The 50256-nt window shown below is 70.4% G+C and carries 50 protein-coding genes, 3 tRNA genes and 2 pseudogenes; 31 read left to right on the top strand and 24 right to left on the bottom strand.

The features are described 5' to 3' along the window. Positions 1-26: 26 nt before the first annotated feature. Positions 27-854 (bottom strand): NADPH-dependent F420 reductase, encoded by an 828-nt coding sequence (locus D457_RS0128740; RefSeq protein WP_083926893.1) that lies wholly within the window; start codon positions 852-854, stop codon positions 27-29. A 70-nt stretch (positions 855-924) separates the two neighbouring features. Further along, positions 925-1029: pseudogene (locus D457_RS37610) on the bottom strand (nitroreductase); the annotation flags it as partial. Between the two features lie 181 nt (positions 1030-1210). Between D457_RS37610 and D457_RS0128735 the strand changes: the two are divergent. Further along, positions 1211-1570, top strand: a complete 360-nt coding sequence (locus tag D457_RS0128735) for a MerR family transcriptional regulator (RefSeq protein ID WP_017584123.1) — start codon at positions 1211-1213, stop codon at positions 1568-1570. A 29-nt stretch (positions 1571-1599) separates the two neighbouring features. On the opposite strand, the gene D457_RS0128730 is transcribed toward D457_RS0128735, so the two are convergent. Genes D457_RS0128730 through D457_RS0128725 form a run of 3 tightly spaced genes read right to left on the bottom strand, consistent with a single transcriptional unit; the run spans position 1600 to position 3530 of the window. After that, positions 1600-1836: a hypothetical protein gene (locus D457_RS0128730; RefSeq protein ID WP_152514402.1), complete on the bottom strand. Its 237-nt coding sequence runs from the start codon at positions 1834-1836 to the stop codon at positions 1600-1602. Continuing rightward, positions 1820-2608, bottom strand: coding sequence for a TDT family transporter (locus D457_RS36005; RefSeq protein WP_152514401.1), 789 nt, complete (start codon positions 2606-2608; stop codon positions 1820-1822). The genes D457_RS0128730 and D457_RS36005 overlap by 17 nt, the downstream gene beginning before the upstream one ends. Further along, positions 2601-3530, bottom strand: a complete 930-nt coding sequence (locus tag D457_RS0128725) for a haloalkane dehalogenase (protein WP_017584121.1) — start codon at positions 3528-3530, stop codon at positions 2601-2603. Before D457_RS0128725 ends, D457_RS36005 begins: the two co-directional genes overlap by 8 nt. Before the next feature lie 59 nt (positions 3531-3589). Here D457_RS0128725 and D457_RS0128720 point away from each other — a divergent pair, with 59 nt between their 5' ends. From D457_RS0128720 to D457_RS0128695, 6 genes are all read left to right on the top strand, one after another. After that, positions 3590-4159, top strand: coding sequence for a TetR/AcrR family transcriptional regulator (locus D457_RS0128720; RefSeq protein ID WP_017584120.1), 570 nt, complete (start codon positions 3590-3592; stop codon positions 4157-4159). Between the two features lie 70 nt (positions 4160-4229). Next, the gene (locus D457_RS0128715) at positions 4230-5045 is read left to right on the top strand and encodes an oxidoreductase (protein WP_017584119.1); all 816 of its coding nucleotides are present in this window, start codon (positions 4230-4232) and stop codon (positions 5043-5045) included. Between the two features lie 52 nt (positions 5046-5097). Continuing rightward, positions 5098-6816, top strand: coding sequence for a CocE/NonD family hydrolase (locus D457_RS0128710; RefSeq protein WP_017584118.1), 1719 nt, complete (start codon positions 5098-5100; stop codon positions 6814-6816). 193 nt (positions 6817-7009) lie between these two features. Further along, positions 7010-7711, top strand: coding sequence for an SDR family oxidoreductase (locus D457_RS0128705; RefSeq protein ID WP_017584117.1), 702 nt, complete (start codon positions 7010-7012; stop codon positions 7709-7711). A 39-nt stretch (positions 7712-7750) separates the two neighbouring features. Beyond that, positions 7751-8782 carry an alpha/beta fold hydrolase gene (locus D457_RS0128700; protein WP_017584116.1) on the top strand — a complete coding sequence of 344 codons (1032 nt, stop codon included), beginning with the start codon at positions 7751-7753 and terminating at the stop codon, positions 8780-8782. Between the two features lie 56 nt (positions 8783-8838). Next, a complete protein-coding gene (locus tag D457_RS0128695) occupies positions 8839-9837 on the top strand; it encodes an NAD(P)H-binding protein (protein WP_017584115.1) in 999 nt (332 codons plus the stop codon). Positions 9838-10316: 479 nt separating this feature from the next. Here the strand turns inward: D457_RS0128695 and D457_RS0128690 are convergent. The 3 genes from D457_RS0128690 to D457_RS0128680 all read right to left on the bottom strand — a co-directional run bounded on the left by D457_RS0128690 (position 10317) and on the right by D457_RS0128680 (position 10587). Beyond that, positions 10317-10390, bottom strand: a tRNA-Val gene (locus D457_RS0128690). A gap of 13 nt (positions 10391-10403) precedes the next feature. After that, positions 10404-10474: transfer RNA gene (locus tag D457_RS0128685), tRNA-Cys, on the bottom strand. Positions 10475-10514: 40 nt separating this feature from the next. Continuing rightward, positions 10515-10587 (bottom strand) — tRNA-Gly (locus tag D457_RS0128680). A gap of 203 nt (positions 10588-10790) precedes the next feature. Between D457_RS0128680 and D457_RS0128675 the strand changes: the two genes are divergently transcribed. Further along, positions 10791-11987: a molybdopterin molybdotransferase MoeA gene (locus D457_RS0128675; protein WP_017584113.1), complete on the top strand. Its 1197-nt coding sequence runs from the start codon at positions 10791-10793 to the stop codon at positions 11985-11987. A 100-nt stretch (positions 11988-12087) separates the two neighbouring features. On the opposite strand, the gene D457_RS33675 is transcribed toward D457_RS0128675, so the two are convergent. Further along, the gene (locus D457_RS33675) at positions 12088-13776 is read right to left on the bottom strand and encodes an MFS transporter (RefSeq protein ID WP_017584112.1); all 1689 of its coding nucleotides are present in this window, start codon (positions 13774-13776) and stop codon (positions 12088-12090) included. Between the two features lie 208 nt (positions 13777-13984). Here D457_RS33675 and D457_RS0128665 point away from each other — a divergent pair, with 208 nt between their 5' ends. The 4 genes from D457_RS0128665 to D457_RS0128650 all read left to right on the top strand — a co-directional run bounded on the left by D457_RS0128665 (position 13985) and on the right by D457_RS0128650 (position 17128). Continuing rightward, positions 13985-14536 carry a TetR/AcrR family transcriptional regulator gene (locus D457_RS0128665; RefSeq protein ID WP_017584111.1) on the top strand — a complete coding sequence of 184 codons (552 nt, stop codon included), beginning with the start codon at positions 13985-13987 and terminating at the stop codon, positions 14534-14536. A 366-nt stretch (positions 14537-14902) separates the two neighbouring features. Beyond that, positions 14903-16096 carry a mannose-6-phosphate isomerase, class I gene (gene manA, locus D457_RS0128660; protein WP_017584110.1) on the top strand — a complete coding sequence of 398 codons (1194 nt, stop codon included), beginning with the start codon at positions 14903-14905 and terminating at the stop codon, positions 16094-16096. 156 nt (positions 16097-16252) lie between these two features. Beyond that, a complete protein-coding gene (locus tag D457_RS0128655) occupies positions 16253-16636 on the top strand; it encodes a VOC family protein (RefSeq protein WP_017584109.1) in 384 nt (127 codons plus the stop codon). 117 nt (positions 16637-16753) lie between these two features. Next, complete coding sequence (locus tag D457_RS0128650) at positions 16754-17128, top strand: FKBP-type peptidyl-prolyl cis-trans isomerase (protein ID WP_017584108.1); 375 nt, start codon at positions 16754-16756, stop codon at positions 17126-17128. Between the two features lie 137 nt (positions 17129-17265). On the opposite strand, the gene D457_RS0128645 is transcribed toward D457_RS0128650, so the two are convergent. Further along, positions 17266-18441, bottom strand: coding sequence for an acyl-CoA dehydrogenase family protein (locus D457_RS0128645; protein WP_017584107.1), 1176 nt, complete (start codon positions 18439-18441; stop codon positions 17266-17268). 226 nt (positions 18442-18667) lie between these two features. Between D457_RS0128645 and D457_RS0128640 the strand changes: the two genes are divergently transcribed. Continuing rightward, the gene (locus tag D457_RS0128640; RefSeq protein ID WP_017584106.1) at positions 18668-19309 is read left to right on the top strand and encodes a TetR/AcrR family transcriptional regulator; all 642 of its coding nucleotides are present in this window, start codon (positions 18668-18670) and stop codon (positions 19307-19309) included. Between the two features lie 75 nt (positions 19310-19384). Here D457_RS0128640 and D457_RS0128635 read toward each other — a convergent pair whose 3' ends face one another. Beyond that, positions 19385-19966: a TetR/AcrR family transcriptional regulator gene (locus D457_RS0128635; protein ID WP_017584105.1), complete on the bottom strand. Its 582-nt coding sequence runs from the start codon at positions 19964-19966 to the stop codon at positions 19385-19387. A gap of 70 nt (positions 19967-20036) precedes the next feature. Here D457_RS0128635 and D457_RS0128630 point away from each other — a divergent pair, with 70 nt between their 5' ends. Then, the gene (locus D457_RS0128630) at positions 20037-21395 is read left to right on the top strand and encodes an MFS transporter (RefSeq protein ID WP_017584104.1); all 1359 of its coding nucleotides are present in this window, start codon (positions 20037-20039) and stop codon (positions 21393-21395) included. 58 nt (positions 21396-21453) lie between these two features. Here D457_RS0128630 and D457_RS0128625 read toward each other — a convergent pair whose 3' ends face one another. The 3 genes from D457_RS0128625 to D457_RS0128615 form a co-directional block, all read right to left on the bottom strand. After that, positions 21454-22416 carry an SDR family NAD(P)-dependent oxidoreductase gene (locus tag D457_RS0128625; RefSeq protein ID WP_017584103.1) on the bottom strand — a complete coding sequence of 321 codons (963 nt, stop codon included), beginning with the start codon at positions 22414-22416 and terminating at the stop codon, positions 21454-21456. A 394-nt stretch (positions 22417-22810) separates the two neighbouring features. Further along, entirely contained in the window at positions 22811-24469 is a 1659-nt protein-coding gene (locus D457_RS0128620) for a hypothetical protein (protein WP_017584102.1), read from the bottom strand. Then, positions 24454-25245, bottom strand: a complete 792-nt coding sequence (locus D457_RS0128615) for an ABC transporter ATP-binding protein (RefSeq protein WP_017584101.1) — start codon at positions 25243-25245, stop codon at positions 24454-24456. Before D457_RS0128615 ends, D457_RS0128620 begins: the two co-directional genes overlap by 16 nt. A gap of 171 nt (positions 25246-25416) precedes the next feature. Between D457_RS0128615 and D457_RS0128610 the strand changes: the two genes are divergently transcribed. Both D457_RS0128610 and D457_RS0128605 read left to right on the top strand, forming a co-directional pair. Beyond that, the gene (locus D457_RS0128610) at positions 25417-26661 is read left to right on the top strand and encodes a sensor histidine kinase (protein WP_017584100.1); all 1245 of its coding nucleotides are present in this window, start codon (positions 25417-25419) and stop codon (positions 26659-26661) included. Continuing rightward, positions 26661-27383: a response regulator transcription factor gene (locus D457_RS0128605; RefSeq protein WP_017584099.1), complete on the top strand. Its 723-nt coding sequence runs from the start codon at positions 26661-26663 to the stop codon at positions 27381-27383. Before D457_RS0128610 ends, D457_RS0128605 begins: the two co-directional genes overlap by 1 nt. Positions 27384-27416: 33 nt before the next feature. On the opposite strand, the gene D457_RS0128600 is transcribed toward D457_RS0128605, so the two are convergent. Further along, on the bottom strand, positions 27417-27992 hold the full coding sequence (locus D457_RS0128600; RefSeq protein ID WP_017584098.1) for a TetR/AcrR family transcriptional regulator: 576 nt from the start codon (positions 27990-27992) through the stop codon (positions 27417-27419). Between the two features lie 103 nt (positions 27993-28095). Here D457_RS0128600 and D457_RS0128595 point away from each other — a divergent pair, with 103 nt between their 5' ends. Next, positions 28096-29568, top strand: coding sequence for an FAD-dependent monooxygenase (locus tag D457_RS0128595; RefSeq protein WP_017584097.1), 1473 nt, complete (start codon positions 28096-28098; stop codon positions 29566-29568). Here the strand turns inward: D457_RS0128595 and D457_RS0128590 are convergent. Then, on the bottom strand, positions 29543-30961 hold the full coding sequence (locus tag D457_RS0128590; protein WP_020480263.1) for an MATE family efflux transporter: 1419 nt from the start codon (positions 30959-30961) through the stop codon (positions 29543-29545). The two genes, D457_RS0128595 and D457_RS0128590, sit on opposite strands and share 26 nt — an antisense overlap. 97 nt (positions 30962-31058) lie before the next feature. Here D457_RS0128590 and D457_RS0128585 point away from each other — a divergent pair, with 97 nt between their 5' ends. Next, positions 31059-31505: a carboxymuconolactone decarboxylase family protein gene (locus tag D457_RS0128585; RefSeq protein WP_017584096.1), complete on the top strand. Its 447-nt coding sequence runs from the start codon at positions 31059-31061 to the stop codon at positions 31503-31505. Positions 31506-31631: 126 nt separating this feature from the next. Here the strand turns inward: D457_RS0128585 and D457_RS37860 are convergent, their stop codons facing one another. The 4 genes from D457_RS37860 to D457_RS33665 form a co-directional block, all read right to left on the bottom strand. Further along, on the bottom strand, positions 31632-32408 hold the full coding sequence (locus D457_RS37860; RefSeq protein ID WP_017584095.1) for a class I SAM-dependent methyltransferase: 777 nt from the start codon (positions 32406-32408) through the stop codon (positions 31632-31634). Positions 32409-32430: 22 nt separating this feature from the next. Then, positions 32431-33525 (bottom strand): hypothetical protein, encoded by a 1095-nt coding sequence (locus tag D457_RS0128575; RefSeq protein WP_017584094.1) that lies wholly within the window; start codon positions 33523-33525, stop codon positions 32431-32433. Next, positions 33522-34649 (bottom strand): hypothetical protein, encoded by a 1128-nt coding sequence (locus D457_RS0128570; RefSeq protein WP_017584093.1) that lies wholly within the window; start codon positions 34647-34649, stop codon positions 33522-33524. Before D457_RS0128570 ends, D457_RS0128575 begins: the two co-directional genes overlap by 4 nt. Before the next feature lie 173 nt (positions 34650-34822). Then, on the bottom strand, positions 34823-35398 hold the full coding sequence (locus tag D457_RS33665) for a DUF7144 family membrane protein (RefSeq protein WP_017584092.1): 576 nt from the start codon (positions 35396-35398) through the stop codon (positions 34823-34825). Between the two features lie 207 nt (positions 35399-35605). Here D457_RS33665 and D457_RS0128560 point away from each other — a divergent pair, with 207 nt between their 5' ends. The 8 genes from D457_RS0128560 (at position 35606) to D457_RS0128525 (ending at position 42867) form a co-directional block, all read left to right on the top strand. Further along, the gene (locus D457_RS0128560) at positions 35606-36151 is read left to right on the top strand and encodes an ArsR/SmtB family transcription factor (protein WP_017584091.1); all 546 of its coding nucleotides are present in this window, start codon (positions 35606-35608) and stop codon (positions 36149-36151) included. A 29-nt stretch (positions 36152-36180) separates the two neighbouring features. Beyond that, on the top strand, positions 36181-37269 hold the full coding sequence (locus tag D457_RS0128555; protein ID WP_017584090.1) for a serine hydrolase domain-containing protein: 1089 nt from the start codon (positions 36181-36183) through the stop codon (positions 37267-37269). Further along, the gene (locus D457_RS0128550; protein ID WP_017584089.1) at positions 37266-37643 is read left to right on the top strand and encodes a hypothetical protein; all 378 of its coding nucleotides are present in this window, start codon (positions 37266-37268) and stop codon (positions 37641-37643) included. The genes D457_RS0128555 and D457_RS0128550 overlap by 4 nt, the downstream gene beginning before the upstream one ends. Positions 37644-38013: 370 nt before the next feature. After that, entirely contained in the window at positions 38014-39960 is a 1947-nt protein-coding gene (locus tag D457_RS33660; RefSeq protein WP_039832002.1) for a sensor histidine kinase, read from the top strand. 97 nt (positions 39961-40057) lie between these two features. Then, the gene (locus D457_RS0128540) at positions 40058-40477 is read left to right on the top strand and encodes a roadblock/LC7 domain-containing protein (RefSeq protein WP_017584088.1); all 420 of its coding nucleotides are present in this window, start codon (positions 40058-40060) and stop codon (positions 40475-40477) included. Further along, complete coding sequence (locus tag D457_RS0128535) at positions 40474-40905, top strand: DUF742 domain-containing protein (RefSeq protein WP_017584087.1); 432 nt, start codon at positions 40474-40476, stop codon at positions 40903-40905. Before D457_RS0128540 ends, D457_RS0128535 begins: the two co-directional genes overlap by 4 nt. Then, entirely contained in the window at positions 40886-41554 is a 669-nt protein-coding gene (locus D457_RS0128530; RefSeq protein WP_017584086.1) for a GTP-binding protein, read from the top strand. The genes D457_RS0128535 and D457_RS0128530 overlap by 20 nt, the downstream gene beginning before the upstream one ends. Beyond that, complete coding sequence (locus tag D457_RS0128525; RefSeq protein ID WP_017584085.1) at positions 41551-42867, top strand: cytochrome P450; 1317 nt, start codon at positions 41551-41553, stop codon at positions 42865-42867. The genes D457_RS0128530 and D457_RS0128525 overlap by 4 nt, the downstream gene beginning before the upstream one ends. Positions 42868-42878: 11 nt before the next feature. On the opposite strand, the gene D457_RS0128520 is transcribed toward D457_RS0128525, so the two are convergent. Beyond that, positions 42879-44120 carry a cytochrome P450 gene (locus D457_RS0128520; RefSeq protein ID WP_017584084.1) on the bottom strand — a complete coding sequence of 414 codons (1242 nt, stop codon included), beginning with the start codon at positions 44118-44120 and terminating at the stop codon, positions 42879-42881. Positions 44121-44825: 705 nt separating this feature from the next. After that, positions 44826-45167, bottom strand: a complete 342-nt coding sequence (locus D457_RS0128515; protein WP_026117124.1) for a UBP-type zinc finger domain-containing protein — start codon at positions 45165-45167, stop codon at positions 44826-44828. Positions 45168-45328: 161 nt separating this feature from the next. Between D457_RS0128515 and D457_RS0128510 the strand changes: the two genes are divergently transcribed. Then, positions 45329-46093, top strand: coding sequence for an enoyl-CoA hydratase/isomerase family protein (locus D457_RS0128510; protein ID WP_017584082.1), 765 nt, complete (start codon positions 45329-45331; stop codon positions 46091-46093). A 16-nt stretch (positions 46094-46109) separates the two neighbouring features. Here the strand turns inward: D457_RS0128510 and D457_RS0128505 are convergent, their stop codons facing one another. After that, a complete protein-coding gene (locus tag D457_RS0128505; protein WP_017584081.1) occupies positions 46110-46391 on the bottom strand; it encodes a SelT/SelW/SelH family protein in 282 nt (93 codons plus the stop codon). A 116-nt stretch (positions 46392-46507) separates the two neighbouring features. Between D457_RS0128505 and D457_RS0128500 the strand changes: the two genes are divergently transcribed. Then, a complete protein-coding gene (locus tag D457_RS0128500; RefSeq protein WP_017584080.1) occupies positions 46508-47449 on the top strand; it encodes an aldo/keto reductase in 942 nt (313 codons plus the stop codon). Between the two features lie 15 nt (positions 47450-47464). Here the strand turns inward: D457_RS0128500 and D457_RS0128495 are convergent, their stop codons facing one another. Beyond that, positions 47465-48262, bottom strand: a complete 798-nt coding sequence (locus tag D457_RS0128495; RefSeq protein WP_017584079.1) for an SAM-dependent methyltransferase — start codon at positions 48260-48262, stop codon at positions 47465-47467. Positions 48263-48264: 2 nt separating this feature from the next. Between D457_RS0128495 and D457_RS37755 the strand changes: the two are divergent. The 3 genes and pseudogenes from D457_RS37755 to D457_RS0128485 form a co-directional block, all read left to right on the top strand. Further along, positions 48265-48411 (top strand): annotated as a pseudogene (locus D457_RS37755) (DUF6879 family protein); the annotation flags it as partial. Between the two features lie 257 nt (positions 48412-48668). Further along, a complete protein-coding gene (locus tag D457_RS36285) occupies positions 48669-48812 on the top strand; it encodes a hypothetical protein (RefSeq protein WP_017584078.1) in 144 nt (47 codons plus the stop codon). Beyond that, complete coding sequence (locus D457_RS0128485; RefSeq protein WP_017584077.1) at positions 48809-49948, top strand: methyltransferase domain-containing protein; 1140 nt, start codon at positions 48809-48811, stop codon at positions 49946-49948. The genes D457_RS36285 and D457_RS0128485 overlap by 4 nt, the downstream gene beginning before the upstream one ends. Positions 49949-50256 lie beyond the last annotated feature (308 nt).

The following is a 50256-nucleotide window of genomic DNA, read 5'->3' as shown; positions in this document are numbered from 1 at the left end:
GGGCGCCTACCTGCAAGCCCGTGGCTTCAGCCACGGGTAGTTGACATGTACAGGGCCCGGCTCAGGCGGACACCGTATTCCGCGTCGGGGTTGGTCGCGGTGTCCCCGACCCTTTCCTGGATCGCTGCGACCGCCAGGTCCCGCCTTTTGGGCAGGCGTGCGGCATCTGCTGCCTCCAGTGCGGTCGGCATCTCGTGTCGGGTGAGGTCGGTGCAGTAGCAGGGCGCCCCTGGCTGCTGCCGCCAGGACTGCGCAAGCGTTCCGGCATCGAATGCGTCGAACCCGGTGTCCTCGACGAGAGCCATCCCCACACCGCGCTCCCTGTCGCTGTCGGCCGCAATCGGGATGGCGATGCGCTCCGGGTCTCCCGCGGGCTTGTCCTTCCTGGCCAAGGAGTCGGAACCGATCGCGTTCCATGCCTTGACCACGGGTCGGCCCAGTTGTTCGGCCACCCACAGGCTTTCGACCTGGCCTGCCTCGATGGCCGTGATCCTGTCGTCACGCATCGGATAGTAGTTCGACGTGTCGATGACAACCGTCTCAGCAGGCACCCCGGCAATCAGCGGCGCGATCTGCGCAAGGCGGTTCATGGGGATCGACAGGATGACGACGTCCACGTCCACCACGGCTTCGGCCGCCGCGACCGCGCGCCCTCCCGAGGTCAGCACGTCGGCCTCGATGGTGTGCGGGCCGCGCGAGTTGGCCACCTTCACGTCGTGTCCGGCAGCGCTCAACCGCTGGGCCAGGGTCTTGCCGATGTGTCCGACTCCCATAATGCCGATCTTCACAGTGGAGCTCCTTCGTGGTGATGTTTGTGGTGAAGCGGAACTGAGCGGCCCCCACGCTGTTCTCACGCCGACGCCTCGGCGGTGGACGTCGGCGACACACCTGACCGCAACATGAGCAGGCGCCTGAGACGACGTGCGCCGGCCAGGGCTGGGTGTTGCAGTTGGACGGCTCCTTCTGCGCGCCCTCCAGCACCGCACCGATGTCGGTCGCGGGCACCGGGGCCGGGAGCAAACCCCGCACTGAGCGCCGAGAGCACACGATGCCCGAGAAGGCACGGAGACTGTCAGGCACAACGGTTCCTTCTGGGCAGGGTCAGTTCACGCGTACACCGCACGACCACGTCCTGGTGGTGCGCGGTGGCCGCGCCGCTACACTAGGACCTGACATCGGTGTCAGGGGCAAATCGGGGCGGAGGCCGCTCATGCGGATCGGAGAACTGGCTGAGCAGACCGGGGCCAGCGTGCGTTCCCTGCGCTACTACGAAAAGCAGGGCATGCTCTCCAGCGAACGCAGCGCCAGCGGGCAGCGCCACTACGGCGAGGACGCCGTGAGCCGCGTGGTGTTGATCCGGCAGTTCTTCGCTGTGGGGATGAACAGCACGACCATCGCCGCGCTCTTGCCACACATCAAGAACAACGGGGAGCGCTGCCCGCCGCAGGTCCTGCGCCAGCTCGTCTCCGAACTCGAGCGCATCGACACCCAAGCGGAGGAGCTGGCACGCGCACGCCAGACCCTGGGCGACATGGTCAAGGCAACCGAGGAAGCCATGCGCGGCGAGTGAACACCGCCTGAGCCACGGCTGCCCGTTGACTATCGCGCCTTGGTGCCGTCCTGCTGCCCCGGCAGATCACCCGTGCGGGTCACTTCCACCTTCGGGTCGGTGGGGAAGGTGTAGGAGCCCAGGAAGTTGATGTGGCCGAACCCCAGCGGGGACAGCCGGGCGCACAACTGCTCCGTCGCGGGCAACCCCTTGGCCTCAACGTCGATCCCGGCGTAGACGAAGGTCGCCGAGATCCGCCCGGTCACCCCGTCATCGAACACCGCCATCACGTCCAACGGGGTCGTGCGGATCTGCACCAGCTCGCCCGGCCGGTTCGCCACCGTGCGCGTGAAGGCCCCTTCCGGGCGCTGGGCCAGAGAACGCCGCGTGGACGCTGCCCAGTACGAACCAGCAAAAGGTGCCGAACCCAGCCGCCGCGATGGCGGCCGATCGATCTCCGACAGTCATCAGGGATATGGCCGCGATGTAGGGGCCGGCGATGACAGGCAGCGCATATCCGGGATGGAGCTGCTCGAGGCGCAGTGCTCCGCTCAGCCAGAACGCGAGCATCTGGGCCGCGCAGAGGGCGAGCATCGCGACCCACAGAACACACAGCGCCCGGGCAGCCACAGCAGGGAGGTGGTGCGCGTAGTGCATCGTCAGCAGCAGTGCGACGATCGGAACGTAGGCGGGGAACGGACCCGTGGTGGGGTGACGCATGTCAGCCAGCAGATACCGAAACCGGCTCGGGGTCGTGGGGGCACGTGCGACGACGACCGCGAGCCACCATGCGCCGCTCGCGGCAATGAGCACCTCACCGATCGCAGGTGCCACCCCGAAGCGTGCGCCGGCAGCGCTCCAGGCGGCCCCTGCCCCGGCGAGGCGGAGAGCGAGGGCAAGCGTCGAGTAGGTCAGCTTCCGCTCGGGTCGGGGCAAGGAGTCGACCTGTTCGCCGACGGGCGTGGCGGGCGCGACCCGGAGGAGGTGAAGATGTTCACCGGATTCATGCCGACCATCGCGTTCTTTCGCCGGGTCGCCGCGCAGCCCGTTGTCAGTCAAGGCTGAGGATGACGTCGACCAATAGCTCTGGCTGTTGCTCCTGCAGGAAGTGACCGGCGTTGGGGACCTTCACGTGATCCCGTCCCTGCGCGCCTGGGACGTGGTCCTGGAAGGGCCGCTCGAACGCGAGCGTGATGTCCTCGTGTTCGGCGAAGGCGGTGAGGAACGGCTTGTCGAAGGCTGTCAGTCCGGCCCAGGCGCGGCTCAGCATCGAGGCGGGCGGGTCCGCGGCGTCGAGCGGTACGAGTTGCGGGAACCGCCGTGCGCCGGCGAAGTGCCGTTCGGTCGGGAAGGGGGCGTCGTAAGCGGCCGCCTCCGCCTCGGTGAGGACGTGGGCGGTCTGGTTGAGGGCGCTGTCGGGGCTGCCGACGGCCCACGAGGCGGTCAGGCCGGGCGACTCGGACTGCTCCAGCCAGCGCAGGAACGCGGCGGCCGCGGGGTCGAACCGCTCCGGAGTGAACGCGGCCATGACCTCGGGGGCGGCCAGGCCGGTGTTGGCGGCGACAACGGCCGCGAACCGGTCGGGCGTGAGCCCGGCGTGCACGAGGAAGATGAACCCGCCCCAGTCCTGCCCGAACAGGGTGATGTCCGTGAGACCGAGCTGGTCCAGCCAGGCCCCGGTCCAGGCGACGTGGGACTCGTAGGTGTACGCGGCGGTGTCGACCGGCTTGTCGGAGCGGCCGAATCCGATCAGGTCTGGGACCAGGACGCGGCGGCCGGACGCCACCAGGCCGGGAATCATCTTGCGGTAGAGGTAGCCCCAGGTCGGTTCGCCGTGGGCGAGCAGCACCACCGGGCCGTCGGAAGGCCCCTCGTCGACGTAGTGCATGCGCAGGCCCTCACCGACCGTGGCGTACCGGGGCTCGTACGGCCAGTCGGAGAGTCCCTCGAAGCGCGTGTCCGGTGTTCGTTCGATGTCCATGGCGCCACAGTGTACACCGATCGGTTTCCACCTCGTCCGAAGCGGGATAATCTCGCAGTATGACCATCGAAGCGAAGCGAAGTTCCAGAGAGCGCCTGCTGGAGGCGGCGGCCGCACTCACCTACCAGGACGGTGTCGGCATCGGCATCGAGGCGCTGTGCAAGGCCGCGGGGGTGTCGAAGCGCTCCCTGTACCAGCTGTTCGACAGCAAGGACCACCTACTGGCGGCGAGCCTGGAGGAACGTGCCTCCGCCTTCGTGGTCGGACTCCTGCCCGACGCGGACGACGGCCGTTCTCCCCGCGAGCGGATCCTGCACGTCTTCGAGCAGGTGGAGACGCAGTCCGCCGCCCCCGAGTTCCGGGGCTGCCGTTACCTGGCCGTGCAGATCGAACTCAAGGACCAGGACCACCCCGCGAGCCAGGTGGCCCACCGGATCAAGGCAAACCTGACCGAATTCTTCCGCTCCGAGGCCGAACAGGGCGGTGCGAGCGACCCCGACCTGCTGGCCCGGCAGCTCAGCCTGGTCTTCGACGGCGCCAGCGCCCGCGCGGGAATCCGGGCCGACCACCTGGCCGGGCTCATCACGCCCACGGTGACCACCCTGCTGGACGCGAGTGGCGTGCACTGACTTGCGCATGGAAACCGATCGGTTTACTGTAATGGTAAACCGATCGGTTTCACTATGAGTGCGGGAGTCCATGATGACCACGAATCGGCCGGTGGCGCTTGTGACAGGTGCGTCGTCCGGCATCGGTAGGGAAACCGCGCTCGGGCTGGTCGCAGCGGGGTTCGACGTCGTCGGCACCAGTCGCGACACCTCACGCGTCACCCTGCTCGACGGAGTCACGTTCGTCGACCTCGACGTGGCGAGTGACACGTCGGTCACCGACGCGGTGCGGCAGGTGGTCGAGAAGTTCGGACGGATCGACGTCCTGGTCAACAACGCCGGTATCGGCTCGATCGGTGCGGCCGAGGAGACCTCCGTCGCGCAGGCCCAGGGTGTCTTCGAGACCAACGTCTTCGGGGTCATGCGCATGGTGAAGGAAGTCCTGCCGCACATGCGCGCCCAGGGACGCGGGCGCATCATCAACCTCTCGTCCGTACAGGGGTTCATCCCCGCCCCCTACATGGCCGTCTACGGCGCGTCCAAGCACGCGATCGAGGGCTACACCCAGTCCCTGGACCACGAGGTCCGGGAGCACGGTGTCCGGTCGCTGCTCGTCGAACCCGCCTACACCAGGACCGGATTCGAGGCCAACAGCGGCAAGCCCGACACGCCCCTGCAGGCCTACGCGCGGCAGCGAAGCACCTTCGACCGCCTGATGGCGGACGCGATCAAGGACGGCGACGACCCCGCCGTTGTCGCCGAGGCGATCGTCGAGGCCGTGACCGACACGAAGCCGAAGGTGCGCTACGCCGCAGGCCCCATGGCCGGACGCGCGCGTATGCTCCGCTTCGCTCCCGCCCGGGTCTTCGACAAGCAGATCCGCAAGCTCGCCGGGTTGACCGGCTGACGCCCCCGCGCCCGGACACACCCACCAGCAGAACACCCACAGGGAGCAGTACATGACCGAGACGCGGATCGAGTCCGACGTTCCGGCGCAGATGCGTGACGGCACGGTGTTGCGCGCGGACGTCTACCGGCCCGGCGGCCCGGGGCCGTGGCCGGTGCTGCTGGCCCGGCTGCCCTACGGCAAGCAGACGCCGGTGGTGGCCATGACGCTCGACCCACTCGCGGCGGCCAGGCGCGGCTTCATGGTCGTCATCCAGGACACGCGTGGCCGGTTCGCCTCCGAGGGCGAGTGGGAGCCGTTGACGCACGAGGAGAGCGACGGCTACGACACCGTCCGGTGGGCCGCTGCCCTGCCCGGCTCGAACGGTTCCGTCGGTATGTGCGGCGGCAGCTACTTCGGCAACACGCAGTGGATGGCGGCGCTGTCGAAGCCACCGGAGCTGAAGGCGATCGCACCCTTGATCACCTGGTCCGATCCGCACGACGGACTGTGGACGCGCGGCGGTGCGATCGAACTCGGCATCACCGTGCCCTGGTCGCTCATGCAGGGCGCCGACACCCTGATGCGTCGGCACAGCAACGACCTCGACGGGCTCGTCAACGGCATCACCGCTCTCGTGCGGGATGTGGACGGCCTGGCGAGCGGTGGCTACGAGGAGCTGCCCGCCGGGCGGTTTCCCGCGTTCGCCCGGCACAACCTGCCCGAGCTGGGCTACGAGCGTTCCCGGCGGGAGCCCGAGTGGGCGCGGTCCAGTACCGTGGCGGGTCGGCACGACGACGTGGACCTGCCCACCTTCCAGCTCGGCGGCTGGTACGACATCTTCAGCCAGGGCACGCTCGACAACTTCACCGCCATGCGCCGGGCCGGCCGGTCCGCGACGCTGGTCATGGGCCCGTGGACCCACACCAACTGGGGCCATGTGGTCGGTGACGTCAACTTCGGGTTCGGCGCGAATTCCGAGTTCATGGGCCTGCGGGGACGCGTGCAGGACATGCAGTTCGACTGGTTCCAGCGCGTGCTCGGTGCAGGGGCGGACGGGGTCGAGGGCGCGGGTGGAGGCGGGGCGCCGGGGTCCGGGCCCGAACCGGACACGGGCCGGGTGCTGCTGTTCACCATGGGGGTCGACGAGTGGCGCGAGGAGACCGAATGGCCCCTGTCGCGGGCCGTGGACACCGACTTCCACCTTCGCGCCGACGGACGCCTGACCAGTGAGCCCCCGTCCACCGCCGAAGGGGTCGGGGAGTTCACCTACGACCCCATGGACCCGGTGCCCACCACCGGCGGCGCACTCCTGATGTCGGAGGAGTTCCGTCCCGGCCCTCTGGACCAGGCGGCCGTTGAGGCGCGCGAGGACGTCCTGGTCTTCACCACCGAACCGCTCACCGAGGACGTCGAGGTGACCGGCCGGGTCCGGGCGGTGCTCTTCGCCGCCACGGACGGGCCCTCGACCGACTGGGTAGTGCGCCTGTGCGACGTCGACGAGCACGGTGTCTCCCGCAACGTGGCCGACGGCGTCGTGCGGGTGCGCGCTGCCACGCCGGGCGAGGCGGCCGAGCACGCCGTGGACCTGTGGTCGACCAGCATCGTCTTCCGGGCGGGCCACCGGATACGGCTCCAGGTCACCTCCAGCAACTTCCCGCGCTGGGACCGCAACCTCAACACGGGCGAACCCGAGGAGAGCGCGACCACGGCCCGGGTGGCCCGGCAGCGGGTCTTCCATGACCCGGCCCGGCCGTCCCGCGTCGTCCTGCCGGTGGTCGCGGTCCGGTAGGCGGCCCCGGTCCGGACACCGGATCCACACGGGCGAGACAGCCGACGCCGTCTCGCCCTTCGGTGATCCCGCGGTCCGCGTCGATCACCGCCCATGGCCCCCGACGTCGATCAACGCGCGCGATTTGCCTCTGGGAAACCGATCGGTTTACAGTGATGGAAACCGATCGGTTTCCTATTTCCTGGAGGTAGTCGTGACAGCGATCAAGGGCGCCAACGTCCTCGTCACCGGAGGCAGCCGCGGCATCGGCAAGGTGCTGGTGAAGGAGCTCTTCGCGCGCGGGGCCGCCAAGGTCTACGCCACGGCCCGCGACCCGCGCACGGTGACGCATCCCAACGCCGTTCCGCTGGCGCTGGAGGTCACCGACCAGGACTCCGTGGCGGCCGTCGCCGAACTGGCCCAGGACGTCACCGTCCTGATCAACAACGCCGGTGCCTCGGTCGGCGCTTCGTACCTGGACTCCCCGATGGCGGACGTGCGCCGGGACCTGGAGACCAACTTCTACGGGCCGCTGCTGCTCACCCGGGCCTTCGTGCCGATCATCGAGCGCAACGGCGGGGGCCACGTCCTCAACGTCCACTCGGCCCTGTCCTGGCTGGCCGACGGCACCCCGTACAGCGCCTCCAAGTCCGCCCTGTGGTCGCAGTCCAACTCCCTGCGCCTGGCGTTGCGCCCGCGCGGCATCGCGGTGACCGGGCTCCACGTGGCCTACGTGGACACCGACATGGCCGCGGGCGTCGAGGCGGCCAAGGCCGACCCCCGCGACGTCGCCGTGTCCGCGCTCGACGGTATCGAGGCGGGGGCGGACGAGGTGCTGGCCGACGACACCTCGCGCCTGGTCAAGTCACTGCTGTCCGAGGACCCGGCAACCATGTACGCGCACCTGGGGCAGTAGCACGCGCACGACTCATCCGACAAAGCCGAGGAGAACCTCATGGCAAGCTCGATCACTCACCGCTTCGTCGACGTGAACGGCGTCAGACTGCACATCGCCGAGCAGGGGCAGGGGCCGTTGGTCCTGCTGCTGCACGGCTGGCCGGAGAGCTGGTACTCCTGGCGACACCAGATCGGCGCGCTGGCCGCGGCCGGGTACCGCGTCGTCGCCCCCGACCAGCGCGGCTACGCCCGCAGCGATCAGCCGTCGGACGTGGGGTCCTACACCCTGCTCCACCTCGTCGGCGACGTGATCGCCCTGATCGATGAGCTGGGGGAGGAGCAGGCGGTCCTCGTGGGCCACGACTGGGGCGCCCCCGTCGCCTGGACCACGGCCATGCTGCGCCCGGACAAGGTCCGCGCGGTGGCCGGGCTCAGCATCCCGCCGATCCTGCCCGGCGGGCTGGTCCCGCCCTCCATCACCCGTACCCAGTACGGCGAGGGCTTCTACCAGGTCTACTTCCAGCAGCCGGGAGTGGCCGACGCGGAGTTCGCCAAGGACATCCCGACATCCCTGCGCCGCTTCCTGGTCGGTGCCTCGGGCGACAACCCGCTCGGTAAGGAGCCCCGACCGCTGGTCGTGCCCGAGGGTCTGGGCCTGCTGGACACCATGCCGGAGTCACCCGAGCTCCCGGCCTGGCTGACCGAGGAGGACATCCAGGTCTACGCCGATGACTTCGCCCTGCACGGCGAGCAGGCCTTCACCGGCGCCTTCAACTGGTACCGCAACATCGAGCGCAACAACGAGCTGCTCGCACCCTTCCGGGGGCGCGGCATCGACGTTCCCGCGCTGTACGTGGTGGGGGATCGCGACATGGTCACCACACTGCGAGGCCCGGACGGGCTCTCGGTGGGCGACCTCCTGCGCGGCGCGGGCGGGCCGGGCAACCCGATGAGCGCCGTCGCGCCGCAGATGCGCGCACCGGTGGTGCTGCCCGGATGCGGCCACTGGACGCAGCAGGAGCGGCCAACCGAGGTCAACACCGCACTCCTTGACTTCCTCACCGGTCTCGACGCCCCGGCGACCCGATGACGCCCCGACCGACCCACGCCGACCGACCCACCCCCTAACAGACAGAGGACACACTGATGCCAGAGCGCAACCCCATCCTGATCACCGCCGCCGCGGGTGGAATCGGCGGTGTGAGCCGAACGATGGTCGACCTGCTGCTCGAACAAGGGCACCCGGTACGCGCGTTCGTGCGGCAGGACGACGAGCGCGCGGACTCGCTCCGCCAGGCGGGGGCCGAGGTCTTCGTCGGTGACCTGCTCGACATCGCCGACGTGACCGCCGCGCTCCGGGGCTGTCGCCGCGTCTACTTCAGCATGAGCCTGTCGCCGTACTACACCGACGCCGTCAGCCTGATGGCCGCTGCGGCGCGGGCCCAGGGCGACATCGAGGCCTTCGTCAACATCTCCGAGTTCGAGCAGTCGTTCATGACGTTCGAGCAGATGACCGCACCGGAGGAGGAGCGGCGCGCACGGCTCGGCGGACTCATCGCGAACTGGTCGCCGCAGCAGCGGGCCCACTGGGTCGCCGAGCAGGTGCTGGACTGGTCCGGCCTCCCGGTCGTCAACGTGCGGGCCGGCCTGTTCGTCGAGAACCCCCTTGTCACCTGGCTGGCTCTGGGCTCGCTGGCCGACGGTGAACTGCGCCTGCCCTTCGGACCCCATGAGCTTGCGCCCATCGCGGGTTACGACGTGGCGCAGGCGTGCGTGAACATCCTGACCGACCCGACGCCGCACATTGCGAAGTCCTACGAGCTCACCGGCCCGGAGCTGAAGGACTGGCACGGGTTCGCCGAGGACTTCGCGGCCGTGCTGGGAAGCCCGGTCGCCTACGTCCCCGAGGACGTCGAAACCTGGAACAAGACTTACGTGGACCCCGCCATGGCCGAGTATCCGCACACCGCCGAACACCTGAAGACCCTGACCCGGCTGATGGGCGGCGGCGGGTACGGCGGTATCACCGACGAGCTGGAGCCCCTGCTCGGGCGCCGGCCGAAGACCGTGCGGTGGGCGCTGGAGAACAATCCGCGCATCCGCAAGGTACTGGCCGGTGAGTCACTGAGCGGCCCGCGCCGGTAACGGCAGCACATCCGGCCCGGACACGGCATCCCGCCGCGCCCGGGCCCGCTCCCTGGTTGTCGGTGCCCGGCGGCAACGTCCGGGAACCGCCGCGTGCCAGGTCCGCGACGCTGCGTCCGGCACGAAACATCCGGCAGAGGTTCTGGCGGCCTGCGTGTACGCAGTGTGCTGGAAGACCGGTGGGTGCGGAGCGTGGCGGCTCCACCTGCGGGGAGCGGGATCGGTTGTTCGTTGTGGCGCCGAGGCTCGGAGAGCACTACCGGGGAAACAGCGAAAGCGGGTTCCCGAAGGAACCCGCTTCGAAGCAGATCTCCCAGATATCTCCCAAGCGGGATGATCATCTTCGCCGCTACGGCCAGATGGCTCTCTGCCCTACGGTGTCGCGTGACCGGGGGCTGGGGATGATCTCCTGAGCGGAACGACGAAACGACCCTGTGCGGAGGCCGAAGGGCCTCGCACAGGGTCGTTCCAGAGTGAAGTGGGCGATACAGGACTCGAACCTGTGACCCCTACCGTGTCGAGGTAGTGCTCTAGCCAACTGAGCTAATCGCCCCAGTGAAACTGGGAGGTGGAGACGGGATTTGAACCCGTGTAGACGGCTTTGCAGGCCGCTGCCTCGCCTCTCGGCCACTCCACCGAGTACTCGTGGGGCGATTGCTCGCCCCGCGTCTCCTCCGAGCGGACGACGGGATTCGAACCCGCGACCCTCACCTTGGCAAGGTGATGCTCTACCAGCTGAGCCACGTCCGCTTGCTGCCTGGCCTGGACCCCGTTTCCGTTGGCCCCGCCTTGCTGCTGATAAAGACTTTAGCGGAGATTCGACAGACGGCAAATCGGAGCTCGTCGGGGGCGGTGCGGTGGTCCTCGGCGAGGGTGTGCGCAGGCGGTAGCGTCCGCGTCATGTGACCCGGGTAGACACAGGGGCACACCCTGAAAGTGTGGAGTGGAGCGGCATGGACATCCCCGTGACGGACGGTTCGGTGTGTGGTGGCCACCGAGGTGCGACCTCCTGGGCGCGGGCGCGTGAGCGGGCCCGGCTGCTGGGGGAGGAGTCGCGTTCTCCGGTGCGTGAACTCCCGCTGGGGCGTGCGCTGGGTGGTGTGCTCGCCGGTGACCTGCGGGCGTTGGTGGGGTTGCCGGCCTTCGACGCCTCGGCGATGGACGGGTTCGCGGTGGCGGGGCCGGGGCCCTGGCACCTGGTGGGGACCCAGTTGGCCGGGGTTCCGGTGGCCGGGCTCTCGTTGGGGGCGGGCGAGGCCGTGGAGATCGCCACGGGTGCCCGGGTGCCCAAGGGGACCGAGGCGGTCCTGCCCTATGAACTGGCCGAGGTGGTGGAGGGCCGGGTGCGCGGCGAGGCCCTGCCGGGTCGGCACGTGCGCTGGTCGGGTGAGGAGACCGCCCCGGGGGAGACGGTGCTGGCGGCGGGGGCCGAGGTGACCCCGGCGGTGCTGGGTTTGGCAGCGAGCCTGGGCCATGATGCTCTGGCTGTGCGTTTGCCCACGGTGACGGTGCTGGTCACCGGGGACGAGATCGCCACGAACGGGCTTCCGGGCGAGGGCGTGGTGCGTGACGCGATCGGTCCGCTGCTGCCCGGAGTGGTCAGCTGGGCGGGTGCCCGTCTGGACCGGGTTCGCACGCTGGGTGACGGTTACGAGGACTTGACTGAGGCGTTGACCACGGCCGGGAGCGACGTGGTGGTGGTGTGCGGCTCCTCCTCGAAGGGGCCCGCTGATCATCTGCGCGGGGTGCTGGGGGCGATGGGCGCGCGGACGGTCGTGGACGGAGTGGCCTGCCGTCCGGGTCACCCGCAGCTGCTCGCACACACGGGCGGCACGGTGTTCGTGGGGCTTCCGGGAAACCCGAACGCCGCACTGGTGGCATCGCTCACTCTTCTGGTGCCGTTGCTGAGCGCGATGTCGGGACGGTCTGATCCGTCGCTCGGTCTGGGGAGGCTCCCGCTGGTCGGCGAGGTGCGTTCCCGGCCCGATGACACCTGTCTGGTGGCGGTGCGCCTGCGGGAGGGGCGGGCCCAAGCGGTGGGTCACGACCGGCCGGGCAGTCTGCGCGGCGCCGCCCTGGCGGAGGCCTACGCCGTGGTGCCTCCGGGGTGGGACGGGGCCGGTGAGGTGGAACTCCTGCGTCTGCCCTGAGTGCGCCGGCCGTGGCCTTCGGTCGTACGCGGGGGACGACGCAACGGTGGCCGCGACATCCTGGTAACCAGGGCGTCGCGGCCACACGGGCTTTCTGTGACTACTTCGCAGGCTCGGAGACCTCAGGGGACTCGCGAGAGATCTCGGGCCCCTCAGCGCCCTCAGAGGCCCGAGGAGCCTCGGCGGCCTCGTGGTGGGTCACCACGGGTTCCTGGTTCTCCACGGCGGGGTTGCCGTGGCCGCGCAGCAGGAACCAGGCCTGGACGGCGGCGGCGAGCACGATCACCACGGCGATGGCCGAGGTCAGGTGCATGCCGTCGGTGAACGCCAGCCGAGCCGAGTCCATCAGCGCGGCGCCGCTGGCACCGCCCAGGTCGGCAGCGGTGTGGGCGGCTCCGCCCAGGGTCTCCCTGGCGGCTTCGGTCGCGGCGGCCGGGACCCCCTCCACCTCGGTGAGGTGGCCCCGATAGAAGGCGGTCAGGACACTGCCCAGCACCGCGACGCCCAGCGCACCGCCCAGCTCGTAGGCGGTCTCGGAGATCGCTGAGGCGGCACCCGCGCGCTTGGGCGGGGCGGCCGACATGATCGCGCCGTTGGTCAGCGTCTCGGCGAAGCCGACGCCCAGGGAGATGAGCACGAAGGCGGTGACCACGAGCACGACACCGCGGGTGACGTCGTCGGCCGGGGTGAACACCAGCGTGCCGAACCCGGCCGCCGTGACGAGCAGTGACCCTCCGATGATCGAGGCCAGGCTCAGGTGGCGGGCCAGCCGGGCGGCGACCAGGCTGGCGATGACGGACAGGACCAGTCCCGGCACCAGCACGATGCCCGCGCGCATCGGCGAGATGCCGAGCACCAGCTGCAGGTACTGGGTGAGGAAGAACAGCGACCCCACCATCGAGAACACGATCATCAGGTTGGTGACCACGGCCACGCTGAACACGCGCGAGCGGAAGAGGCCCACGTCGATCAGCGGGTCCCGGAGACTGCGCTGGCGGCGCACGAACAGGTAACCCAGGGTCAGTCCGAGTACCAGGGAGAGGACCGGCAGGACGTCGATGCCGCCGGTGGCCATCTTCTTGACGCCGTAGACGGCGGGCAGCATGGCGCCCAGTGACAGCAGCACGCTGAGCATGTCGATCCGGCCCGAGTCCGGGTTGCGGGACTCACGGACTAGCAGCGGTACCAGGATCAGGATCAGCGCCATCACGGGCAGGTTGATCAGGAAGACCGAGCCCCAGAAGAAGTGCTCCAGGAGCCAGCCGCCCAGGATCGGGCCGAGCGCGGCTCCGGCCGAGAACCCGGAGGCCCAGATCGCGATGGCGAGCAGGCGCTGGCGCGGGTCCAGGAAGATGTTGCGCAGCAGGGACAGGGTCGAGGGCATCAGAGAGGCCCCCGCCACGCCCAGCAGGGCGCGGGCCAGGATCAGGGTCTCGGCGTTGGGTGAGAACGCGGCCAGCAGTGAGGCCAGGCCGAAGGCGGCCGAACCGATCATGAGCAGGCGGCGTCGGCCGATCCGGTCGCCGAGCGAACCCATGGTGATCAGCAGTCCGGCCAGGATGAAGCCGTAGATGTCGATGATCCACAGCAGCTGACCGGAGGTGGGGCTCAGCGCCTCGCTCAGGGCCGGGACCGCGAAGCCGAGCACGGTCATGTCGACCGAGATTAGGACCACGGGCAGGACCAGGACGGCGAGTGCGGCCCACTCGCGGGGACCCGCAAGCGCGGGCGGGGCCCCGTTTCCACCGTTGGTGCTGGTGGCGCCGTTTCCGGCCTTGGCGGAACTCATCTTTCCCTCGTATCGATCGGTGGGTTGCGCGCCGCTCGGTGTGAGGGCGCGGGCCCGGTGGGAGTTGGTGTCGTGCCGGGCTTGGTGGGCGGGAAGCCTGGTCGACCGGGGTGCGGCAGCAGCGAGTGGAACTCGGGGTGCGGGCACGGTCCGGGACTCTTCAACCGTCCAGCCGGTACAGTACCGTCCAGCCGGTACAGTGTCAATCGTGAGCACATCGAACACGCGCGACCGCATCCTCGACGCCCTGCAGGACATCCTGGTCAGCGACGGCTATTCCTCGGTGACCCTGGAACTGGTGGCCCGCACCGCCGAGGTGTCCAAGGGAGGGCTGCTCTACCACTTCCCCTCCAAGGCGGCCATGATGGTCGGCCTCATGGAGCGCATCCGGGCGCTGGCAGAGGAGGAGTTCCGTGAGGCGGTGGTGAGCGAGGAGGGCGTGGTCCGCTACTTCCTGCGCACGTCACTGCCGCAGACCACGGCGGAGAGTGAGCTGTACTGGGCGGTCATCGCCGCGCTGCGCAGCAAGGAGGACATCCCCCCGGAGGCGGCCGAAATGGTCAAGGGGCTGTTCGACCGCTGGGGTGAGCTCCTGCACGCCGAACTCACGGACCCGGTGCTCGCTGAGACGATCCGGTTGGCCGGGGACGGCATGTACATGTCCTCGATCGCGGGGCTCGGGCAGCCGGACCCTGAGCTGACCCGGCAGGTGATGGAACGGTTGGCCGAGGCCTCGGACAAGGTGCGAAGAGAGCGCTGACCCGGAAGGGGCCGACGGCTCCTGGGTCCCCGCGTGGTTCCCGCGTGTTTCCTGCGCGGCCGTCAGGGATTCGACCGTCATCCGCAAGGCACCGACAGTCCTTCCCGAGGGCACCGTCGGTTGTCTCTTGAAGGTGACAATGTGGTGCTGTTCACGTGCCCGGGAACGTGGTTTACTTCCCAGTAACTTCGTTGCCGCTACCGGGCGCTGGAACAGGGCGCCTGCCCATCTGGCGAGGTGAGGTGTGCACTACCGCAAGATGTGGGGCGTGCCGTGTCGACCGGGAGGATTCTCTTGGCAAGACTGTTCCTACCTCGCCGGAGCGTCCACGGGGTGAGAACACGCCGACGGGAAAGCGGGGAGCGGATGCACAGGCTCACCAACCGGGTACGACCGTACGCCTGGGGAGCACGCACGGCCATCCCTCGCCTGCTGGGCACCGAACCCGACGGTACCCCCCAGGCGGAGCTCTGGCTGGGCGCCCACCACGGCGCCCCCAGCACCGCGCACTGCGACGACGGCTCCACATCCCTGCCCGAACTGATCGCGGCGGACCCCCACCGCGTCCTGGGCGCGAGCACCGCCGAACGCTTCGGCGCCCGCCTGCCCTACCTTCTCAAGTACCTCGCCGCCGAAGCCCCCCTCTCCCTCCAGGTGCACCCCGACGCCGACCGCGCCCGCTCCGGCTACGAGGCCGAGGAGCGCGCGGGCATCCCCGTGGACGCGCCGCACCGCAACTACCGCGACCCGCACCACAAGCCCGAACTCCTCCTGGCCCTCGAACCCTTCGAGGCCCTGTGCGGCTTCCGGGAACCCGCCGCCACCGTCGCCGACCTCATCGGGCTCGACAACGAACTCGCCAACGCCCTGCGCGAGGACCTGTCCGCCACCGACACCCACGCCGCGCTCCGGGCCGCCCTCACCCGCCTGCTGAGCCTTCCGGCCTCGGCCCGGTGCCGGATGATCGACGAGTTCGTCCAGGAGTGGTCGGGCAGAGGTAGACGCGGCGCACACGCCGAGATCGTCGTGGACCTGGCGGCCCGTTACCCCGGGGACCCGGGCGCGGTCGCGTCGCTGCTCCTGAACCGGGTGACGCTCTGGCCGGGCCAGGCGCTCTACCTCCCGGCGGGCAACCTGCACGCCTACCTCCAGGGCACCGCCGTCGAGGTGATGGCCAGTTCCGACAACGTGCTCAGGGCGGGTCTGACTGCCAAGCACGTGGACGCCCCCGAACTCCTCGACGTGGTGGACTTCTCGGTCCTGCCCATCCCTTACGCCCAGCCGGGGTTCCTCGACGGGCGCCGCGAGTTCCGCCCGGCCGCCCCGGAGTTCGCGCTGCACGAGATCGGCCCGGGCCGGATCACCGCCCACCTGCCGGGAGACGGCCCCACCGTGGTCCTGGCGCTGCACGGCACGGTGGAACTGGTCGCGGAGGTCGGCGAGGGGGTCACCCTGCGCGGCGGGGAGTCGGTGTTCATCCAGGCCGACAGCGGCCCGATCAAGGTGGAGGGCCACGGCCACGTCGTCGCCGCCACCGTCGGAGACCACCAAGGCGGATAGTGACTGCCCCGTCGTGTGCGCGGGTTGCTCGCTGTCCGGGTCGGCCGCGCGGGCGGATCGCGTGAATCGGCCGTGCGAACCGATCGCGCGAACCGGTCGCTCGGTGGCGGGCGTAAACCGATGGCGTTCGGCACGGGGCCGGGAATGCTGGCGCGTATGACCTCAACTGTGCTCAACATCGCGATCGACTGTGCGGACGCCTACGAACTGGCCCGGTTCTGGAGCGGGGTGAGCGGACGGCCGCTGCACCCGGAGTCCGAACCCGGTGACGACGAGACCCAGGTGCTGCTGGCTGAGGGCCCCGTGCTCCACTTCAACCAGGTGCCCGAGGCCAAGCGGTCCAAGAACCGGATCCACCTTTGCCTGCGCCCCGAGACCTCGCGTGAGCAGGAAGTGGAGCGGCTGCTGGGCATCGGCGCCACCTTCGTCAGTGATCACCGCAACCCCGATGGATCCGGCTGGGCTGTCCTCGCCGACCCCGAGGGCAACGAGTTCTGCGTCCTGCGCAGCGAGTCCGACCGGGCCGCCACGGGTTCCTGAACACTTGCTTCCTGAACCCGGGCGTCAGCCCGGCCGGTTGTGTGGGGCGCAGGGAAGGCCGGTCATCAGCGATAGCCTGGGCCCCTCTGTTCACGTCAGCAACTAGGGGGATCCACCATGGCGCTTGAGCGTCCCGAGATCGACTTCATCGAGGGCCCGGCGCCCGCGGACCTGGAGATCACCGACATCACCGTCGGCGAGGGCGACCAGGCCGGGCACGGCAACACCGTCAGCGTGCAGTACGTCGGTGTCGCGCACTCCTCCGGCGAGGAGTTCGACGCCAGCTGGAACCGCGGCGAGCCGCTCCGCTTCAAGCTGGGTGCCGGTCAGGTCATCTCCGGCTGGGACCAGGGTGTCCTGGGCATGCGCGTCGGCGGCCGCCGTCAGCTGGTCATCCCGCCGCACCTGGCCTACGGTGACCGCGGCGCCGGCGGCGTCATCAAGCCGGGGGAGACCCTGGTGTTCGTCGTCGACCTGGTCGGCGTCAACTAGGTTTCGTCAGGCCTCGTCAGGTCTTGTCACGAGGTTCGGTAACCGCCGAGCCCCGTAGCGAACACAAGGGCCCGTGCCGCACTGAGCTGTTTGAACTGCTCACACACGCGGCACGGGCCCTTTCTGACTCCCGTGGCCTACCCGAGGGTTGCGCCCACCTTTACATGGCCCTTGAGCAGGTCGCGGGCGATCGTGCGGCGTTGGATCTCGTCGGTGCCCTCGAAGATGCGCAGCAGCCGAAGGTCCCGGTAGAAGCGCTCGATGGGCAGTTCGCGGGTGTAGCCCATGCCGCCGTGGATCTGCATGACGCGGTCGACGATCTCGTTGGCCTTCACACCGCCGAAGAGCTTGGCGATGGACTGCGCGTGCCGGGAGTCCCTGCCCTGGGAGACCTGCCAGGCGGCGTGCAGCACCAGCAGGCGCAGCGCCTCGATCTCGGTCTGGGAGTCGGCGATCATCCACTGGATGGCCTGCCGGTCGGCGATGGGCGCGCCGAAGGTCTCGCGGGTCTTGGCGTACTCGATGCCCATGTCGAGCAGGCGCTCGCAGCCGCCCAGCGCTCTGGCGGGCAGCAGGTAGCGGCCCTTGCCGATCCACTTCATGGCGAGGGCGAAACCCTGGCCCTCCTCGCCGAGGATGTTCTCGTGCGGGACGCGCACGTCCTGGAAGATGAGCGCGGCCGGGCGGCGCTCGCCCATCGTGTCGATGGGCTCGGAGGTCCAGCCCATGTCGCGGTCGACCAGGAAGCAGGTCACGCCCCCGTTGGCGCCCTTCTCGGGGTCGGTGACCGCGAAGACCATGGCGAAGTCGGCCTCCTCACCGCCGGTGATGAAGGTCTTCTCGCCGTTGATCACCCATGCGTCGCCCTCGCGCACGGCCTTGGTGCGGATGGCCTTGGCGTCGGAGCCCGCGCCGGGTTCGGTGATGGCGAAGCAGGACTTGCGCTCACCCTCGATGGTGGGGAGCAGGTAGGTGCGCTTCTGCTCCTCGTTGGCGTAGTAGAGGATGTTGTCGGCCTCGCCGCCGAACTTGAAGGTGAGGAAAGTCCGGCCGAGTTCGGTCTCGATGAGGGCCTCGGTGATCGGGTCCAGGCCCATGCCGCCGTACTCCTCGGGGGTGGCCACACCCCAGAAGTCGGACTTGCGGGCGAGCGCGCGCAGGCGGGTGCTTTCCTCGCGGGTCAGACCGGGCGGGTGGCCCTCGCGCTCGCGGCGCAGCGCCTCGTTCTCCAGCGGCATCAGCTCCCGCTCGACGAAGGTTCGCACCCAGCTCTGGATGGCGCGCTGCTCTTCGCTCAGTGAGAAATCGATCACGGCTGCTCCCAAGTAACCTAACGCTGTTCGGTTATTTGAGGGTACGTTGGTCCGGACGGTCCGCGCAAGGGTGGAACCGAACGGTGTGAGGTTGCGGTGGAATCACCGATGCCGGGCCGGACACGCAGCGCCACCGTGCGATGATCAGCGCGAACGCCGGACGACCCGGTAACGGGTGCCGGACGGACCGGCGCACGACGGCACAGCACAGAAGGAGAGCCTTTCCGTGGCCCGACCCAAGACACCGATCCTGAGCAAACCGGCGATTCGCGAGGCCGCGCTCACGCTCATCGACCGGGACGGGCTGGAGAAGCTGTCCATGCGCAAGCTCGCCCAGGAGCTCGCCGTGCAGGCAGCCTCGCTGTACAGCCACTACCGCACCAAGGAGGAGCTGCTCAGCGAGGTTGCCGAGGAGGTCACCACGCACATCGACGTCTCCGGTTTCGACGGCGGAGACTGGCGCGAAGGGCTGGCGGTGTGGGCGCGCTCCTACCGTGACGCCCTCGCCGAACACCCCAACCTCCTCCCGGTGATCTCCGCCGGACCCGGCCGCCGAGAGGAGGCGCTGCGCCGCGCCGACGCCGTGCACGGAGGGCTCGTCGGCGCCGGCTGGCCGCCCCGCTACGCCACGATGATCGGGGCCTCCACCAAGTACCTGGTGGTGGGCGCCGCGACCAACTCCTTCGCGCGCGGGTTCGATGACGACGTGCGGGTCTACCAGGACCGTTACCCGAACCTGTCGCAGGCGCACCGGCTGGCCGAGGTCGCCGCCGAGATCGACCAGGACAGCTTCGAGCTGGCGCTGACGGCCTTCCTCGACGGGCTCGTCCCGGTCTACGAGAAGGTCCGGGCCGGTTCCGAAGGCTGAGCCCTGACCGATCGGCCAGCCGGGAGACCGGTCGATCGGGGGAGTCGCGGACCGGTCAGCAGGGTCGAAGGCAGGTCAGCGGGCGGGCGCCATGGAATCGATCCACGCGCACAGCAGGTCCAGGCCGGTCTCGCCGCGCCCCCGGTCGCCGGTGACGAGGTAGTCGGTCTCCAGTCCGGAGAAGGCCGAGTTCAGCAGGGTGGCCAGGGTGAGGGCCCGGTCGGCGGGCACCCCGCGCAGGGTCAGGCAGGAGGCGACGAACTCCGCGCGCCCGCGCACGAACCCCGCACCGGCGGCGGGCAGGCGCCCCGCGGCGGCCAGCCCCTCGATCTCCCGGATGAGCCGGGTCATGGGTAGTTCTTCGTCGCCGAGGTTGCGCCGCCAGGCCTCGCGGACGATGTCGCTGACCGGGACGGCGGGGTCCTCCCAACCCCGGGTGGCGAGCAGGGACCGGTGCTGGAGCTCGTCCAGCCGGGCCAGGACCGCCGACAGCAGGTCCTCGCGGTCGGCGAAGTGGTGGGTGAGCACGCGCGTGCTCTGTCCCAGCCCCTGGGCGAGGCCGCGCAGCGTGAAACCGCTGATCCCGGTGTGCGCGAGCTGTTCGATCACGGCGTCCAAGACCTCGCGGCGCCTTGCGGGGTCGGCCTTCCGGGCCATGTGTACCTCCTGGTCCTCCCGTCCCCAACTCTGGCACAAGAGTTTGGGTAACAAATGTTACCTTTATTGGATGCGTGCTCTCCCTGCCTGGCTGTTGGCGCTCACCCTGACCGCGTTCACCGTGCAGACCGACGACTTCATCGTCATCGGGGTCCTGCCCGCCGTCGCCTCGGACGTCGGAGTCTCCGAAACCGCGGTGGGACAGTTGATCACCGTCTACTCGCTGGTCTACGCCCTCACCGCCCCGCTCTGGGCGGTGCTGCTCGCCGGGCGGCCGTTGCGGCGGGTGCTGTCAGCAGCCCTCGCGGTGTTCACTCTCGCCAACCTGGCGGTGGTGTGGGTGGAGGGCTACCCGGCCCTGGTCGCGCTGCGGGTGGTGGCGGCCCTGGCCGCCGCCGTGGTGCTGCCCGCCGCGCTGGCCGCGGCGACCACCCGGGCCCCGGAGGAACACCGTGGCCGTTACCTGGCCACGGTGATGACCGGCCTGACCGGCGCGATCCTGCTGGGGGTCCCCGCCGGGACCTGGATCGGCGCTGCCTTCGGTTGGCGGGCCACATTCGTCTTCTGCGGCCTGCTCGGAGCACTCGCACTGGTTCTGGCGGCCCGGTCACTGCCCAGACCTGGGGCGGGAGCACGTGGAACACCCGGGTCGGGGAGCGGGCAGGACCAGCCCTTGACCGACCGCGCGGTGTCGGAGATCGGGGCGCCGCCGCCGGGGGAGCCCAAGACCGGGTCGGAGGCGCACGGAGCGGAAGGCCCCGGGCATCAAGGACGCTCCAGCTCTTCGGTGGAAGAAACGGGTTCTGGTTCGGGTGCGGTGACGGGGGTCCGTGTCGAGTTGCGGGCCTCCCTGCGGCCGCTGTTGAACCGGGACATCGTGGGGCTGCTCGTGGTTACCGTGCTGGTGGTCGCGGGGAACCTCGCCTTCCAGACTTATCTGGCGCCCTTCCTCGCCGGGCTGGCCGGGGTGGGGCCGCACCAGCTGGCCGCGCTGCTGGTCGCCTCCGGGATCGGCGGAGTGGCGGGCACCCGGTACGCGGGTCGGATGGTGGACCGGGTCGGCGCCAGGTCGGCGTTCGGGCTGGCCTGCGGGGCGTTCTGCCTGACGATGGCCGCCTTCGCGCTCCTATGGTTGGCCGCACCGGTCCCGGTCTGGTCGGCCGCCGCGCTGCTGGTGTGCTGGTCCGCCACGGCCTGGGCGGTGCCGACCACGGTGCAGGCGCTCACCCTGGCCCGGGTCGGGCAACGGGCCGCGACCCAGGCCATGGCGGTGCTCAGCAGTGCGGTGTACGCGGGTGCCGCACTCGGCGGGGTGGTCGGCGGGCTCGCCGTGGCCGCCGGCGCCGGACTGGTACCGGCGGCCGCCACCCTGTCCGCCGTTTCCGGCCTGGTCCTGGCCCTGCTGGTGACCCGGGCCAAGGTGCGTTAGGCGCCGGGGAGACCGTCCTCGGCCCGGGCCCGGGCCCGGGCCGAGGTGCGGTGCGGCGTCAGTTGCGGGCGAAGGCGTCCGCGCCGGTCAGTTCGGCGGACCAGGCCCACAGGCGCTCGGCCTGCTCGGGGTCGGTGGCGTGGGCGGCTACCCCGCCCTCGCCCTGAGCCGGGTCGGCCTTCTCCGGGAGTTCGGCGATGTCGCTGTTCTCGCAGTACAGCCCGCCCAGGCCCGCCAGGCGCGGGGAGGTGGCCGCCCACACCTGGGTGGCGGCGCCCTGCTCAGGTGACTTGAAGGTGGGGTTGACGGTGTTGCCCTGCTCGTCGATCCAGCCGCGGTCGACCATCTCCTCGGTGGTCATGTGCCGCTGGAGCGGGGTGAGGATGGCACCCGGGTGCAGGGAGAAGGCCCGGACCCCGTGCTCACGGCCGAGCCGGTCCAGGTGCACGGCGAACAGCACGTTCGCGGTCTTGGCCTGCCCGTAGGCCTGCCAGCGGTCGTAGCCCTGCTCGAACCACGGGTCGTCCCAGCGGATGCTGGAGGCGTGGTGCCCGGCCGAGGACACCGAGACCACGCGGGCGCCCTCGCTGAGCCTGGGCCACAACCGGTTGACCAGGGCGAAGTGCCCCAGGTGGTTGACGGCGAACTGGGACTCCCAGCCGGGGCCGACCACGGTGTGCGGGTTGGCCATGATCCCGGCGCTGTTGATCACCAGGTCGATCCGCTCGTAGGGGAAGGAGTCGGCGAAGGACCGGACGCTCTCCAGGTCGGCCAGGTCCAGCTCGGCGACCTCCGATCCCGGGATTTCCGTGAGCGCCTCCTTCGCCTGTCCGGGCCTGCGCGCCGGGACGACCACGCGGGCACCCGCCCCCGCGAGGGCCCGTGTGGTCTCCAGCCCGATGCCCGAGTAGCCGCCGGTCACCAGGGCGGTCCGGCCGGTCAGGTCGATGCCGTCGAGAACCTCGGCCGCGGTGCTGCGCATGCCGAAGCCTGAGCCGATCTTGCTCTGTTCCGTGGTCATGCGGACCACGCTAGGACCTGGAGCGCACTCCAGGTCAAGCCTGGCGCGAAAGGCGTCGCTTGTCGCGGCCGGTCACGCCGGGCGGCGGAGAGGGAGACCCGGGCCGGGAACGGGGCAGAGGGTCAAAGGTGGGACCTGAACGGAGGACCATGGGCGGGAACGGAACGGAGGATCCGGAGAGGCAATGGTCTGCCGCAGGGCTTCCTCTGTTTGCCCGCCGCTCGATGGTGACCGCCTGAGCACGTTTTCGGCTCCCTGTCCGAAGATGATCTTGCTACCAGGAGCAAGTTCAGCGCCGATTTCGCTTCTGGTAGCAAGATCACCGGGGATTTGGTGGTTTCGGAAGCACCGGGTGGTTGGGTGACCGGCTGGCACTGCCGGTCACCGTGAGGGGTCAGGAGCCGGTGGGTTTGGTCTCCGCGTTGCTGGCCAGTGCGCCGCGTTCCAACTGGTCCAACAGGCTGCCCCCGGACTTGGGCACGGTCTGGGCGGCGATGTCCTTGCCGTAGCGGATGCGGGTGAACATCTCCGGGAGCCGCCGCTCCAGGCGCTGGTAGGCGATCCTGCCCAGCAGCCAGGAGACCAGCGCGCCGTTGGCCAGGGCGATCGGTAGCGCCAGCCACGGCATCCCCTGGAGGCCCAACCACACGGTGGTTGCGATGGTCGGGGCGGAAAGCACGGGAAAGGCGGCCATCGAGAACCACACCTGGAGCTGGTTGTCTCCGCTGTCGTTGGCGTCCACCCGCTGATGCGGGTCCACCCCGGGGGTCACCGCCACCACGGACAACAGCACCGCGAGCCCGTTGGTCACACCGACGAACAGCACCAGGCCGGTCAGTACGAACGGCACCGCCCAGTACTCACCGGTCGCGATGACCATCACCGCGCTCATCAGCACGGCGAGCGGGACGATGAGCACGGCGATCGCGATCTGCCGTCCCCGGATCTCGACGCGGTGCGTGTCCCGTCCCTGACCGACCACGGTCAGCCACAGGGCGCTGCCGTCGTGCCCGTACAGGTTGGAGCTGGCCATGCCCATGATGAGCACGGCGACGACCCCGGAGAAGGGAGCGATCTGGGGAAGGTAGCTGATCAGCCCGAGCAGACCGATGAACAGGCCCGCGTACAGCGAGGAACGCAACTTCAGTCCCCGCCACGGGTCGCGCCACCAGTGGCGGAGCTCCTTGCCGACCACCGCGCCCAGCGGGGTGTCCGGCAGGAACGAACGCCCGCCGTCGAACACGCGCGAACCGAGCGGCCGCGATCGCCGCCGCACGCCACGGGAGGTCACACTCGGAGCCAGCAGACGTACGGTCACCAGCACCGTGGCCAGGGTGAGTGCACCGAAGGCGCCCAGCCAGCCGAAGGCCGCGCCCCACGCCCCCATGGTGGCTGCGTCCACCGCTAGCAGCGGCCACGAGGTCGGGATCAGCGACAGCACGGTCGCCGCCGTTCCCTGGATACCGACCTGGGGCAGGCTGCCCATCGCGGCCAGGGCGGGCTGGACGGCCGCCCAGCCGAACATCAGACCGGCCAGGATCAGCCCCCACTGCACCGAGGCGATCTCCATCCCGATCCGGCTGTGCATGGCCGCGCCCAATGCCCGGAACACCAGGCGGGACAGCGACACCATGAACACCACCAGCATCAGCATGCCGAGCAGCCCGAGGAACAGCGTGGCCGGGTCTGAGGCCCAGGCGTGCCAGGCCACCGATGCCGCCACAACTAGGGTGAGCAGCGCGCCCGGGCCGACGAACATGGTCACCAGCAGGCTGGCTCCCACCCGGTTCCGGTCCAGGGGAAGGAGCGTGAAGTACTGCGAACGCAGCACCCCCACGCCGTTGGTAATGGTGGGCCCCAGCACCCAGGCTCCGGCCCACACCGCCAGCACGAGCATTAGCAGACCGGACCGGACCTGGTCGGAGGCGGCGGTGACCGCCAGGTACCAGGTGAGGGCGGAGCCGAGGGCGATCACCGACAGCGTGAACCACCGGGCGCCGCCAAAGGAGTGCCGCCCCAAGGTGAACTTGAGCCGGATCAGGAGTTCAACCACGTCAGGTCCTCCTCACTGACCTCGCGTGCCCCGACCAGCCGGACGAAGGTGTCCTCCAGGGTGGCGTCCACACCGCGTACCTGGTCGAGTGAACCATCGGCCAGCACACGGCCCTCGGCGATGATCGCGACCCGGTCGGTGAGCTGCTCCACCAGGGCCATCACGTGACTGGAGATAATCACGGTGCCGCCGCCATCGGTGAACCGGCGCAGGATCGCGGTGAGAACTCGGGCCGACACCGGGTCCACAGCCTCGTACGGCTCGTCCAGGACCAACACCTCCGGCGCGTGCAGCAGCGCTGTGGCCAGACCGATCTTCTTGCGCATACCGGTGGAGTACTCGGCGACCAGCACACCGTCGCGTTCGGCCCCGTCCAGCTCGAGGACCTTGAGCAGCTCCGCAGCGCGGCCGCGGGTGACGTCGCGGCCCAGGCCGCGCAGCCGCCCCCAGTAGTCGAGCAGTTCGCCACCGGTCAGCCGCTCGGGCAGTGACAGACCGTCCGGCAGCACCCCGAGCCGCTTCTTGGCCTCGACCGGATCCCGCCACACGTCCACGCCGAGGACCCGAGCGGTCCCGGAATCGGGGCGCAGCAGCCCCACCGCCATCGACAGGGAGGTGGTCTTGCCTGCACCGTTGGGGCCGACGAGACCCAGCATGGCGCCGCGCGGCACGGCCAGGCTCACGCCGTCCGCGGCGCGGGTCTCGTTGAACGTCTTGGTGAGTCCGTCCAGCTCAAGCGCTGGTTTAGCTGCTGCGGGTAGGTCGGGGCTAGTCATGGCATCCATGTTCCGTGAGCTTCGCCCCGGGCGCATCGGCCACCCGGCCAGAGTCCCTGGCCGACCGGCCAGCATCTCGGCCCGGCCGCTGGCCTGGTGATGGAGGTGCTGGACGGGGGTGCCGTTCTAGGCTGGAATCCGGGGAGGACCGCGAACAGGGGGGAGGGGTGCATGGAGCCGAGGCGCCGCAGCCGCCGCGACGTCGTCGTCGACGTCCTCCTGACGTTGTTCGCTCTGGTCTACGGGCTGTTCTCCTTCGCCGGATACTCCCTGGACCTGCACCCGGCCGACCGGGTTCCGACCTGGGTCCTGTGGCTTGACCTGGCCTGTCTTCCCCCGGCCTGCGCTGCCCTGTGGTGGCGCCGCAGCCACCCGCTGGCGGTGGCGGCGGGGGTCGTCCTGGTCGCCACCTTCTCCGTCGCAGTGGTCGGCGCGCTGATCGTCGCCCTGATCTCGCTGGCCGTCTACCGGCCCTTCGTCCAGGCCGCCGCCATGGCTCTGCTGACCATCGTGCTGTCACTGCCCTGGCTGCTGCTCGTCCCGCCCACCGTCTTCGACGCGATCGTGACGGGGCTGGTGATCGTCCTGATGATCGGTGTCTGTGTCGCTTGGGGCGCCGCCATCCGCTCCCGGCGGCGCCTGGTCGAGCGCCTGCGGGAGGACGTGCGGCGCGAACGCGAACTCCGAGAGGAGCGGCTGGCCGCCGCGCGAGTGGAGGAGCGCCGCCGGATCGCCCGCGAGATGCACGACGTGGTCGCCCACCGGATGTCCCTGCTGTCTGTGCACGCCGGGGCGCTCGCCTACCGCACCGAGCGGGCCGAGGCCGGGCAGGCCGAACCGTTGAAGGCCGCCGAGATGGGCTCGGCGGTCCGAGTGATCCGTGACAACGCCCACCGGGTGCTGGACGAGCTCAGCGACATCCTCACCGTGCTGCGCTCGGGGGACCTCACCGGGGAGGAGCCAGAGGAGGCCGCGCCCCAGCCCCGGCTGGCCGACGTGCCCCGGCTGGTGGCGGAGGCTGTCGCGGCGGGGGAGAAAGTGTCCTACACCTCGGACCTGCCCGAGGGGACCGCCCCTCGTGAGCAGGTGCAGCGCACCGCCTACCGGGTGGTGCAGGAAGGGCTGACCAACACCCGTAAACACGCTCCGGGGGCGAAGGTAGCGGTGACGGTGTCCGGCGCGCCCGGGCGCGGCCTGGTGGTGGCGGTGAGCAATGTGCTCCCGGTCGGGAAGGCCGACCAGGAGATCCCCGGAGCCGGGGCCGGTCTGGCTGGGCTGGCCGAACGTGTGGAGCTCGACGGGGGCCGGTTGCGGCACGGCCCCGCGCGCGGCCGGTTCGGGCTGACCGCCGTGCTTCCCTGGCCTGAGGAACAGGTTACGGGGGCCGCCGGGGACGATCGTCGGAAGGTGTCATAGTGGTGGCCGTGAACGCTCCTGTCCGGGTCCTGCTCGTGGACGACGACGCCCTGGTCCGCGCCGGTCTGCGCCTGATGCTCTCCGGGGACGAGCACATCGAGGTCGTGGGGGAGGCGGACGACGGCGCCGGGGTGGTGGCCGCGGTGGCCGATCACCGGCCCGATGTGGTCCTCATGGACGTGCGGATGCCGGGGGTGGACGGCATCGCCGCCACCGAGGAGCTGCGTTCGGGCGCGGTCTCGGGACCCAACAGCACGGGCGGTGGAACCGGGCCGCAGGTCCTGGTGCTCACCACCTTCGACGCCGACGCCACCGTGGTGCGCGCCCTGCGCGCGGGAGCCGCCGGTTACCTGCTCAAACACACCGACCCGGCCCGGATCGTGGAGGCGGTGCTGCGCGCGGCCTCGGGTGAACCGGTGCTGTCGCCGAGCGTCGCGCGCGCCTTGATGGATCAGGTGGCCGGTGCCGACCCGGTGGAGCGCTCCGCGGCGCCCACCCGCCGTGAACGCGCCCGCGCCAGGCTGGCCCTGCTTTCGGACCGGGAACGCGACGTGGCCGAGGCGGTGACGGAGGGGCTGTCCAACGCGGAGATCGCCGACCGCCTGTACATGTCCATGGGCACGGTCAAGGCGCACGTGTCCAGCGCGCTCACCAAGCTGGACCTGTCCGGCCGCATCCAGCTGGCTCTGCTCACCCACGACGCCCACGAGTCCGAGGACTGAGACCTCCGAAGACGGCCGGGTCGGACGGCTGGATCAGGTGCCCGCGGCGGTGGCCATGGCTTCGGCGAGGGCTCGGGCCTCGTCGGTTTCGGGCAGCGGGAGGCCGGTGGCCATCCGGGCCATGATCACCCCGGAGAGCAGGTCAGCGACCAGTCGGGCCCGGGTGGTGTCGGTGAGTTCACCGCGTGCGACCGCGCGTTCGAGGAGCCCGGTGACCAGGGCCAGCCTGCGGTCCAGGATCGCGTGCATGATCGTCGCGCCGGCCTGTTCCCGGAGCGTGGCCACCAGGGCGTGCCTGGCCAGGGTCTGGGTGGCGGTCTCGCCGAACACCCGGTAGACGGCGCGGACCATGGCGGTCAGGTCGCCGCGGAGCGAGCCGGTGTCGGGTACCTCGATCCGCTCGATGGTCAGCTGTTCGGCGGCGGACAACACCAGCTCCTGTTTGGTGGCGTAGCGGCGGAAGACGCTGGTACGGCCCACCCCCGCGCGTTCGGCCACCTCGTCAAAGGTCAGCTCGAAACCCTGCTCCAGGAGGAGTTCGACCGCGGCCCGTCGGACGGCCTCGTCCACGGCCGGGTCGGGTCGGCGGCCGCCGCGTCCTTTGCTCATCAGATTCTCCCGGGGCTCTTGACAGTAGTTCCGGTACTCATAGTATCGATACTACGAGTACCGGTATTAAAAGTACCGGAATGCCTCCTCAAGGAGAAGCGCCATGAGCGTCATCGTTGTCGGAGCCGGCCCCACCGGCCTCATGCTCGCCGGAGACCTGGCCGAGGCCGGGGTCGAAGTCACCGTGCTGGAGAAGCGCGCCGAGGAGTCCAACCTGACCCGCGCCTTCGCCCTGCACGCCCGCACCCTGGAACTGTTCGACATGCGCGGTCTCGCCGACGAGATCGTCGGACAGGGCTACCAGATCCCCGAGGTCCGAGTCGCTCTCGGATCCAGGGACCTGGTCCTGGACCTGCGTCACCCCGAGAGTCGTTTCCCGTACGTGCTGACCGTCCAGCAGGCCCGCACCGAATCCCTCCTTCAACGCCGTGCCGAGCGCCTGGGGGTCAGGATCCAGCGCGGCGCCGAGGTCACCGGGATCGACCAGCACGAGGACGGCGTCACCCTCACCGTCCGTACCGCCGGCGGTCTGCACACCGAGCGCGGCTCCTACGCGGTCGGCACCGACGGCGCGCACAGCACCGTCCGTGAACGGCTGGGGGTGCGGTTCAGCGGACGCAGCTACGACACGCACATCATGCTCGCCGACGTGCGCCTTGAGCAGGATCTGCCCCGCGCGGTCAACCCGTTCGTCGGCACCGACGGCGTCGCCCTGCTGCCGCCCTACGGCGATGGTTGGTTCCGCGCCACCGTCTGGGACCGTACCCGGCAGGGGGTGCCGCTCGACCAGCCGGTCAGTCTGGACGAACTCAACGACTCCCTGGACCGCATTACTGGCGGACAGTTGACCGCGGCCGAGACCCGCTGGTCCACACGCTTTCTCAGTGAACGCCGTCAGGCCGACCACTACCGGGTCGGCCGGGTCCTGCTCGCCGGGGACGCCGCGCACGTGCACTCGCCGTTGGGCGCCATGGGCATGAACACCGGGATCCAGGATGCCGCCAACCTGGCATGGAAGCTCGTCGCCCTGGAACGGGGCTGGGCACCGCCCTGGCTGCTCGACACCTACGAGGCCGAACGCCACCCGGTGGGCCGCGCTACCTTGCGTATCACCGACGTCATACTGCGCATCGCCGTCGCCCCCGCTCCGATCCGGGCCGTCCGCCCGTTTCTGGCACCCGCCGCGCTTGGGCTCAGCAAGGTCTCCCGAACGATGCGCAGGCTCCTGTCCGGGCTCGGTGTGCGCTACGACCGCCCCGTACAGGTGGCGGACACCGTCTCGGTGGGACAGCGAGTGGACGACCTTCCCCTGATGAGCGAAGGCGAACGCACCCGGTTCCACGAGGTGGCCGACCCCACCCGGTTCACGCTGCTGGACGCCACCGAGGCCGGGTATCTGGCCGAGGCCGCCAAACCCTGGGCCGACCGGGTCCGCGCCCTGCACGTGCGGGGTGAGCTGCCCGAGGGTGCGGACGTCCTGCTGGTGCGTCCCGACGGCTACGCCGCCTGGAGCGGTGAACGCCCCTCCGCCGACCAGGTCCGCACCGCTCTCAACGAGTGGACGGGTTCTCCGTGACCGGGGGAGCGACCTTGCGGCACATCCGGCCGAACGAGACCCACTGAATCAGCACCAGGGACGCGGTGGCGGCCGCGTAGGTGCCCCACAGGGCGCTCAAACCACCCAGCTCCATGACCGGTACCGAGACCACCACCAACAGCCCGTAGCTGAAGGCGAACGCGTACATCGCGGGCCGCGTGTCCTTGAGCGCGAGCATCCCCGAGTTGGGCGCGGACTGCAGGGCGTCGAACAACCCCACCAGGCACAGCAGCGGCACCAGCGCGACGACCCCCGCGTGCACCCGGGGGTCGTCGGTGAACAGCCACACCAGGGGCCCGGCGGCCCACCACAGCAGCGCTCCGCTGATCAGTACGACCGGGACCGACACCAGGTAGCTCGCCAGTACCGTGCGCACGACCAGAGAGCTGGACCGCGCCCTGGCGGCCCGCACGGTCAACGGCACGGTGGCCTGCCCCACCGCGACGAAGGAGATAAAGCACATTCCCAGGAGCACCACCACGACCTGGTGTACGGCCGCTTCCTCGGCACCGATCCGAGCCACCACCACCGCCAGGACGCTCAGCGACCCCGACTTGATCAGCAGCGTGGACCCCGTGGGGACGCCTACCCTGGCCATCCGCCCGATCCCCGACCAGCGGGGCCGCCCGAAGCCGATCCGGTGACCGCGCAGAACGGTCACGCGTCTGACCAACGCGAAGTTCAGTCCCAGGGTGAGCACGTTCATGCTGAGCATCGACACCCCCGCGCCGAGCAGCCCCAGCCGGGGGAAGGGGCCGAGGCCGAGGACCAGGACCGGGGTCATCAGCAGGCTGAGCGCCACAGCGGTCAGGGACAACGCCAACACCGCCGTGGTGTGTCCCAGCGCCACCATCAGTACCGTGGTGGCGTTCTTGAGCGAGGCCAGCACCACGTACCCGGCCATGAACAGGGGGTAGAGGCCGAGCGCGGCCACGATCGGCCCCGACACCCCGATGAGCCGTGCACCCAGCGGGACAGCGAGGATCAGCAGCCCGCCCACGAGCCCCAGGAACAGGCCCATCCACAGGCTGTCGCGCACCACCGGTGCCAGGGCCCGCGGTGAGTCCTCGTTCTCGGCGAAGAAGGGCATCGACCCGCGCAGGGTGCCGTGCACGACCATGATCATCGGGTTGAAGACGGCGAGCACCAGCGCGTAGGCGGCCAGTTCCACGGTGCTGGTGTTGCCCAGGACCGCGGCGGTGACCGCGCTGCCGATCAGGGTGGACAGCATGGACAGGTACAGCGGCAGCGCCTTGCCCGTGATCCGCCGGGCGATCAGTCCCGGCCTCCTCGGAAGCTCGGGGGGATCTTCGGGGCCTTGCGGAATCCGGAGAGTCCGGGAGGTCTGGATGGGGTCCGGGGTGGCTGACATAGGGAGGGAAGACTCCTCGGGGGTTGGGTGCCGCCGGAGGTGAGCGGTCAGTAGTGTCTGATCCGACACTGCGTTCGATGACGAGGGGACGGTTCTCATGGCCGAAAAGCGCGTTGTATGGGCGAAGAAGCTGCCGGAGGTCTACAAGAAGCTCGACGAGATCGACCTCATCCTCGCTGATCACCTGGATGTTCATCTGCTGGAACTGATCAAACTCCGAGCCTCCGTGCTCAACGGCTGCGCGTTCTGCGTGGACCTGCACACCCAGAAGGCCCTGAAGGAGGGCGAGTCCCAGCAGCGGCTCTTCCTGGTCTCCACCTGGTACGAGGCCGGTGACCGGTTCACCGAGCGCGAGCGGGCCGCCCTCGCCCTGACCGACGAGATGACCGAGCTGGGCGGTACCGGGGTGTCCGACATGGCCTACGAGGAGGCAGCCGAGCACTTCGATGAGACGGAACTGGCCGCGCTGATGTCGGCCATCGCCATGATCAACCTCTACAACCGTCTCGCCGTCACCAGCCAGCTGCACCCCAAGGAGCGCTAGCCACACGCTCCTGCCCGGCCCCGCGCCGGTGGCCGGAACCGGTCACCGGCGCGGGCTGGGTTGCGGCAGACAGGGCTGCGGAAGACCGAGTTCGGGCGGTCGGATCCCGCTGGACCGGACCCGCGCTCACCGGAGCTCGGACACGCACAGGGTGTATCCCTTCGGGTCGCGCCACGGCCCCTGGTTCTCCTCGAACCACCTCCTGGTCCGGTGGCCCAGCTCCGCCACCGCCGCCGCGTACCCCTCGGCCCCCGGCGGCAGCCCGTACAGGGCCAGGACGGACACCGCGTACCGGATCACCGGCTCGGGTTCGGCGAAGACCAGGGCGTTGTCGCGCCGGGTCACGGACACGTCTGCGAACACCTCCCGCATTCGCCCGGGCAGGTCCTCGCTGCTGGCCAGCCCGCGGTAGCCGGGGGCGTCCACCCCGAGCCCGTCCACCACTTCCTTGACCATGGCGACCAGGCGCGGAAGCCCCGCGCCGTGGTTGACGGTGGCCAGCACCCGCCCGCCCGGACGGGTCACCCGCCGGGCCTCTCGCAGCGCCCGGTCCGGATCGGGCACGTGGTAGAGCATGTGCCGGGCGGTGACGGCGTCGAAGGAGGCGTCGGGGAAGGGCAGGTGCATGGCGTCGGCCAGCACCGGGCCGGCCTGACCGCGTTCGCTGATCCGCTCCAGGGCCGCGGCCGAGCTGTCCAGCCCGACGAACCTCCCCTTGTTCCCCCGCTCGCGCAGGAGGTCGAAGAAGGTGCCGGTGCCGCACCCCACGTCCAACAGGGAGGCGCCCTCGGGCAGGTCCAGGTGGTCGGCGGTGTCGGCCTCGACGTCGTCGGGGTGCTCGCTGTACCGGCGGTGGGTGTCGATCCGGGTCTGGAGCGGATCGAGCGTGGCGTAGGCGTCCAAGGGTTCTCCGGGAGGCTAGGTGTCAGTCCGCGGCGGCGCGGGTTCTGGTGCCGTAGTCGAAGGCTGACCAGAGGAGATCGGACAGGTCCTGGCTGGTGCCGGGGCTGTTCAGGATCTGGGGTACCACCGTGCGCAGGCCGCCGGGGGCCAGGGTGTCCATCGCTTTGCGCGCTGAGGGCGAGACATCGCTGAGCGCCTCCTCCGGGAGCGGGGCCCAGGCGGCCACTGCGGTGCTGGTCAGCCACAGTTCGTGCAGCAGTCCGTAGCCGAGCGCCCCCTCCAGACGTCGTCCGGGCGCGCTGGACAGCCAGCCGTCCAGTTCCCGGACCAGGTCGGCGTGGGGCACACCCGTCTCGGCCAGGGTCGTGCGCATGTGGGAGCGGTGGCCGGAGTGTCTGCGCCGGTCGGCGTCCCACACGGCCGCCGAGGCGCGTGCCCGGCGCCAGCTGACGAAGGGCACCAGGGGCGGGGCGCGCAGGACGCGGGTGTCGGGCGGGGGGTCGGTCTTGCGCCGAAGCAGGACCGAACGGCGCACCCCCATCCGGTGTCCGTTGCCGACCAGACTGAGATCGCCGTCGTGTTCCACCAGGTTGGGCACGGTGACCAGCGCCGCGCGTCCGGTGCGCTCCAGGAAGCGGGCCAGAGCCTCGTCGTCGGGCTCCTCCTCCTGGCCCTCGGGGCTCACGGCGGCCACCAGTTCGCGGGCTGTGGCGGCGGGCAGCAGGATCCCGACCGTGGGCACGTACTGGTCCACGCACTCGGCCAGCCCGTATCCGCCGAGGGTCGCCCATCGGGCCATCGTCGCGGTCGCCGACCCCCACTCGCAGAATAGGGTCAGCGGTTCCTTCGGATGGGCGCCGACCAGCGCGGTGAGCGCCTCGACCAGGCCCGGCCGGGGTTCGGCGTCGTCCTGCAGCACCAGGTGGTGGGTGGCCCACTCGGGCACGGCGGCCCAGGCGGCCAGCGAGGTGCGCAGGGTGGACGGCGGCCCCTCGGGGTGGGGGTCCACGACCACCGCCGGTGCGAGTTCGGGCAGGGACTCGGCCAGGCGGCGGGCGGCCTCGGCCCGGCGCGGGTGGGTCATCACCGCGCAGGAGATCTGCACGCTCGCGCTCACAGGGCCTCCTTCGGGGCGGGGCAGTGTTCGGCCCCGTACTCCAGAGCGGCCAGGGTCAGCCCGACCACCTCCGATCGGTGCTCCTCCAGGGCCGTGACGTCCACGCGGGTGCGCAGGGCGCCGGGCACCAGCGTGGCCAGCGCCCGTTCCACCACGGGCTCGCCCAGCCGCGCGCGCAACCCGCCGACCACCCCCGGCCAGCGGCCCTCCAGGACGGCCCCGTTGGCCACCGCCGTGTGCCACACCGAGGTCAGGTGCGGTTGCGGCAGCAGGGGCCGCAACGAATCCGCTCCGGTGCGGGCCGCCAGCGCGGCGGTCAGCCCCGAGGCCAGCCCCGCCTCGTCGGCGCCCCAGGACGCCAGGCCCCAGGCCAGCGACAGGTGTGCCTCGGGTACGTCGTTGTCCAGGTTGATCAGGGAGGGTACCCCGGTGATCCAGTTCAGGTGGGGGAGCGGCCGGGGCGGTTCCAGCACCGAGGTGTCGGGGGCCGCCACTGCTTCGGAGGCGAAGCACACCGAGAGCCGTGCCCCGTGCCCGGCGTTGCCGACCAGGCTGGGCAGCTCCCCGTGCTCCACCGGGTTGGGCACGGCGACCAGCGCGGACACCCCGGCGCGTCGGACGAACCGCAGTACCTCCCGGTCGTCGGGCTCGGCCGTCCGCCCCTCCTCGGCCAGGAAGCGGCCCAGTGCCACGGACAGCTCCGAGGGCAGTGCCAGGGCCACTGTGGGCACGTAGGGGTTGACCACCGGGACAGCGCCGGCCCCGGTGAACACCGCCCAGCGGGCCAGCGTGGCGGTGCGCGAACCCCACTCGACGAAGAAGGACACCGCCGCCTCCGGGTGGGCGCCCAGGTACCGCTGAACGGTCTGCGCGAAACCCTCGGCCGGTCGCGCGTCGTCCTGCAGGACCAGGTGGTGTGTGGTGTCGTATCGGGCGGCCGATCCGAAGGCCACCGTCGCGCTGCGCAGAGCGGTGGGCGGGCCATCCGGTTCGGGGTCCAGGGCCAGCCCGGCCAGGGGGAGGCCGGTGCGTTCGGCGACCCGTCCGGCCGAGTCGGAGCGGGAGGGGTGGGACATCACGGAGGCGGACACACGGATGCTCTGGGGGCTCTGGGGGGTGTGCATGTTTCCGATCCTAAGCTTTTGTTCCCCACAGAGCCGGTTGTCCACAGGCATGGGTCGGTGGGCCGAGAGCTCTCGGGCCCGGGCCGGTGCCCCGCCGTTCATCGGGGCCGGACACGCGAGCGCCCCCGCCCCGTCGGCTCGGGGTGGGGGCGCTCGAAGTCGCCCGGCGGGGATCAGCTGGTGGGCTGCTGGCGCTGCCCGGAACCGGAGCCCTGACCCCGGCCTTGCGCGGGTCCCTGCCCCTGCGCGGATCCATGTTCCGGGGATGCGGTGGGACGGGGCGCGGCGGTGGGCTTCTCGTGGGCGGCCTGGTAGCCGGCGCGGTAGCTCGACCGGTGGCTGGATTCCCGGGAGCTCTCGGGGTCCTCACCGCGGATCGCGGCGGGCCAAGCCGCGGTGAGGCCGTAGATGACCAGGACGTCGATCGCGATGACCACCACCGACCACAGCGGCATGGCGATGAGGAAGGCCAGCTGGGCGATGGCGTTCATGGCGGCCAGGACGATGGCGAAGGCACGGGCCCAGGCGCTGCCGGAGAGGATCGCCAGACCGGCGACGACCAGCACCACTCCCCACAGTCCGAGCAGGACGCCCCAGGCGCCGTATTCGAGGACGAGCATCTGGGTCTCGCTGGCGATGTAGAAATCGGGGGTGAACATCGCCGCCAGGCCCTGGATCACGTTAATCGCGCCGGTGACGATGAGCAGCGTTGAGACGAAGTACTGCCAACCGTTGGGCTGTGTCTGCATGGGTGCTCCTCTACCGGTCACCCGGGAGACCGACAGGTCTGACAGGGGTGACCTCTCGGGTGTCACGAGCAGGCGGATCCGTACGCCGCATCTTCATCATCAGGCACATGACGTAAGGGGCACGGCAGCGGTTCACCCGGATCCGGCAAAGCCCGTTCGTGTCCCCCTGGCGATTAGATGTCTGTTTTTACGTAAGAACGTATAATCATGTATCGTGGTTCCGTGTCAGAACCAAAGCCTGAACGAACCACCGCTGAACGCCTCGCCGACCTGGAGGCCCGGGTCGCCGAACTGGAACAGCGGGCCCGGCCGGCCGCCGCCCCCGCCGAGGCTGCCGAGACCGCCTACGGAGAGCGCTTCTTCGCCTTGGAGGCGCTCAAGGAGCGCGTCCCCGAGGACGGCATGGTGGTCTATGCCGGTGTCGTCCCCGTCGAGGGCGGCGAACCGCTCCAGTGGCAGTACGGCAGGACCGTCGGCGACATCGAGGGCCTTGACTGGTCCTCCCTGGCCGGGAACCTCGACGCCCTGGGCCACCCCGTCCGCCTCAGCCTCCTCCAGGCCGTCCACTCCGGCACCGCCACCGTCGCCGAACTCAAGGAACGCGCGGAGTTCGGCACCAGCGGTCAGATCTACCACCACATCAACCTGCTGGTCGCGGCGGGTTGGCTGGCCAACCGCAGACGCGGCCACTACGTCATCCCCCCGGAACGGCTGGTCCCCCTGATGGTGGTGCTCACCGCGGCGAAGGGCTGAGCTCAGGGACGGGACGAGGAGAGGAAACCATGCCCAGCAGCACACGGGCCATCAGCACACCGGCTAGGGTGAGCGCCGCCGTTGCGGCCGTTGCCGTCCTGGCCGCCGGGTTCGTCCTGCGACCGCAGCCCCCGACGCTGTCCCCGGACACCACCGGCGACGCCGAACTGGCCGAACGCGCCCGCCCCCTGCTGGAGGAGGGGCCGCGGGCCACCGCCGCCGTCGTGGAGGTCGACGACGGGCTGATCCGCGGCGCCTACTTCGGCTCGGACGAGACCACCCGCTACGAGATCGGTTCGGTCTCCAAGAGCCTGACCGGGCTGCTGCTGGCCGATGCCGTCGAGCGCGGGGAGGTCGCCGAGGACACCGAACTCGGCTCCCTGCTGGACCTGGGGGAGGCGCCCGCCGCCTCGGTCACCCTGGCGGAGCTGTCCGGTCATCAGTCGGGTCTGCCCGGCAACCCGCCCAAAGCACTGGACCGGATCGCCCAGGCCGTCAACCACACGCGCAACCGCCAGCCCTACACCGCCGAGGACGTCGACACCTTGGTCGGGATGGTCGCCGATGCCGAACTCTCCGGCCGGGGCGAGCACTCCTACTCCAACCTCGGCGCCGCCGCCCTCGGCCAGGCTCTGGCCGCCGCGGCCGGTACCGACTACCCCACCCTCGTCCGGGAGCGGATCCTGGACCCCCTGGACATGACCGACAGCCTCGTCCCCGCCACCCCCGAGGACGTGCCCCCGGAAGCCGCCACCGGGCACGCCAACAACGGCCGCCCGTTCGCCCCCATGGCCAACGCTGTCTGGGCGCCCTCGGGTGGGGTGTACTCCACCGGCGCGGACATGGGGCTCCTCGCCCTGGCCCTGCTGACCGGCGATGCCCCCGGAGCGGCGGCCATGGAACCACGCTGGGAGGACGAGGCCGGAGATGGCGTCGGGCTGGGCTGGTACGTCACCGACCACGATGGCACCGAGGTGACCTGGCACAACGGCATCACCGGCGGTTTCTACACCATCCTGGCCCTGGATCGCGAGGGCGAGCGCGCCGTGGTCATCCTGTCGGACACCCCCGCCGGCACGTACTCGGCCGCCGTCGACCTTCTGCTGGAGGAGGCATGATCGACCTGTTGCTTCCCGTCTTCAGCTGGGCGGTGCTGACCCTGTTCGCGGCGTTCCAGTCCTGGGAGCTGCTTCGGGACGGGCACAAGGCCGAGAAGCCGCGCGCCTTCCCCGACCGCTGGGGTGTGTTCGGCAGAGGCGCCCTGGTGCTCCTGTTCACCGTGATCCCGCTGTACTTCAACCAGTGGTTGGTGATCCCGGCGGCCCTGTGGTGGGTCAACATCGCCGTGCTCGCCGTGACCTTCGCTGTCGGGGCGGCCCGCTGGCGCAGCCTGCCCCGGAGCGCGGCGGACGAGGGCGCGCGCGGCCGTAGGCGCTGGGCCCTGTTCACCTCGGCCCTGACCGTCGCCTTCGTCCTCTTTTTTGCACTCTGAGTCCTGCTGTGGCGGCCACGGTGAGAGTGCTGTTCGAGGTCACCCAGTGGTCCGAAGAGTCGATCCCTCTTTCCCTCAACTTCGAAAGCCGCAAAGGGTCATTAATGACCCCGTTCGACAAAAACTGCCAATAGCTAAATATCATTCCAAAGCGGACTTTGGTTAAGGTGTTTCGCGGGTTTTCGTGCTGGCAGCATCCCTTCGTTGCGAGAAAGTACCCGTTTCTCTCGGGCGTGGACTAACGTAAAATCCACCCGCCCCGGAAAATTCCGCCGCAGGGATGCCCGGGTGTTCTCCCCTGCCCGTGAAACGGCGGGGGAGGCGTCAAACGGCTCCTCCATCCGCACGAAACGCCGCGAGGAATCCATTCATGGCAGTACACCTGTCCGACCGGAAACGGCCTCTTCCGCGCCCCGGCCAACAGGCACTCGTCGCTCTCCTGGTCACCTCCGCCCTGGTCGCCCCGGCCTGGTCCTGGACGGTGATCGAGAGCCCCGAGTCCGCCCGCCCGGTCATCGCCCTGGTCGGCGGTGTGGTCGGACTGCTGCTGTGCGCGGCCGTGGCCACCGCCGTCTACCAGGCGGCCGTCGCGCGTATCTCCCGCGCCCACAGCACCAGGGTCAGCGGCGGCGCCCGGACCCTGGAGGAGGAGGCGGGGTGGGTCGTGGACGCGCTCCTGCCCGCCCTCGCCCACGCCGCCCGTGAGGGGCGCCCGGTGAAGACCGTGCTCTCCGCACACCCCCGCCCCACCCACCCCACGGTCGACCGGCTCGCCCACGCCGTCGCCACCCAGGTCGCCGATGCCGAGCAGCGCTCCGCCGAGGACCGGGCGGCGCGCACGGAGATCGAGAACGAGGTCATCGATCTGGCGAACGCCGCCCTGCCGCTGATCGTGCACCGGGTGCGTCAGGACCGCACCATCGCCGTCGAGGTACTCAACCAGGAGTTCCAGAACGTCCACCCGCCCGTCGCCCACCTGCGCCGACGCGTGCTGGAGGAGATCCTGGCCGGGGAGCGCCGCTGCGCCACCGCGCTGGTCTCGGCGGCCAACTCCGGCGGGCGCATCCAGGCCCACCTGACCACCCTGCTCGCCCAGCTGCGCACCCTGGAGGACCGGTACGGCGACCGGCCCGACATCTTCCACGACCTCCTGGCGGTGGACCACAACGTCGCCCGCACCGGCCGCCTCGCGGACGCGTTCGTCGTCCTCGCCCAGGGGCGCTCCGGGCGCCGCTGGACCCGCCCCATCATCATGGAGAGCATCCTGCGCGGGGCTATGGGCCGGATCACCGCCTTCCGCCGCGTCCGCCTGCACTACACCAGCAAGGTGGCGGTGGTCGGCTACGCGGCCGAGGGGGTCATGCAGGCGCTTGCCGAGCTCATGGACAACGCCGCCAACTTCTCCGCCAACGGCACCGAGGTGCACGTCTACGTTCAGGAGGAGGACACCGGGGTCACCATCACGGTTGAGGACAGCGGGCTGGGCCTGCGTCACCGGGAACGCAGGATCGCCGAGAACCTCATCGCCGAACCCCGCACCCTGGCCACCCTCCCCGGCACCCGGATGGGGCTGGCGGTCGTGGGCTGCCTGGCGGACAAGTACGGCCTCACGGTGAGCTTCCGGCCCTCGGCCCGGGGCGGGATCGGGGTGGTCGTGCTCATCCCGCCCAACCTCATCACCGAACCACGTGTCCCCGAACGCCGTCCGCTCGCCGACGCCCCGCCCCCGGTCAGCGCGCCCCCGGTCAGCGCGCCCGCGGTCAGCGCGCCCGCGGTCAGCACGCCCGCGAATCCGGTGGAAGGCACCCCGGCGCGAAGGGTGCCGACGGCCCACACACCGCCCAACGGCACGCCCCGGCCCGCACCCCAGACCGGACCCCAGCCCCAGGTGTCGACGACCAGCGCGCCTCCGGTCGCGGACGCCCACAGCGGACCGAACCCGCCGCTCCAGGCTCCGACTAACCAGGGTCCGGCCGCACCCGCTTCGACCAACCAGGGTCCGGCCGAGCAGGAGCCGACGGAGAAGGGCGCCGGCCGTCCGCCCCTGGCCCGGCGCGACGCCGCCCGCCCCGCCCCCGCCCCCGCCCCCGCCGCCAGCGACGCGGAGCGGCCCGCCCAGCCGGTCAACCTGCCCCAGCGCCGTCGCGGGCACACCCTGGCCGAAGCGGTCCGGGAGAACCCCGAACAACTCTTCCCGACCCGGCGCCGTTCCTTCGACCCCCGGGCGCGGAACGAGGTCCCCACCCGGTTCGCCGCCTTCCGTGACGCCGGTGACGCCGACGGCGCACCCGAGGGGGACGGCCCGGACACCACCTGAGAGGACCGGCGTTGAGCATGGCCTCCACCACCATCAGGAAGGAGCAGGGCGTTTGCGCCCGGCCCTGAACGGCCGGATTCGCACGCCCGAACGATCGATGACGACCACGGACGCCGGCCTCGACTGGCTGTTGGAGAACCTACGGCACCGCACACCGGGCATCCGACACGTCCTGGTGCTGTCCCGGGACGGGCTCAAGATGTGCCACACCCGGGAGCTGGACATGGACCGGGCCGACCAGCTCGCCGCGATCTCCGCCGGGATCCAGAGCCTTTCCCTCAGCGCCTCCGCGGAGTTCGGCGACGCGACCGGATCGGGTCAGGCGATGCTGGAGTACGGCGGCGGGCTCCTGCTCATCGTCGGTGCGGGAGAGGGCGCGCACCTGGCCGTCATCGCCGGTTACGAGGCCGATGTCGGTGTGGTCGCCCACCATATGAACGAACTGGTCGAGCAGATCGGGGTGCACCTGACAGCCGGGCCCCGCCGAAGGCCCTACGAGGTGGACCCGTCCCGATGAACACGGACCCCCTCCCCAGCGGCGGCCCCGGTACCCACCCCTGCGACCCCCGCGGCGGCGACTCCCTCAAGACGGAGGCACCGGACCGGCTGTACACGGTCACCGGGGGGCGCGGTGACGCCGACGACCCCGCCCTGGACGCCGTCGCCCTCGTCGTCGCCGAGTCCGAACCGGCGCCCGACATGCAGTCCGAGCACGCCGCCATCCTCCGGCTGTGCCGCCGACCCGTCGCCGTGGTGGAGATCTCCGCGGAGCTAGGGCTCCCGGTGAGCGTCGTACGCATCCTCCTCGTCGACCTGCTGGACACCGGGGCGGTGACCGCCCGGCACCCGGTACCCGCCCCCTCCCGGCCCTCTTCCCCCCAGACCGGGCCACGGCACGACCCCGACACCCTGAAGCAGGTTCTCCTTGCCCTCCAACGCCTCTGAAGCCCCCGCCTCCGGAGTCCCAACCTCCGAAGTCCCGGCACAGACGGCAGCCACGGCCACCGGACGGCTGCCCCTCGCCAGCACCGCGAGCAACGCGCTCAAGATCGTCATCGTCGGCGGCTTCGGTGTGGGGAAGACGACCATGGTCGGTTCGGTCAGCGAGATGCGCCCGTTGAGCACCGAGGAAGTCATGACGCAGGCCAGTGCCGGGGTCGACGACCTCAGCGCGGTCCGGGACAAGCGCACCACCACGGCCGCGTTCGACTTCGGCCGGATCACCGTGGACGCCACCCGGGTCCTCTACCTCTTCGGCGCCCCCGGTCAGAAGCGCTTCTGGTTCCTGTGGGAGCAGCTCTTCACCGGCAGCCTCGGCGCGGTCGTCCTGGTGGACACCGCCCGGGTGGAGGAGTCCTGGTACGCCATCGACCGCCTCGAACACCACCGCACCCCGTTCATCGTCGCGGTCAACCGGTTCGCCCCGGGGCCGAACCTGGACGAGGTGCGCACCGCCCTGGACCTGTCCGACGACGTCCCCCTGCTGGAGTGCGACGCCCGCCGCCGCGAGTCCAGCCGCGACGTGCTCATCGCCCTCGTCCACCACCTGGCCAGGTACCGTCCGCCCACGTCCGCACCGGAGAGGTCATTGTGAACAACACCGTGGGAGCCCCCGGGGTGCAGGGGGAGGCCGTCCCCCCGGCCCGGGGGCCCGTGCCCCTGTCACCCGAGCACCAGCACGCCATGCGCTTCTACGGGCCCGACATCGCCCGGGATCCGGTGTCGCTGTACGAGGAGATGCGCCGCCGCTTCGGCCCGGTCGCCCCCATCCTCCTGGACGGCGACATCCCCGCGTGGTTCGTGCTCGGCTACCGGGAACTGCACCACGTCACCGGCCGCCCCGAGTGGTTTGCCCGGGACTGCCGCCGCTGGAACATGTGGGACCACATCGACGACGACTGGCCGCTCATGCCGTACGTGATGTGGACCCCCTCGGTGATGTTCGCCGAGGGCGCCGAACACCAGCGGCGGGCCGGGGCGATCGGCGACGCCCTCGACGCCACGGACCGAGCCGACCTGCGCGTGCTGTGCCAGCAGGTCGCCGACGGCCTCATCGACCAGTTCGCCGGGGACGGCGAGGCCGACCTGGTCAGCCAGTACGCCCACCACATCCCGGCGGGGGTGATCGCCCGACTGTACGGCCTGCCCGCGCAGGAGGTCCCCGACATGGTCCGGGACATCCTCATCTCCCTGGACGTCACCGCCGATGCGGGCGCGGCCCACCAGCGGGTCCAGGAGCGGATGCGACGGATCGTCAGTGAGCGGCGGTCCCACCCGCGCGACGACGTCCCCTCCCGGCTGCTCCTGCACCCGGCCGGGCTCACCGACGACGAGGTGGTCATTGACCTGCTGGTGATCATGTCGGCGGCCCAGGCGCCCACTGGCAACTGGATCGGCAACACGCTGCGGCTCATGCTGATGGACGACGACTTCTCCCTCACCCTGCAGGGCGGCCGCAGCAGCTCCGGCGAGGCGCTCAACGAGGTGCTGTGGAAGAACACCCCCACCCAGAACTTCATCGGCCGGTGGGCGGTGCAGGCCTGTGAGTTGGGCGGGCGCCACATCAAGCGGGGCGACCTGTTGGTGCTGGGACTGGCCGCGGCCAACTGCGACCCTCGGCTCAACACCGGTGACCTGGGCATCTACGGGACCAACCGGGCGCAGATGTCGTTCGGGCACGGGGAACACGGCTGTCCGTTCCCCGCGCCCGAGACAGCGGAGGTGATCGCCCGCACCGCCGTGGAGACCCTCCTCGACCGGCTGCCGGACGTGCGGATGGCGGTCCCCTCGGACCGGTTGCGGTGGCGGCCGTCGGTGTGGATGCGCGGACTGTACGAACTCCCCGCCCGGTTCAGTCCCATCGTCGGTCAGGGGCGCGGTATCGGCCAGGGGCGGCGGCTGGGTTAGCGCGGGTTCGGCTAGCGGGCTCCGCGCGGTCGCGGGACCGGGGAGAACTCCAACGGCAGCTCGCGCAGTCCGCGGGTGAACAGGCCCTGTTCGACCAGCTCGGCGCCCTCGGCCAGCTTCAGGTCGGGCATGGCGTCGAGCAGGTCGTTCACCGCCACCCGCACCTCGGCCTCGGCCAGCAGCGCCCCCACGCAGAAGTGCCGTCCCAGGGCGAAGGAGAGGTGTTCGGCGGCGGCGGAGAACGACGTGGTCTCCGAAAGCTCCGAGCGGTACAGGTCGAAGACCTCCGGTGCGTGGAAGCGGTCGGGGTCGCGGTTGGCCGCTCCGATCAGGCAGGTGACGGTGGCCCCGGCGGGCACCGTGCCGCCGCCGATCTCCACGTCCCGGGCGGCCTGGCGCATGATCATCTGCACCGGCGGGGTCAGCCGCAGCGACTCGGCGAAGGCGCGGGTGATCAGGGAGCGGTCCTCCCGGACCGCCGCGAGCTGGTCGGGGTGCGTGATCAGGTTGGCGAACAGGCTGGCCAGGGCCTTGTCCGTGGTCTCACCGCCGGCGGCCAGCAGGAGGCTGCAGAAGGCCTTGACCTCCTCGTCGGTCATCCGGGTGCCGTCGACCTCGGCCTGGCAGAGCTTGGAGAGCAGGTCGCCTGCGGGGTTCTCCCGGCGCTCGGCGATGATCGGCAGCAGGTAGTCCGCGAACTCGTCCCGGGTGCGCAGCCCGGCGGCGGCCACGTCGGGGTCCTGGCTGAGGTTGCCGAGGAAGGCGATGATCGCGCTGTACCAGTCGTGGAAGCGGTCGTGGTCGCTCTGGTCCAGGCCGAGCATGTCCACGATGACGTTGATCGGGAACCGGGTCGCGTACTCCGAGACCAGTTCGACCCGGCCCCGGAGGCGGAAGCCGTCGATCAGGGCGCGGCTGTTGCGCTCGATCACGGGCAGGAAGCGCTCCTGGAGTTCCCGGCCGCGGAAGGCGGGCGCGACCAGGGCCCGGCGGGTCGAGTGGTCGCGCCCGTCGAGCTGGAGGATGGTCCGCCCGTGGACCGGTTCCAGCTGCCATCCGTAGTTGTCCGTGGAGAAGGCGCCCTCCCGGTCCTGGAAGACCCGCCGCACGTCCTCGTACCGGGAGAGGACGTAGCTGGAGGTGGGCTCGTGCCAGAGCAGCGGGGAGTGTTCGCGGAGCAGGGAGTAGGCGCGGTAGGGGTCGGCGGCGAACTCGGGGGAGATCAGGTCCGGGGCCTTGCCGGTGCGGGTCACAGCGATCACGCTCCTGGTGGTTGACCGAGGAACCACAGTAGGTAGGCGTGCGGCCGCAGACCAGCTTCGGGCGCTCTGCGGGGCCGTATCCAGGCCGAAAGCGTGATACGTCCGGCTTTGCCGCCTCCGAGACGCCGTCCGTAGTCCTGGGATTCGGCCGACCGAGAGTGTGACGGATGGGGCCCGTGCCTGTCCGTGCCCGCGTGTCGGAGGGGCGGCGGGTGATGCCGGTGCCCGCCCGCGCCCGCGTGTCGGAGGTGTGGCGGCCGTGTGTTCGGGGCCAGCAGTCGAGTGCCGGATGCTCAGCTCGGGGCGGTCCTGGGGAATCCGGCTCGGCAGGGGTGTGGTGTCCTTAACCCCGCGTCTAGGGGTGTCCGTTGCTTCCCAAACCACCAAATCCCCGGTGATCTTGCTACCAGGAGCAAGTTCGGCGCCGAACTTGCTCCTGGTAGCAAGATCACCGGGAGGAAGGGGACCCAAAACCGCCCCGGGCACCCAGACGGACACGCTCACCCCCGCACCCCTCGCACCGGCCGACCCCGCCCCCGGCCTCCACCACCGCCGATGCCGCGCTCCCCGAGTCGGAAGGAGTCATCGCCTTCGTCACTGCGGGCCGCACCGCCGCTGCCCGCCGAACGGTGATCACGGCTCACAGACGATGACCGCCCCACCTGTGACGACCGGCCGATGCTCACGCAACCGTGGTCAGTGGATGAGTTCCCTCCAGTTGGCCGGGACCCGGTCGGCGGGTGCGGGAACCGGCTGGTCCTGGGGGTGTGAGGTCGGCGCCGCCAGTTCGGGGCCCTGGCCGACCTGTTTGGTTCGGAAGTCGTAGAACCACTTCTCGCCCGGCTCGAAGCTCTGGATGATCGGGTGGCCGGTGGACTCGAAGTGGCGGCTGCCGTGCTGGGCGGGCGAGGAATCGCAGCAGCCCACGTGTCCGCAGGCCGCGCACCGGCGCAGGTGCACCCACCAGCCGTCGCCCGCGAGGCACTCCTGGCAGCCGTCCCCGCTGGGCGGGGCGGTCGGGTCGATCTCGTCGCTCATGGACAGCACGCTACCCACCGGATCGGCAGCGGGGAGTGAACCACGCCCGGGGCCGACGCGCGGCTCTTGCGGCGCCCGGTGCACACGTCCGTGGTGACCGCCCGGTAACCTCGTCGCCGGTCGCACCGACCACCCTGGCAGACAATTTGGAAGGCACTCCCATGAGCGAGGAGCTGTCCGTACGCGTCGACGGTCACGTCGGTGTGCTGGAGATCCACCGCCCGCCGAACAACCACTTCGACCTTGACGTCCTCACCGAGCTGGCGGACACCGCCGAGGAGCTCGCAGCCGGGGGAACCCGTGTCCTCGTGCTCTGCTCGGAGGGCAAGAACTTCTGCGCCGGGGTGGACTTCGCCTCCGGTGGGGTGGGCGACACCCCGGTCCGCACCCTCAGCGCCATCTACGGTCAGGGGCTGCGGCTGTTCTCGCTGCCGGTCCCGGTGATCGCCGCCGTCCAGGGCGCGGCCGTCGGCGGCGGGCTCGGCCTGGCCTGCGCGGCCGACTTCCGGGTGGCCGCCCCCTCGTCCCGATTCCACGCCAACTTCGGCCTGCTGGGCCTGCACCAGGGCTTCGGTCTGAGCGCCTCACTGCCCCGGATCGTAGGGCAGCAGAAGGCCGCCGACATGCTCTACACGGCCCGCCGTGTCACCGGCACCGAGGCGCACGACATCGGCCTGGCCGACCTGCTGGTGGACGAGCCCCACCTGCGCGAGGAGGCGGTGCGCCAGGCGCACCGCATCGCCCTGTCCGCCCCGCTGGCGGTGCGCTCGATGAAGGCCACCATGCGCGCCGACCTGCTCGCCGAACTGCCCGCGGCCCTGGACCGGGAGATCATCGAACAGACCAAGCTGCTCGGCACGAAGGACAACGAGGCCGGGGTCACCGCCTCCCTCAACCGCACCAGGCCCACGTTCACGGGGGAGTGACCCCGCGAGGCCGGGTTCAGGGGCGGCGGTCGGAGTGGCCGAGAGGACGGTCCGGGGCGATCCGGTCCCGGACCAACTTCTTGATGTCGGCGGCGTCGGTGAACGCGGCGTCGCTCTTACGGGACCAGACGACCTCGCCGTCCACCCGCACCTCGAACACACCGCCGGTGCCGGGGACCAGCGCCACCTCGCCGAGTTCGGCCTCGAAGGTGGTGAGCAGCTCCTGCGCCATCCAGGTCGCGCGCGGCAGCCACTTGCAGCGCGTGCAGTACTCGATTTCCAGCCGTGGGGTTCTCACCTGTGCAGACACGCCCCCAGTATGCCGGGCACGGGTACGGCGCCGGTGCGCGCCCCGGTGGACTTCGTGTCCGGTGCGCCCTAGCGTGAGCGCGACCTCTGAAAGGAACCTCCACTGTGCAGACGTTCAACCTGCCCGGAACGGACATCGCGGCCCCGAACGTGGTGCTCGGCCTCATGCGCATCGCGGACATGAGCGACGACGAGATCCGTGCCCTGGTGCGCACCGCCCGGGACGCCGGTGTGGACTTCTTCGACCACGCCGACATCTACGGCGGCACCACACACCAGTGCGAGCGACGCTTCGCCGAGGCGATGCGCTTCGCCCCCGCCGAACGGGACGCCGTCACCCTCCAGACCAAGACCGGTATCGTCACCGGCCCGGAGGGGCCCTACTTCGACCACTCCTACGAGCACATCGTCGCGTCGGTCGAGGGTTCGCTGCGGGCGCTGGACACCGACTACGTCGACCTGCTGCTCCTGCACCGGCCGGACGCGCTCGTCGAACCCGAGGAGGTGGCGCGGGCCTTCGACGACCTGGAGGCCGCGGGCAAGGTGCGCGCGTTCGGGGTGTCCAACCACACGCCCCGCCAGATCGACCTGCTCCGCCGCCACGTGCGCCAGCCGATCGTGGTCAACCAGTTGCAGCTGTCGATCTCCCACGCGCCGATCATCGCCCAGGGGCTGGCGTCGAACATGGTCGACGAGCCGGGGTCGGTGACGCTCGACGGTGGCGGGGTCGTGGACTACTGCCGACTCCACGACATCACCGTCCAGGCGTGGTCGCCTTTGCAGGCCGGTTTCTTCGACGGGGTCTTCCTCGGCTCGGCCAAGTACCCGGAGCTCAACGCCGCCATCGACCGGATCGCCGACAAGTACGGTGTGCCGCCGATCGCCGTCGCCACCGCGTGGATCACCCGGCACCCGGCCCGCATGCAGGTCGTCCTCGGCACCACCACCCCCGAACGGGTGACCGGGGCGGCCCAGGGCTCGGACCTGCCGCTGACCCGCCCCGAGTGGTACGAACTGTTCCGAGCGGCGGGCCACCGTCTGCCCTGAGCCCGGACTCCGAACTCAGGGCTTGCGGGCGACCGCGCCGAACTCGTCCATGAACTGCGGCTCGCCGACCTCCGCGGGGGCGGGGCGCCACATCGGGATCGACACCAGACCGGGCTCCACCAGCTCCAGGCCCTCGAAGAACCGCTCGATCTCCTCGAGGGAGCGCAGGACGATGGGCACGGGGGAGGCCTCGTTCCACTGGCGCACAGCCTCCTCCATGGCCTCACCGGTGGCGGCGTTGGTGGAGTGCGTGATCACCACGTGGCTGCCGGCGGGCAGGGCCGCCACCAGCTCCCTGACGATGTCGTAGACCGACTCGTCGGGGATGTGGAAGAGCAGGCCGAGGAGGACGAGGCCGACCGGCCGGGAGAGGTCCAGGTGCTCGGCGGCCGCGCGCAGGATGACGGCCGGGTCCCGCAGGTCCGCGTCCACGTAGGCGGTGTGCCCCTCGGTGGTGCTGGTCAGCAGGGCCCGGGCGTGCGCCAGGACCAGCGGGTCGTTGTCGACGTACACGATCCGCGCGTCCGGGGCCGCCCGCTGGGCCACCTCGTGGGTGTTGTCCGCGGTGGGCAGCCCGGTGCCGATGTCCAGGAATTGGCGGATTCCCTGCTCCTCGACCAGGTACCGCACCGCGCGCTGGAGGAAGGCCCGGTTCTGCACGGCCATCTCACCGATCATCGGCAGTACCGACAGGATCTGGTCACCCATGGCGCGGTCCGCCGGGTAGTTGTCCTTGCCGCCCAACCAGTAGTTGTAGATGCGGGCCGAGTGCGGTTCGGCGGTGTTCAGGGCGTCGTGGGGGGTGTACGACATGTGTGCCTCTCGTTGTGGTCCGCGCCCAGAATAGGGCGCGGGTCCGCGTGGTCAGCGAACCGCTGAGCGGCTACATCCGCTGGGAGCGCGCCGCCACCCGGTTCAATGACGAGGCCGGGGAGGACATCCGCTGGCTCCCCCGCCACCACCCGGCGGTCGAGCAGTACGTCCGGGCCTTCGACCTGTGCGGGCAGAGCGCCAGCTACGGGCCGGAGGCCCGCGCCCTGATCCTGCGCGCGATCGATTCCCTGGGCGGAGAACAGGCAGGCGTATTAGCATCTATCCACCCGTGCCCGACCATCACCGGTTCCTCCCGTATAGTCGCGCATTCCGCTTTCACTCGCTCTGACCGCTCCCTCATCTGGCTCTGCGAACAGAAGCGACGCCCCCCACCTCTGGAGCGCCCGTGTTCATCACCGCCATCTTGTACGGCAAGCACGACGACAACTCCACCGCAGACGGACACAAGCCCGACCGACCCGTCTCTCCGCCCACACCCGACGACGGCGGGTCCGGCGGAGGCAAGCACGAGAGGGACGACAAGCAGTGATCCCTCCACACGAGAAGCTGGTCGCCTTCCTTGTGCAGGCGGGCGACCTGCCCCAGCACTGGCGGACCGCGTTCGAACAGGTCGAACGGCACCGCTTCCTCCCCGACCGGTTCACCGACCCGGACGGGGCCACCGTGGACCGAGCGAGGGAGGAGGATCGTTGGTTCACGCTGGCCTACGACGACATCCCGGTCATCACCCAACTCGACGACGGCGCCGCGGACGGCCCGGGGTACCCGACCAGCTCAGCCTGCCAACCCTCGATCGTGGCCGACATGCTCCGCCGACTGGACGTGTTCCCCGGCATGCGGGTCTTGGAGGTCGGGACCGGGACCGGATACAACGCGGCCCTCCTGTCTCACCTGCTCGGTGACAGTGAGGTGACCAGCATCGAGGTCGACGTCGAGCTGGCAGAACTGGCTCGGATCCGGTTGATGTCGGCCGGGTTCACACCCCTGATCGTCACCGGGGACGGCACCCAGGGCTGGCCCGCCCGGGCCCCTTTCGATCGGGTGATCAGCACCGCCGCCGTCCAACGCGTTCCCTACCACTGGGTAGCCCAGACCAGGCCGGGCGGGAAGATCCTCACCCCCTGGGGCAATGCCTTCCACAACGGGGTGCTGGCCGACCTCCAGGTCGGCCCGGACGGCACGGCGTGCGGGCACTTCGGCGGTGGCGTGGCCTTCATGTGGGTGCGTCACCAGCGTGTGCCCAGGCGGGTCGTCGAGACCTACGTCCACCCCGAGCAACAAGGGTTCGAGAGAACGCGCACGAAGCTGCATCCGTATGAGCCGATCGGCGACTTCGACGCGAGCTTCGCCATCGGGCTGCGCATGCCCGGCGTGCTGAACCGGGTGGAGTTCGCGGAGGGCGAGGAGCAGCGGTTCACGGTGTACTTGGTTGACCCCGAAACGGCCTCCTGGGCGTCCTGGCACATGGCCCCGGACCACCAGGGGTCCGGTTACGAGGTCCGCCAACACGGCCCACGACAGCTGTTCGCCGAGCTGGCGGCCGCCTACCGGTGGTGGCGACGGGAAAGCCGCCCCGAACACACCCGGTTCGGTCTGACTGTGTCGGCCGAGCGCCAACTGATCTGGCTGGACAGCGAAACCAACCCCGTCGCCGCCACTTCCTGAACCCAGGCTCCATCGCTGTGGTCGGGGCGCCTTGTCAACGAGATCCACATGGACGCCGTTTCCGCGGAGTTCCCCGGGCTCGCGCGGGTCAAGCAGCAGTTCGGGGATGACTTCTGACGGCACCGGCCGTGCCGAGCCCGTCCGGTCTCACGGAGAAGGCAGCGGCACGGCGGTGGCCGACAGAATCACCAGAGTTCGAGCAGTGACGGGAAGAGGCGGTCCAGGGTTTCGGCGTCGGGGACTTCGGCCAGGCCGGTGGAGGAGGCCACCCAGTAGGAGCCGGTGGTGGGTCGGGCCGAGGCGCGGTA

Origin of the sequence: Nocardiopsis valliformis DSM 45023, from assembly GCF_000340985.1 — a bacterium.
In the GTDB taxonomy this organism is placed as follows: domain Bacteria; phylum Actinomycetota; class Actinomycetes; order Streptosporangiales; family Streptosporangiaceae; genus Nocardiopsis; species Nocardiopsis exhalans.
This window is presented reverse-complemented; position numbering and strand designations above follow the sequence as displayed.

Bases quoted from the DNA above. Each gene is read 5' to 3' on its own strand.
- D457_RS0128700 (WP_017584116.1), top strand. From the start codon at position 7,751: ATGGCAAGCTCGATCACTCACCGCTTCGTCGACGTGAACGGCGTCAGA.
- D457_RS0128495 (WP_017584079.1), bottom strand. From the start codon at position 48,262: ATGTCGTACACCCCCCACGACGCCCTGAACACCGCCGAACCGCACTCG.
- D457_RS0128650 (WP_017584108.1), top strand. From the start codon at position 16,754: ATGGCGCTTGAGCGTCCCGAGATCGACTTCATCGAGGGCCCGGCGCCC.
- D457_RS0128610 (WP_017584100.1), top strand. From the start codon at position 25,417: ATGGAGCCGAGGCGCCGCAGCCGCCGCGACGTCGTCGTCGACGTCCTC.
- D457_RS33675 (WP_017584112.1), bottom strand. From the start codon at position 13,776: ATGAGTTCCGCCAAGGCCGGAAACGGCGCCACCAGCACCAACGGTGGA.
- D457_RS0128725 (WP_017584121.1), bottom strand. From the start codon at position 3,530: ATGGACATCGAACGAACACCGGACACGCGCTTCGAGGGACTCTCCGAC.
- D457_RS0128510 (WP_017584082.1), top strand. From the start codon at position 45,329: ATGAGCGAGGAGCTGTCCGTACGCGTCGACGGTCACGTCGGTGTGCTG.
- D457_RS0128655 (WP_017584109.1), top strand. From the start codon at position 16,253: ATGACCTCAACTGTGCTCAACATCGCGATCGACTGTGCGGACGCCTAC.
- D457_RS0128735 (WP_017584123.1), top strand. From the start codon at position 1,211: ATGCGGATCGGAGAACTGGCTGAGCAGACCGGGGCCAGCGTGCGTTCC.
- manA (WP_017584110.1), top strand. From the start codon at position 14,903: ATGCACAGGCTCACCAACCGGGTACGACCGTACGCCTGGGGAGCACGC.
- D457_RS33660 (WP_039832002.1), top strand. From the start codon at position 38,014: ATGGCAGTACACCTGTCCGACCGGAAACGGCCTCTTCCGCGCCCCGGC.
- D457_RS0128600 (WP_017584098.1), bottom strand. From the start codon at position 27,992: ATGAGCAAAGGACGCGGCGGCCGCCGACCCGACCCGGCCGTGGACGAG.
- D457_RS0128595 (WP_017584097.1), top strand. From the start codon at position 28,096: ATGAGCGTCATCGTTGTCGGAGCCGGCCCCACCGGCCTCATGCTCGCC.
- D457_RS0128635 (WP_017584105.1), bottom strand. From the start codon at position 19,966: ATGGCCCGGAAGGCCGACCCCGCAAGGCGCCGCGAGGTCTTGGACGCC.
- D457_RS0128720 (WP_017584120.1), top strand. From the start codon at position 3,590: ATGACCATCGAAGCGAAGCGAAGTTCCAGAGAGCGCCTGCTGGAGGCG.
- D457_RS0128515 (WP_026117124.1), bottom strand. From the start codon at position 45,167: ATGAGCGACGAGATCGACCCGACCGCCCCGCCCAGCGGGGACGGCTGC.
- D457_RS0128555 (WP_017584090.1), top strand. From the start codon at position 36,181: ATGCCCAGCAGCACACGGGCCATCAGCACACCGGCTAGGGTGAGCGCC.
- D457_RS0128715 (WP_017584119.1), top strand. From the start codon at position 4,230: ATGATGACCACGAATCGGCCGGTGGCGCTTGTGACAGGTGCGTCGTCC.
- D457_RS0128550 (WP_017584089.1), top strand. From the start codon at position 37,266: ATGATCGACCTGTTGCTTCCCGTCTTCAGCTGGGCGGTGCTGACCCTG.
- D457_RS0128695 (WP_017584115.1), top strand. From the start codon at position 8,839: ATGCCAGAGCGCAACCCCATCCTGATCACCGCCGCCGCGGGTGGAATC.
- D457_RS33665 (WP_017584092.1), bottom strand. From the start codon at position 35,398: ATGCAGACACAGCCCAACGGTTGGCAGTACTTCGTCTCAACGCTGCTC.
- D457_RS0128730 (WP_152514402.1), bottom strand. From the start codon at position 1,836: ATGGCGGTGTTCGATGACGGGGTGACCGGGCGGATCTCGGCGACCTTC.
- D457_RS0128615 (WP_017584101.1), bottom strand. From the start codon at position 25,245: ATGACTAGCCCCGACCTACCCGCAGCAGCTAAACCAGCGCTTGAGCTG.
- D457_RS0128710 (WP_017584118.1), top strand. From the start codon at position 5,098: ATGACCGAGACGCGGATCGAGTCCGACGTTCCGGCGCAGATGCGTGAC.
- D457_RS0128560 (WP_017584091.1), top strand. From the start codon at position 35,606: ATGTATCGTGGTTCCGTGTCAGAACCAAAGCCTGAACGAACCACCGCT.
- D457_RS0128540 (WP_017584088.1), top strand. From the start codon at position 40,058: ATGACGACCACGGACGCCGGCCTCGACTGGCTGTTGGAGAACCTACGG.
- D457_RS0128570 (WP_017584093.1), bottom strand. From the start codon at position 34,649: ATGCACACCCCCCAGAGCCCCCAGAGCATCCGTGTGTCCGCCTCCGTG.
- D457_RS0128675 (WP_017584113.1), top strand. From the start codon at position 10,791: ATGGACATCCCCGTGACGGACGGTTCGGTGTGTGGTGGCCACCGAGGT.
- D457_RS0128625 (WP_017584103.1), bottom strand. From the start codon at position 22,416: ATGACCACGGAACAGAGCAAGATCGGCTCAGGCTTCGGCATGCGCAGC.
- D457_RS0128630 (WP_017584104.1), top strand. From the start codon at position 20,037: ATGCGTGCTCTCCCTGCCTGGCTGTTGGCGCTCACCCTGACCGCGTTC.
- D457_RS0128535 (WP_017584087.1), top strand. From the start codon at position 40,474: ATGAACACGGACCCCCTCCCCAGCGGCGGCCCCGGTACCCACCCCTGC.
- D457_RS0128590 (WP_020480263.1), bottom strand. From the start codon at position 30,961: ATGTCAGCCACCCCGGACCCCATCCAGACCTCCCGGACTCTCCGGATT.
- D457_RS0128585 (WP_017584096.1), top strand. From the start codon at position 31,059: ATGGCCGAAAAGCGCGTTGTATGGGCGAAGAAGCTGCCGGAGGTCTAC.